General features: G+C 69.5%; 57 protein-coding genes, 1 tRNA gene and 2 pseudogenes (1 of these 60 only partly in view). 33 read left to right on the top strand and 27 right to left on the bottom strand.

From position 1 onward, the window contains the following. Positions 1-133: 133 nt before the first annotated feature. Entirely contained in the window at positions 134-412 is a 279-nt protein-coding gene (locus AX721_RS15450; RefSeq protein ID WP_068876899.1) for a hypothetical protein, read from the bottom strand. 126 nt (positions 413-538) lie between these two features. On the opposite strand from AX721_RS15450, the gene leuC reads away from it, so the two are divergent. Genes leuC through leuB form a run of 6 tightly spaced genes read left to right on the top strand, consistent with a single transcriptional unit; the run spans position 539 to position 5,699 of the window. After that, positions 539-1,948 (top strand): 3-isopropylmalate dehydratase large subunit, encoded by a 1,410-nt coding sequence (leuC, locus tag AX721_RS15455; RefSeq protein ID WP_068876900.1) that lies wholly within the window; start codon positions 539-541, stop codon positions 1,946-1,948. A 10-nt stretch (positions 1,949-1,958) separates the two neighbouring features. After that, positions 1,959-2,804 carry a VOC family protein gene (locus tag AX721_RS15460; RefSeq protein WP_068876901.1) on the top strand — a complete coding sequence of 282 codons (846 nt, stop codon included), beginning with the start codon at positions 1,959-1,961 and terminating at the stop codon, positions 2,802-2,804. Continuing rightward, positions 2,801-3,721: a hypothetical protein gene (locus tag AX721_RS15465; RefSeq protein ID WP_068876902.1), complete on the top strand. Its 921-nt coding sequence runs from the start codon at positions 2,801-2,803 to the stop codon at positions 3,719-3,721. Before AX721_RS15460 ends, AX721_RS15465 begins: the two co-directional genes overlap by 4 nt. Then, on the top strand, positions 3,721-4,332 hold the full coding sequence (gene leuD, locus AX721_RS15470) for a 3-isopropylmalate dehydratase small subunit (protein WP_068876903.1): 612 nt from the start codon (positions 3,721-3,723) through the stop codon (positions 4,330-4,332). Before AX721_RS15465 ends, leuD begins: the two co-directional genes overlap by 1 nt. Beyond that, positions 4,329-4,631 carry a putative quinol monooxygenase gene (locus AX721_RS15475; protein ID WP_197422603.1) on the top strand — a complete coding sequence of 101 codons (303 nt, stop codon included), beginning with the start codon at positions 4,329-4,331 and terminating at the stop codon, positions 4,629-4,631. The genes leuD and AX721_RS15475 overlap by 4 nt, the downstream gene beginning before the upstream one ends. Positions 4,632-4,646: 15 nt before the next feature. After that, on the top strand, positions 4,647-5,699 hold the full coding sequence (gene leuB, locus AX721_RS15480) for a 3-isopropylmalate dehydrogenase (protein ID WP_068876904.1): 1,053 nt from the start codon (positions 4,647-4,649) through the stop codon (positions 5,697-5,699). A 95-nt stretch (positions 5,700-5,794) separates the two neighbouring features. On the opposite strand, the gene AX721_RS15485 is transcribed toward leuB, so the two are convergent. After that, positions 5,795-6,712, bottom strand: a complete 918-nt coding sequence (locus AX721_RS15485; protein ID WP_068876905.1) for a bifunctional helix-turn-helix transcriptional regulator/GNAT family N-acetyltransferase — start codon at positions 6,710-6,712, stop codon at positions 5,795-5,797. Between the two features lie 116 nt (positions 6,713-6,828). Here AX721_RS15485 and AX721_RS15490 point away from each other — a divergent pair, with 116 nt between their 5' ends. Next, positions 6,829-7,239: an EVE domain-containing protein gene (locus AX721_RS15490; protein WP_068876906.1), complete on the top strand. Its 411-nt coding sequence runs from the start codon at positions 6,829-6,831 to the stop codon at positions 7,237-7,239. Further along, complete coding sequence (locus AX721_RS15495) at positions 7,239-8,003, top strand: DUF1080 domain-containing protein (RefSeq protein WP_156467190.1); 765 nt, start codon at positions 7,239-7,241, stop codon at positions 8,001-8,003. The genes AX721_RS15490 and AX721_RS15495 overlap by 1 nt, the downstream gene beginning before the upstream one ends. Before the next feature lie 5 nt (positions 8,004-8,008). On the opposite strand, the gene AX721_RS15500 is transcribed toward AX721_RS15495, so the two are convergent. Beyond that, positions 8,009-8,392, bottom strand: a complete 384-nt coding sequence (locus tag AX721_RS15500) for a PaaI family thioesterase (RefSeq protein WP_082765372.1) — start codon at positions 8,390-8,392, stop codon at positions 8,009-8,011. A gap of 197 nt (positions 8,393-8,589) precedes the next feature. Between AX721_RS15500 and AX721_RS15505 the strand changes: the two genes are divergently transcribed. Both AX721_RS15505 and rarD read left to right on the top strand, forming a co-directional pair. Further along, positions 8,590-9,621, top strand: a complete 1,032-nt coding sequence (locus AX721_RS15505; RefSeq protein WP_068876907.1) for an aspartate-semialdehyde dehydrogenase — start codon at positions 8,590-8,592, stop codon at positions 9,619-9,621. 1 nt (position 9,622) lies between these two features. Next, complete coding sequence (rarD, locus tag AX721_RS15510) at positions 9,623-10,561, top strand: EamA family transporter RarD (protein ID WP_068876908.1); 939 nt, start codon at positions 9,623-9,625, stop codon at positions 10,559-10,561. On the opposite strand, the gene AX721_RS15515 is transcribed toward rarD, so the two are convergent. The 3 genes from AX721_RS15515 to ahcY form a co-directional block, all read right to left on the bottom strand. After that, on the bottom strand, positions 10,562-11,689 hold the full coding sequence (locus AX721_RS15515) for a serine hydrolase domain-containing protein (protein WP_068876909.1): 1,128 nt from the start codon (positions 11,687-11,689) through the stop codon (positions 10,562-10,564). After that, complete coding sequence (locus tag AX721_RS15520; protein ID WP_156467191.1) at positions 11,686-12,531, bottom strand: PfkB family carbohydrate kinase; 846 nt, start codon at positions 12,529-12,531, stop codon at positions 11,686-11,688. The genes AX721_RS15515 and AX721_RS15520 overlap by 4 nt, the downstream gene beginning before the upstream one ends. 74 nt (positions 12,532-12,605) lie before the next feature. Further along, on the bottom strand, positions 12,606-13,997 hold the full coding sequence (gene ahcY, locus AX721_RS15525; protein WP_068876911.1) for an adenosylhomocysteinase: 1,392 nt from the start codon (positions 13,995-13,997) through the stop codon (positions 12,606-12,608). 157 nt (positions 13,998-14,154) lie between these two features. Here ahcY and bioB point away from each other — a divergent pair, with 157 nt between their 5' ends. The 4 genes from bioB (at position 14,155) to AX721_RS26930 (ending at position 17,592) form a co-directional block, all read left to right on the top strand. Next, positions 14,155-15,141 carry a biotin synthase BioB gene (gene bioB, locus AX721_RS15530; protein WP_068876912.1) on the top strand — a complete coding sequence of 329 codons (987 nt, stop codon included), beginning with the start codon at positions 14,155-14,157 and terminating at the stop codon, positions 15,139-15,141. A 220-nt stretch (positions 15,142-15,361) separates the two neighbouring features. After that, positions 15,362-16,288: an ABC transporter ATP-binding protein gene (locus AX721_RS15535; RefSeq protein WP_068876913.1), complete on the top strand. Its 927-nt coding sequence runs from the start codon at positions 15,362-15,364 to the stop codon at positions 16,286-16,288. Further along, complete coding sequence (locus AX721_RS15540; RefSeq protein ID WP_068876914.1) at positions 16,285-17,046, top strand: ABC transporter permease; 762 nt, start codon at positions 16,285-16,287, stop codon at positions 17,044-17,046. Before AX721_RS15535 ends, AX721_RS15540 begins: the two co-directional genes overlap by 4 nt. Before the next feature lie 126 nt (positions 17,047-17,172). Then, positions 17,173-17,592: an endonuclease domain-containing protein gene (locus AX721_RS26930; protein ID WP_082765374.1), complete on the top strand. Its 420-nt coding sequence runs from the start codon at positions 17,173-17,175 to the stop codon at positions 17,590-17,592. Positions 17,593-17,603: 11 nt separating this feature from the next. On the opposite strand, the gene AX721_RS15545 is transcribed toward AX721_RS26930, so the two are convergent. From AX721_RS15545 to AX721_RS15565, 5 genes and pseudogenes are all read right to left on the bottom strand, one after another. Further along, complete coding sequence (locus tag AX721_RS15545) at positions 17,604-17,879, bottom strand: HPr family phosphocarrier protein (protein ID WP_068876915.1); 276 nt, start codon at positions 17,877-17,879, stop codon at positions 17,604-17,606. Continuing rightward, complete coding sequence (locus AX721_RS15550) at positions 17,880-18,284, bottom strand: PTS sugar transporter subunit IIA (protein WP_068876916.1); 405 nt, start codon at positions 18,282-18,284, stop codon at positions 17,880-17,882. 60 nt (positions 18,285-18,344) lie between these two features. Further along, on the bottom strand, positions 18,345-18,779 hold the full coding sequence (locus AX721_RS15555; RefSeq protein WP_068876917.1) for an HPr kinase/phosphorylase: 435 nt from the start codon (positions 18,777-18,779) through the stop codon (positions 18,345-18,347). After that, a complete protein-coding gene (locus AX721_RS15560) occupies positions 18,776-20,407 on the bottom strand; it encodes a stimulus-sensing domain-containing protein (RefSeq protein ID WP_068876918.1) in 1,632 nt (543 codons plus the stop codon). The genes AX721_RS15555 and AX721_RS15560 overlap by 4 nt, the downstream gene beginning before the upstream one ends. Continuing rightward, positions 20,376-20,672: pseudogene (locus AX721_RS15565) on the bottom strand (winged helix-turn-helix domain-containing protein); the annotation flags it as partial. The pseudogene AX721_RS15565 and the gene AX721_RS15560, both read right to left, overlap by 32 nt. A 34-nt stretch (positions 20,673-20,706) precedes the next feature. On the opposite strand from AX721_RS15565, the pseudogene AX721_RS28810 reads away from it, so the two are divergent. From AX721_RS28810 to AX721_RS15580, 5 genes and pseudogenes are all read left to right on the top strand, one after another. Next, positions 20,707-20,796 (top strand): annotated as a pseudogene (locus AX721_RS28810) (hypothetical protein); the annotation flags it as partial. Between the two features lie 178 nt (positions 20,797-20,974). Next, positions 20,975-21,064 carry a cell division inhibitor SidA gene (sidA, locus tag AX721_RS28815; RefSeq protein ID WP_068878982.1) on the top strand — a complete coding sequence of 30 codons (90 nt, stop codon included), beginning with the start codon at positions 20,975-20,977 and terminating at the stop codon, positions 21,062-21,064. Positions 21,065-21,084: 20 nt separating this feature from the next. Continuing rightward, on the top strand, positions 21,085-24,534 hold the full coding sequence (gene dnaE / locus AX721_RS15570) for a DNA polymerase III subunit alpha (protein ID WP_068876919.1): 3,450 nt from the start codon (positions 21,085-21,087) through the stop codon (positions 24,532-24,534). After that, on the top strand, positions 24,531-25,013 hold the full coding sequence (locus AX721_RS15575) for a surface-adhesin E family protein (protein WP_068876920.1): 483 nt from the start codon (positions 24,531-24,533) through the stop codon (positions 25,011-25,013). Before dnaE ends, AX721_RS15575 begins: the two co-directional genes overlap by 4 nt. Positions 25,014-25,070: 57 nt before the next feature. Then, on the top strand, positions 25,071-25,373 hold the full coding sequence (locus AX721_RS15580) for a hypothetical protein (RefSeq protein WP_068876921.1): 303 nt from the start codon (positions 25,071-25,073) through the stop codon (positions 25,371-25,373). Positions 25,374-25,393: 20 nt separating this feature from the next. Here AX721_RS15580 and AX721_RS15585 read toward each other — a convergent pair whose 3' ends face one another. Next, on the bottom strand, positions 25,394-25,888 hold the full coding sequence (locus AX721_RS15585) for an outer membrane protein assembly factor BamE (protein WP_068876922.1): 495 nt from the start codon (positions 25,886-25,888) through the stop codon (positions 25,394-25,396). Between the two features lie 111 nt (positions 25,889-25,999). Between AX721_RS15585 and AX721_RS15590 the strand changes: the two genes are divergently transcribed. The 6 genes from AX721_RS15590 to AX721_RS15615 all read left to right on the top strand — a co-directional run bounded on the left by AX721_RS15590 (position 26,000) and on the right by AX721_RS15615 (position 30,077). Then, positions 26,000-26,527, top strand: coding sequence for a ubiquinol-cytochrome C chaperone family protein (locus AX721_RS15590; protein ID WP_068876923.1), 528 nt, complete (start codon positions 26,000-26,002; stop codon positions 26,525-26,527). Then, positions 26,524-27,039 carry a DUF177 domain-containing protein gene (locus AX721_RS15595; RefSeq protein WP_156467192.1) on the top strand — a complete coding sequence of 172 codons (516 nt, stop codon included), beginning with the start codon at positions 26,524-26,526 and terminating at the stop codon, positions 27,037-27,039. The genes AX721_RS15590 and AX721_RS15595 overlap by 4 nt, the downstream gene beginning before the upstream one ends. 153 nt (positions 27,040-27,192) lie before the next feature. Further along, positions 27,193-28,248 carry a phosphate acyltransferase PlsX gene (gene plsX, locus AX721_RS15600; RefSeq protein ID WP_082765232.1) on the top strand — a complete coding sequence of 352 codons (1,056 nt, stop codon included), beginning with the start codon at positions 27,193-27,195 and terminating at the stop codon, positions 28,246-28,248. Position 28,249: 1 nt separating this feature from the next. After that, on the top strand, positions 28,250-29,230 hold the full coding sequence (locus AX721_RS15605) for a beta-ketoacyl-ACP synthase III (protein ID WP_068876925.1): 981 nt from the start codon (positions 28,250-28,252) through the stop codon (positions 29,228-29,230). Positions 29,231-29,330: 100 nt separating this feature from the next. Further along, a complete protein-coding gene (locus tag AX721_RS15610; protein ID WP_068876961.1) occupies positions 29,331-29,633 on the top strand; it encodes an integration host factor subunit alpha in 303 nt (100 codons plus the stop codon). Positions 29,634-29,648: 15 nt separating this feature from the next. After that, entirely contained in the window at positions 29,649-30,077 is a 429-nt protein-coding gene (locus tag AX721_RS15615) for a MerR family transcriptional regulator (RefSeq protein WP_068876926.1), read from the top strand. A gap of 23 nt (positions 30,078-30,100) precedes the next feature. Here AX721_RS15615 and AX721_RS15620 read toward each other — a convergent pair. Beyond that, positions 30,101-30,177 (bottom strand) — tRNA-Pro (locus AX721_RS15620). A gap of 60 nt (positions 30,178-30,237) precedes the next feature. After that, complete coding sequence (locus AX721_RS15625; protein WP_068876927.1) at positions 30,238-30,447, bottom strand: DUF2842 domain-containing protein; 210 nt, start codon at positions 30,445-30,447, stop codon at positions 30,238-30,240. Between the two features lie 88 nt (positions 30,448-30,535). Between AX721_RS15625 and AX721_RS15630 the strand changes: the two genes are divergently transcribed. The 3 genes from AX721_RS15630 to rpsI all read left to right on the top strand — a co-directional run bounded on the left by AX721_RS15630 (position 30,536) and on the right by rpsI (position 32,708). Beyond that, entirely contained in the window at positions 30,536-31,567 is a 1,032-nt protein-coding gene (locus AX721_RS15630; protein WP_068876928.1) for a COX15/CtaA family protein, read from the top strand. Positions 31,568-31,746: 179 nt separating this feature from the next. Then, complete coding sequence (rplM, locus tag AX721_RS15635) at positions 31,747-32,220, top strand: 50S ribosomal protein L13 (RefSeq protein ID WP_082765233.1); 474 nt, start codon at positions 31,747-31,749, stop codon at positions 32,218-32,220. Continuing rightward, positions 32,220-32,708 (top strand): 30S ribosomal protein S9, encoded by a 489-nt coding sequence (gene rpsI, locus AX721_RS15640; protein WP_068876930.1) that lies wholly within the window; start codon positions 32,220-32,222, stop codon positions 32,706-32,708. Before rplM ends, rpsI begins: the two co-directional genes overlap by 1 nt. 87 nt (positions 32,709-32,795) lie before the next feature. Here rpsI and AX721_RS15645 read toward each other — a convergent pair whose 3' ends face one another. After that, positions 32,796-34,724, bottom strand: a complete 1,929-nt coding sequence (locus AX721_RS15645; RefSeq protein WP_068876931.1) for a BCCT family transporter — start codon at positions 34,722-34,724, stop codon at positions 32,796-32,798. A 171-nt stretch (positions 34,725-34,895) separates the two neighbouring features. On the opposite strand from AX721_RS15645, the gene AX721_RS15650 reads away from it, so the two are divergent. Next, positions 34,896-35,480: a DUF305 domain-containing protein gene (locus tag AX721_RS15650; RefSeq protein ID WP_068876932.1), complete on the top strand. Its 585-nt coding sequence runs from the start codon at positions 34,896-34,898 to the stop codon at positions 35,478-35,480. A 26-nt stretch (positions 35,481-35,506) separates the two neighbouring features. On the opposite strand, the gene AX721_RS15655 is transcribed toward AX721_RS15650, so the two are convergent. Next, positions 35,507-36,166 (bottom strand): TIGR02281 family clan AA aspartic protease, encoded by a 660-nt coding sequence (locus AX721_RS15655; RefSeq protein WP_068876933.1) that lies wholly within the window; start codon positions 36,164-36,166, stop codon positions 35,507-35,509. 126 nt (positions 36,167-36,292) lie between these two features. Here AX721_RS15655 and AX721_RS15660 point away from each other — a divergent pair, with 126 nt between their 5' ends. Then, positions 36,293-36,499 carry a hypothetical protein gene (locus tag AX721_RS15660; protein WP_068876934.1) on the top strand — a complete coding sequence of 69 codons (207 nt, stop codon included), beginning with the start codon at positions 36,293-36,295 and terminating at the stop codon, positions 36,497-36,499. A 62-nt stretch (positions 36,500-36,561) separates the two neighbouring features. On the opposite strand, the gene AX721_RS15665 is transcribed toward AX721_RS15660, so the two are convergent. The 4 genes from AX721_RS15665 to AX721_RS15680 all read right to left on the bottom strand — a co-directional run bounded on the left by AX721_RS15665 (position 36,562) and on the right by AX721_RS15680 (position 44,664). Next, complete coding sequence (locus AX721_RS15665) at positions 36,562-40,791, bottom strand: translocation/assembly module TamB domain-containing protein (protein WP_068876935.1); 4,230 nt, start codon at positions 40,789-40,791, stop codon at positions 36,562-36,564. Beyond that, positions 40,791-42,608, bottom strand: coding sequence for an autotransporter assembly complex family protein (locus AX721_RS15670; protein WP_197422604.1), 1,818 nt, complete (start codon positions 42,606-42,608; stop codon positions 40,791-40,793). Before AX721_RS15670 ends, AX721_RS15665 begins: the two co-directional genes overlap by 1 nt. 245 nt (positions 42,609-42,853) lie before the next feature. Continuing rightward, positions 42,854-44,107 (bottom strand): DUF2254 domain-containing protein, encoded by a 1,254-nt coding sequence (locus AX721_RS15675; protein WP_068876937.1) that lies wholly within the window; start codon positions 44,105-44,107, stop codon positions 42,854-42,856. A gap of 35 nt (positions 44,108-44,142) precedes the next feature. Beyond that, on the bottom strand, positions 44,143-44,664 hold the full coding sequence (locus tag AX721_RS15680; protein ID WP_156467193.1) for a hypothetical protein: 522 nt from the start codon (positions 44,662-44,664) through the stop codon (positions 44,143-44,145). Between the two features lie 411 nt (positions 44,665-45,075). Here AX721_RS15680 and AX721_RS15685 point away from each other — a divergent pair, with 411 nt between their 5' ends. Together AX721_RS15685 and AX721_RS15690 are read left to right on the top strand one after the other, a co-directional pair. Further along, entirely contained in the window at positions 45,076-47,493 is a 2,418-nt protein-coding gene (locus AX721_RS15685) for a membrane-bound PQQ-dependent dehydrogenase, glucose/quinate/shikimate family (protein ID WP_068876939.1), read from the top strand. A 7-nt stretch (positions 47,494-47,500) separates the two neighbouring features. Then, positions 47,501-47,926 carry a DUF1622 domain-containing protein gene (locus AX721_RS15690; RefSeq protein WP_082765769.1) on the top strand — a complete coding sequence of 142 codons (426 nt, stop codon included), beginning with the start codon at positions 47,501-47,503 and terminating at the stop codon, positions 47,924-47,926. Here AX721_RS15690 and AX721_RS15695 read toward each other — a convergent pair. The 5 genes from AX721_RS15695 to AX721_RS15715 form a co-directional block, all read right to left on the bottom strand. Beyond that, positions 47,857-48,987, bottom strand: a complete 1,131-nt coding sequence (locus AX721_RS15695) for an AI-2E family transporter (RefSeq protein WP_068876940.1) — start codon at positions 48,985-48,987, stop codon at positions 47,857-47,859. The genes AX721_RS15690 and AX721_RS15695 overlap by 70 nt on opposite strands. 88 nt (positions 48,988-49,075) lie before the next feature. Beyond that, entirely contained in the window at positions 49,076-49,384 is a 309-nt protein-coding gene (locus AX721_RS15700; RefSeq protein WP_068876941.1) for a hypothetical protein, read from the bottom strand. 1 nt (position 49,385) lies between these two features. Further along, a complete protein-coding gene (locus AX721_RS15705) occupies positions 49,386-51,923 on the bottom strand; it encodes a cbb3-type cytochrome c oxidase subunit I (protein WP_068876942.1) in 2,538 nt (845 codons plus the stop codon). Beyond that, the gene (gene coxB / locus AX721_RS15710; protein WP_068876943.1) at positions 51,920-52,900 is read right to left on the bottom strand and encodes a cytochrome c oxidase subunit II; all 981 of its coding nucleotides are present in this window, start codon (positions 52,898-52,900) and stop codon (positions 51,920-51,922) included. Before coxB ends, AX721_RS15705 begins: the two co-directional genes overlap by 4 nt. After that, complete coding sequence (locus tag AX721_RS15715; protein WP_231733439.1) at positions 52,863-53,177, bottom strand: cytochrome c family protein; 315 nt, start codon at positions 53,175-53,177, stop codon at positions 52,863-52,865. Before AX721_RS15715 ends, coxB begins: the two co-directional genes overlap by 38 nt. A gap of 273 nt (positions 53,178-53,450) precedes the next feature. Here AX721_RS15715 and AX721_RS28820 point away from each other — a divergent pair, with 273 nt between their 5' ends. Continuing rightward, the gene (locus tag AX721_RS28820; RefSeq protein ID WP_369796680.1) at positions 53,451-54,035 is read left to right on the top strand and encodes a cytochrome c; all 585 of its coding nucleotides are present in this window, start codon (positions 53,451-53,453) and stop codon (positions 54,033-54,035) included. Here the strand turns inward: AX721_RS28820 and AX721_RS15720 are convergent. Further along, on the bottom strand, positions 53,929-54,606 hold the full coding sequence (locus AX721_RS15720; protein ID WP_068876945.1) for a cytochrome b: 678 nt from the start codon (positions 54,604-54,606) through the stop codon (positions 53,929-53,931). The two genes, AX721_RS28820 and AX721_RS15720, sit on opposite strands and share 107 nt — an antisense overlap. Beyond that, positions 54,603-54,969: the 3' portion of a cytochrome c oxidase assembly protein gene (locus AX721_RS15725; RefSeq protein WP_068876946.1), read on the bottom strand. 395 nt of this gene lie beyond the right edge of the window; only the last 367 of its 762 coding nucleotides appear in the window; the start codon falls outside the window, past its right edge — the gene reads right to left on this strand; it ends in the stop codon at positions 54,603-54,605. The genes AX721_RS15720 and AX721_RS15725 overlap by 4 nt, the downstream gene beginning before the upstream one ends.

Genomic DNA, 54,969 nt, shown 5'->3' on the forward strand with positions numbered 1-54,969 from the left:
GCCTACACGCGGTGCTGGAGGCCGCCGAGAAGCTGCCGGCCTCCAGCACCGCGTGTAGGCTCTGCATCAGGTCCCAGTCGGGCGTATTCGGCATACCCGTATGCATACCGGTTTCCGACGCCCGCGGCAAAAATCAGGGCTCCTCGTAGACGATCAGCCAGCTGCCGTAGCGCCGGGCATTGGCCAGGGCCTCGCGGAAGTCCTCCGGCATGGCGGCGGCGTCGATCACCTCGGCGGTGCGCAGGGCGCGGACCTGGGCGAAGCCATCGCGTTCCGCCTCCCGCACGGCGACCATCTCGGCCGCGGCCGCATCATACACAGCGACGAAGGCCAGTATGGTCAGGGGCGGCGGGGCGCCGTTCTCCACCCCCTCCAGCGTGACCACGAACACCCCGGCCGGCGTCTCATCCATGGGGCTGTATCCCGTGATCCGGCGTCCAGCCAAAGCCCCCATCGCCGCCAGTTTACTTAGTGATCTAATGAAATGCGGCGTTGCAGCACTAGACGACCCGGCCCCGCCGGACCTACATGCACGGCCATGGCCGGCAAGACCCTCTACGACAAGATCTGGGACGCGCACGTCGTCGACACGCAGGACGGCGAAGCGATCCTCTACATCGATCTGCACCTCATCCACGAGGTGACCACGCCCCAGGCCTTCGCGGGCCTTCGCGCCAACCGCCGCGCGGTGCGCCGGCCGGACCGGACGCTGGCGGTCGCCGACCATAACGTGCCGACCGAGGGCCAGGCCCTGGGCGTCGACGCCGTGGCCGACGAGGAGGCGCGGCTGCAGCTCCAGACCCTGGGCAGGAACGTGGAGGAGTACGGGATCGAGTACTTCCCGATGGGCGACATCCGCAACGGGATCGTCCACGTGGTCGGGCCTGAGCAGGGCCGCACCCAGCCGGGCATGACCATCGTCTGCGGCGACAGCCACACGTCCACTCACGGCGCGTTCGGCGCCCTGGCCCACGGCATCGGCACGTCCGAGGTCGAGCACGTCCTGGCCACCCAGACCCTTCGCCAGAAGAAGGCCAAGAACTTCCGCGTCCGCATCGAGGGCGAGCCCGCCCCCGGCGTCGGCGCCAAGGACTACGCCCTGGCCGTCATCGGCGAGATCGGCACGGCCGGCGGCACCGGCTATGTGATCGAATACGCCGGATCGGCCGTGCGGGCCCTGTCGATGGAGGGCCGCATGACCCTCTGCAACCTCACCATCGAGGGCGGCGCGCGCGCCGGCCTGGTCGCCCCCGACGAGACCACCTTCGCCTATCTGAAGGGCCGCCCGTCGACGCCGAAGGGCGGGGCCTGGGAGATGGCGCTGTCCTACTGGAAGACGTTCTTCAGCGACGAGGACGCCGTCTTCGACCGCGAGATCGTCCTGGACGCGGCCAAGATCGCGCCCACCGTCACCTGGGGCACCAGCCCCGAGGACGTGATCCCGGTCACCGGGACCGTGCCGTCGCCCGACAGCTTCGACACCCCCGACAAGCGGGCCTCGGCCGAACGGGCGCTGGAATACATGGGCCTTGCCGCCGGCCAGCCGATCACCGAGGCCAAGGTCGACGTGGTGTTCATCGGCTCCTGCACCAACAGCCGGATCGAGGACCTGCGCAGCGCCGCGAAGATCGCGCAGGGCCGCAAGGTCGCGCCGGGCGTGCGCGCCATGATCGTCCCGGGGTCGGGCCTCGTCAGCGCCCAGGCCGAGGAAGAGGGCCTGGACGAGATCTTCAAGGCCGCCGGCTTCGAATGGCGCGAGCCCGGCTGCTCCATGTGCCTGGGCATGAACCCCGACCGCCTGACTAGTGGCCAGCGCTGCGCCTCCACCTCGAACCGCAACTTCGAGGGCCGCCAGGGCCGCGGCGGCCGCACCCATCTGATGAGCCCCGCCATGGCCGCCGCCGCCGCCATCGCCGGCCACATCGCCGACGTGCGCGACTTCCTGTGAGGATTTTCCCGTGATTAGCGGCCTCGACCACGTCGCCCTCGCGGTCCGCGACCTGGACGCGGCGGTCGACGGCTATGCGCGCCTGTTCGGCGTCACGCCCGAGTGGATGGGCCGCGGCGGCGGCGTGCGCCAAGCCTGGTTCCAGTTCCCGAACATGGCGCTGGACCTGATCGCGCCGGAGGGTGAGGGCCCGTTCGCGGACGGGATCCGGGCGCACCTGGACGCCTCCGGCGAGGGCGTGTGGGCCCTGGCCTTCGCCAGCGACGATCTGGCCGGCGACGTGAAGCTGCTGAACCGGCGGGGGATCCCGGCGAGCGAACCGGCGCCCGTGAGCACGACCGCCGATGACGGCCGCACCCGTGAATGGCTCGGATCGCGCCTCGACGCGGGCGCCACGGGCGGTATGCGCCTCCTGCTGATGGCGGAGCCCGCCCAGCCTTGGCCTCTGGCGCCGCCCGCGACCGAGGCGCCGGTCACCGAGCTGGACCACGTCGTGGTGATGACGCCGAACGTCGACCGGGCCCTGGCCGTCTATGGCGCCAAGCTGGGCCTCGACCTGCGGCTGGACCGCGAGAACCCCAAGTGGAACGCGCGCCAGCTATTCTTCAAGGTCGGCCGGACCGTCATCGAGATGGGCGCCAAGATCGGCGCGCCGCCGACCGACGCCCCGGACCGCTCCGGCGGCCTCGCCTGGCGGGTCGCCGACCCGCACGCGGCCCAGGCGCGGATCGCCGCCGCCGGCTTCGACGTCTCCGAGGTCCGGACGGGACGCAAGCCCGGCACCCACGTCTTCACCGTCCGCAACGCCCCCGCGGGCGTCCCGACGATCCTGCTCAGCGCCGAGCCTGCCGCATGAAGCGCCTGATGCTCGCCTTCGCAGCGGTCGCCCTGGCGCCGGCCGCCGCCAATGCCGTCGACCTGCCGGTCAGGCTGCGCGACGGCGCGACCTGGACGCAGACGAGCGTGCATTCGCGCACCGACGTCCGCAACGGCGCGACCCGCGCCTCTAAAACCACCGGCGTGACCAAGGCGACCTATCGCAAGGACGGCGCCGCGGGCTCGCTGCGGCTGGACTTCGTCTCGTTCGATGTGGAAGGCGCGGATGCGGCGACGCGGGAGGGGCTCGCGGCGAAGGCCAGGCTCGTCTATCCCGCCGTGCTGGAGGTGGACGAAACGCTCGTGCCGACGCGAGTGCGCGATTGGCCGCGGATGCGCGAGACGATTTTCGATGCACTGGCGGGCACGCTGCCCGAACCCCGCGCGCTGGAGGCAGCCAAGGCGAGCTTCGCGTCCATGGACGACGCCCAGGCCGCCACCCTGTTCAAGGAACAGGGTCTGGTCGCCCTCGGACAAGGCACGGGCCTGGAGCCCGGCGAAGTCCGCGCCTACGACAGCGAAGTTCCGAATATTCTCGGCGGACCGCCCATCCTCGCGTCCGGCTCGTTCCGTCTGGAGTCGGTCGACAAGGCCAAGGGCCGGGCCGTGGTGACGTGGAACCAGACGCCGGATCCGGCGTCCATGACGGCAAGCCTCAAGGCGTCGCTGGACGCCATGATCGCCCGCGTCGCGCCGGAGAAGCAGGCCGAGGCCAAGGCTCAATTCGCCGATCTGATCCTGGAGCGGCAGGAAAGCTGCCGCTACGAGATCGATATCCCGACGGGCCTGGCCACCACCACCGACTGCACTGTGGAAATCCGAAGCGGCCTGAAGACTCAAGCCGCCCAGCGCACCGAGCGCTGGGTGATCACCCAATCCCTCCCGGAAGCCCGCTGATGGAAGCCTTCACCCGCCTCGACGCCAAGGCCGCGCCCCTGCCGCTGGCCAACATCGACACCGACCAGATCATCCCCAAGCAGTTCCTGAAGACAGTGGAGCGCAAGGGCCTGGCGAAGGGCCTGTTCTACGAATACCGCTTCGACGAGCAGGGGAAGGAGAACCCCGACTTCGTCCTGAACCAGCCGGCCTATAAGGGCGCGGGCGTCCTGGTCGCCGGCGACAACTTCGGCTGCGGCAGCTCGCGCGAGCATGCCCCCTGGGCGCTGATGGACTTCGGGATCAAGTGCGTGATCTCCACCAGCTTCGCGGACATCTTCTACAACAACTGCTTCCAGAACGGCCTGCTGCCCGTGGTGCTCAAGGCCCACGAGGTGCAGCAGCTGATGGACGAGGCCCGCGGCGGCAATCACGTCACCAGCATCGACCTGGAGGCCCAGACGGTGACCTCCCCGTCGGGCGCGGTCTTCACCTTCGAGATCGACGCCCAGCGCAAGGCCAAGATGCTGCAGGGCCTGGACGCCATCGGCGAGACGCTGCAGGCGGCGCCCGCGATCGACCTCTATGAGCAGAAGCGCGCCCTGGACCGGCCCTGGCTGGAGCGCGCGTGAGCATCCTGATCGCCGGCACGGTGCGTGTGCCGCGGGAGAACCTGGAGGCCTTCCGCCCGCACATGGAGGCCATGCTAGCCGCCAGCCGCGCGGAGGACGGGTGCCTCACCTATTCCTACGCGGTCGATGTCGAGGACCCGGGCCTGATCCGGGTGTTCGAGGCCTGGCGGGACGAGGCGGCGCTGCAGGCGCACTTTCAGACGGCCCATATGGCCGCCTGGCGCGCGGCCTGGCCGCAGTTCGGGGTTTCCGATCGCCGCCTCTCGCTCTACGAGGTCGCCGCGGAACGCGCGCTCTAGCTTTCGGGGATACCCATGACCGACCTGCTGCTCCTGCCCGGCGACGGGATCGGGCCCGAGGTGACGGCGCAGGTGCGCCGCGTGGCGGAGACGCTCACGCCCGACCTCGCCATCGGGGAGCGGCTGTTCGGGGGCTGCAGCTACGACGCCCATGGCACACCGCTGACCGACGAGACCCTCGCCGCCGCCAAGGCCGCCAAGGCCGTGCTGATGGGCGCCGTCGGCGGGCCGAAGTGGGTGGATGCGCCCCGGGACAAGCGCCCCGAGGCGGGCCTTCTGAACCTGCGCGCCGGCATGAACGTCTTCGCCAACCTGCGCCCGGCGCTCTGCTTCCAGCCGCTGGCCGACGCCTCCAGCCTGAAGCGCGAACTGGTTGAAGGCCTGGACTTCATGATCGTCCGCGAGCTGACCGGCGGCATCTATTTCGGCGAGCCCCGCTTCATCGAGGACCTGCCCGGCGGCGGCCAGCGGGCCGTGGACACCCAGGTCTACACCACCGCCGAGATCGAACGGGTGGCCCGGGTGGCTTTCGAACTCGCCCGCGGCCGGCGCAACAAGGTCCATAGCGCCGAGAAGTCCAACGTGATGGACTCCGGCCTACTGTGGCGGCGGGTGGTCACCGACCTGCACAAACGCGAATACGCCGATGTCGAGCTGGAGCACATCCTGGCCGACAACGCGGCCATGCAGATCGTCAAGAACCCCAAGCAGTTCGACGTCATGGTCACCGACAACCTGTTCGGCGACATCCTGTCGGACGCGGCGGCCCAGCTGACGGGCTCGCTGGGCATGCTGCCCTCGGCGGCCCTGGGCGTGGCCGGAACACCGGGCCTCTATGAGCCGATCCACGGCTCGGCGCCGGACATCGCGGGTAAGGGCGTGGCCAATCCGCTGGCGGCGATCCTGTCGTTCGAGATGGCGCTGCGCTGGTCGCTGGACCGCGCCGCCGAGGCCGACCGCCTGTTCGCCGCGGTCGAAAAGGCCCTGGAGACCGGCGCCCGCACCCGCGACCTGGGAGGCACGCTTTCCACCGCCCAGATGGGCGATGCGGTGCTGGCGGCGCTTTAGGCCAGCGCCCCTCCGTCAGCTTCGCTGCCCCCTCCCCCGCTGCACGGGGGAGGGGGACCACGAAGTGGTGGAGGGGGCGTTCGGCCGGCTCAATCCTACAGCACCAGCTTCCACGTCTCCGACACCTCGGGCTTGCCGAAGTCGTCGTGGACGTAGCTGTCGACGAGCTTGAAGCCCGCGGCGGCGTAGATCGCCCGGGCGGCGGTCAGCACCTCGTGGGTCCAGAGGACGATCTCGCGGTAGCCCTTCTCGCGGGCGAAGGCGATGCACTCGTCCACCAGCCGCCTGCCCAGGCCCTCGCCCCGCGCCGCCGGCTCCAGGAGCAGCAGGCGCAGGCGCGCCACGCCCTCCCCCTCGCGGACCATGAACACCGAGCCCACGCGCTCGCCGCCACGCTCGGCGATCCAGCAGCGCTCCCAGTCGGGATCGAAGTTGTCCAGGAAGTCGGCGCAGATGCGGGCGGTCACGGCCTCGATCTTCGGCGCCCAGCCATAGGCCTGGCCGTAGAAGACGCCGTGGCGCTCGGTCACCCAACCCATGTCGCCGACGGCGTGGGGGCGCAGCACGATGGGCGGCTTGGCGGCCTGGGGCGCCAGCAACGCCTGGGCGGTGTCCAAAGCGCCGGCCAGCTCCGCCTTCTGCGGCGAGGACAAGCCGCCGATCATGGCCTCGACCCGCTCGACCGTCCGCGCGTTCAGGCTGGCGAAGAAGGCCGCGCCCTGGGGCGTGAGGCTCAGGGTCACGCTGCGGCCGTCGCTGGGGGAGCGGGCGCGCGCCACCAGCCCGTCGCGCTCCAGCCGCCCCAGCATGCGGCTGAGATACCCCGCGTCCAGGTCCAGGGCCTGGGCGATCGCGCTGGGCGTGACGCCGGCGCCGTGGGCGATCTCATACAGCACCCGGTTCTCGGCCAGGGTGTAGGGGCCGCCCATGTAGCTGCGTTCCAGGACGCCGATGGCGCGGGTGTAGAAGCGGTTGAAGCGGCGGACCGCCGCCACGGTGTCGATCTGGGCCATGACGCATTGGGGCCGCAGTTGCTTGACTTAGTCAAGTATCCTTGGGTCCCTTTCGGCCCTAGTCGCCATCACATCGGCCATGCCATGGTCCCGTCCCGGAAGCAGCGAGGGACGCCATGGGAGCCTATTGGCTGGTGAAGTCGGAGCCCGCGAAATACGCCTATGCCGACCTGGTGCGCGACGGGAAGACGGTCTGGGACGGCGTGCGCAACAACGCCGCCGCCCTGCACCTGAAGGCCATGAAGGTCGGCGACGAGGTGCTCTACTACCACTCGCAGGAGGGGCTGGCGGTGGTGGGCGTCGCCAAGGTGGTGCGCGAGGCCTTTCCCGACGAGACCGATCCCGCCGGCCGTTTCGTGGCCGTCGAGCTGGCGCCGGTTCGCGAGCTGAAGCGGCCGGTCACGCTGCAGGAGATGAAGGCCAACCCCGCCCTCTCCGCCCTGGAGATGATCCGCCAGGGACGCTTGTCGGTTTCGCCCGTGCGCCCTAACGAGTGGGCGGCGATCCAGAAGATGGCGGAAAGCTGATGGCCGGCTGGATGCGCCTGGCGGCCGTCGCCGCGGCGGTTGGGCTGGCGGGCCCCGCCTGCGCCCAGAAGCCGGAGGACACCGAGATGCACAGCCCCGCGCCGCCCGTGGTCACGCCTGGCGCCCAGCCCGGCGCGCCGCCCTCTGACGCCGTGGTGCTGTTCGACGGCCGGGACCTCCGCGAATGGGTGGCGGTCAAGGATAAGGGCCCGGCCGGCTGGGCCGTCGAGGACGGCGCCATGGTGGTGAAGCTGGCCGCCGGCAACATCGAGACCAAGCGGACCTTCGGCAGCTACCAGCTGCACATCGAATGGCGCGTCCCGGCGGGGGTTGCTGGGTCGGGCCAGCTGCGCGGCAACAGCGGGGTCTTCCTGGCCTCCACCGGGCCGGGTGATGCGGGCTATGAGCTGCAGATCCTCGATTCCTACCGCAACGAGACCTACGTGAACGGCCAGGCGGCCAGCCTCTACAAGCAGGCCCCGCCGCTCGCGAACGCCATGCGGCCGCCCGGCGAGTGGCAGGTCTACGACGTGGTCTGGACCGCGCCCACCTTCGCGCCTGACGGACAGGTGAAGACGCCCGCCAGGGTCACCGCCTTCCACAACGGCGTGCTGGTGCAGAACAACGTCGCCCTGGCCGGGCCCACCCGCTTTATCGGCAAGCCGGCGTATGCGCCGCACGGCCGCGCCCCCATCAAGCTGCAGGCCCACGCCGGAGGCGGGCCGGTCAGCTTCCGCAACATCTGGGTGCGGCCGCTGGACTGAGGGGCTCAGGCCTGAATGGTCATCTGGGTCTGGATGACGAGGGCCAGCAGCTTGCCCTCGGCGCTGGTGATGCGGGTCTGCCAGACCGACGAGCGCCGGCCCACGTGCAACGGCGTCGCCTCGCCTTCCACGGTGGAGCCCACCGGCGCGCCGCCGAGAAAGTTGGTCTTGCTCTCCAGCGTGGTGGTCCGTGCGCCCTCCGGCAGGTTCAGCACGCCGCCGATGGCGCCCAGGGCGTCGGCGAAGGCCATGAAGGCGCCCCCGTGCAGGATGCCGCCGGCGGTGCAGAGGTCCTCGCGCACGACCAGCCGGCCGCGCACCCGGTCCTTCGTCCGCTCCACGATCTCGACGCCCATGAGGTTGGCGAAAGGCATGCCGGTGTCGGCCAAGGTCGTCTCCTCCACGATCTGACGCCGGCTTAGCCGCCGGCCCTGCACAAGACCATGACCTCGCAGGTCATGACGGGCAGGCATCTTCCATCCGACGCGCGTGAGCCTATCTGAATGACGCGTCAGGTTCGCTTGGTTGCCTTGAGGGGCGGCAAGGCGTAACGGGACGCTCCCTCAAGTTCATAAGGAAGACGCCAATGGGTTACCGGGTCGCCGTCGTCGGCGCCACGGGCAACGTGGGTCGCGAGATGCTGAACATCCTTGAGGAAGTGAAATTCCCCGTGGAGAAGATTCACGCGATCGCCTCGCGCAAATCCATCGGCGTGGAAGTCTCGTTCGGCGAGAAGATCGTCAAGTGCGAGGACGTGGAGCAGTTCGACTTCTCCACTGTCGACCTCGTGCTGATGAGCGTGTCCGGCAGCTTCTCCAAGGAATGGTCGCCGAAGATCGGCGCCGCCGGCCCCATCGTCATCGACAATTCGTCCGCGTTCCGCATGGACCCGGACGTGCCCCTCGTGGTGCCCGAGGTGAACCCCGACGACGTGGAGTGGGCGAACCGCAAGAACATCATCGCCAATCCGAACTGCTCGACCGCCCAGCTGGTCGTGGCGCTGAAGCCGCTGCACGAGCGGGCGAAGATCAAGCGGGTGGTGGTCTCGACGTACCAGTCGGTCTCCGGCGCCGGCAAGGAAGGCATGGACGAGCTCTTCGACCAGACGAAGAACGTCTATGTCCTGGGCGCCACCCCGCCCAAGAAGTTCCCCAAGCAGATCGCGTTCAACGTCATCCCCTTCATCGGCGCCTTCCAGGACGACGGCTACACCGACGAAGAAGCCAAGATGTGGAACGAGACCCACAAGATGATCGATCCGGCCATCAAGCTGACGGTCACCTGCGTGCGCGTGCCGGTGATGGTCGGCCACTCCGAGTCCGTCAACATCGAGTTCCACGAGCCGCTGGACGAGGACGAGGCCCGCGACCTGCTGCGCGAGAGCCCCGGCCTGATCGTGATCGATAAGCGGGATTCCACCGGCTACATCACGCCCAAGGAAGCCCAGGGCGAATTCCCGGTCTTCGTCAGCCGGATCCGCAACGACCCCACGGTCGAGAACGGCCTCAACATGTGGGTCGTGGCCGACAACCTGCGGAAGGGTGCGGCGCTCAACGCCGTGCAGATCGCCGAACTGCTCCATGAGCGCGGCCTGATCCGCACCAAGGCCCTGGCCTAGGATGAAGAGCCCGTCGGCGCCCGGCGGAGATTCCCGCCTGGCGTTGTCGGCGGGGATCCTCTGCTATTTCATCTGGGGTTTCGTGCCCCTGGCGTTCCAGGCCATCGGCAAGCTGGGGGTCGGCCCCTGGGAGACCCTGGCCCAGCGGATCGTCTGGAGCGTGCCCGCTGCGGCCGTCTTCGTGCTGCTGGCCGGACAGGCCCGGCAGGTGGCGGCGGTGCTGCGCCAGCCGCGGGTGCTGGCCTGGCTGGGCCTCTCCTCGGTCCTGATCGCCATCAACTGGGTGGTGTTCATCGGCGCGGTGACCAGCGGCCGGCTGCTGGAGACCAGCCTGGGCTACTACATCAACCCCCTGGTCAACATGGCCGCGGGCGCGCTGATCTTCCGCGAACGCATCGACCGGATCGGGTTCGTGGCCATCGGCCTAGCCCTGGTGGGCGTGGTGTTCCAGGCCGTGGCCCTGGGTCACCTTCCCTGGGTGTCGCTGATCCTGGCGTTCAGCTTCGCCGGCTATGGCGTGGTCCGCAAACAGGTGGCCGCGGACGCGCAGACGGGCCTCCTGGTCGAGTGCCTGGTGCTGGGATTGCCGAGCCTGGCCTTCATCGCCTGGCTGGAGATGCAGGGCCAGGGCCACTTCACCCAGGACGTCCCGACCGCGCTCTGGCTCATCGCCTCGGGGCCGATCACGGCGGTGCCGCTGGTCCTGTTCTCCTGGGCCGCGCGTCGCATCCCGCTGTCGGCCATGGGCTTCCTGCAGTTCCTCGCGCCGACCATCAGCTTCGTCATCGGCCTGACCCAGGGCGAGGCCTTCACGCCGGCGCGCGCGATCTCGTTCGCCTTCATCTGGTGCGGCGCGGCGGTATTCCTCTACGGCGCCTGGCGCCGGTCGCGCTCGGTGGCGCTCGCGACCCGCCAGGCAGCGGAGGCGGCCGCGGAATAGTCAGAGCGCCGCGTAGGCCGCTTCGATCAGCCGCCTCGGGCGCGCGTCGCCCATCAGGGCCACACCCTGCTTGTTCATGACGTAGGCGCCGCCCAGCTTCCGCTCGGGGTCGGCGAAGGCGCAGGATCCGCCCCAGCCGGAATGGCCGAAGGCCTCGCGTCCCGGGCCCCAGGGGAAGTTCGGCGCGTTGCGCATGAAGCCCGCGGCCCAGCTCATCACGAACGGCAGCACGAGGTCCTGGCCGCGGATCCGCTCGCGTCTGGCCTCGGCGATCAGGGCCGGCGACAGGATCTCGCCGCCGTCCAGCCAGCCGTCGTTGGCCAGGGCGCCCATCAGCTTCGCGAACGCCTCGGCGGTGGCGTAGCCGTTGGTGGAGGGCACCTCCATGCGGCGGTAGTCGGCGCCCGCCTTGCCGGCCGCGGACGACCAGGGGGCCAGGAAGGCCGCGCGCGTGGGCGCGTTGATCTCGCCGAACTCGGGAACCGCGCTGGGCCGCTGAAGCTCGGCGAGGCGGGCGTCGGCGCTCTCGGGAAGCCCGATCCACAGGTCGAGGTCGAAGGGCGCGCCGATGTCCTCGCGAAATGCGGTCCCGATGGTCCGGCCATCGACCCGGCGGAAGATCTCGCCGACCACATAGCCGACCGTCACCGGATGGTAGCCGCTGGCCGTGCCGGGCGGCCACATGGGCGCCATGGCCGCCAGCCGGGCGCAGATCGCGTCCCAGTCGGTCCAGAGCCCCGGATCCATCGGCTCGGCGAAGCCCGGCAGGCCGTCCTGGTGCGAGATCGCCTGCTCGATCGTCACCTGGCCCTTGCCGGCCTGGGCGAACTCGGGCCAGACGCTGGCGACGGTCTGGCCGTAGTCAAGCTTCCCGGCGTCCGCCAGGCGGGCGATCATCAGGGCCGCGACCGCCTTGGTGGTGGAGAACACCGGCGCCAGGGTGCGCTCGTCCCAGGCCAGCGTGCGCTTGCGGTCGGCGAAGCCGCCCCAGATGTCCAGGACCACCTCGCCCGCCTCCACCAGGGTGAAGCGCGCACCCAGCTCCTCGCCGGCGGCAAAGCTCGCGGCGAACACGTCCTTGACCCTGGAGAACCGCGCCGGCGCGAAGCCGGAAATCTCAACGCTCATAGGCGTTCAATACGCACTTCCGCGGTGGGATTCACGATCCGATCGGCCATGGCGACGATGGGGAGTTCTGGCGACTGCCACACCTCGGCCATGGCCACCACCTCGGCGGCCGCCCGGGCGGCCCGTTCGGCGGCGTCGCGGGGGTCGCGCCCCTCCACCAGCCCTGCGCCGAAGCTGGCGGTCACCAGATCGCCGGTGCCGTTGGGCGCCGTCTCCCGCTTCGGGTGGGCGAACAGCACCGCCTCTTCCTTGTCCACGTAGAGCAGGCCGATCTCGCCCGGACCGGCGGGCGCCGAGGTCACGAGGGCCGGCTTTCCCACCGCGCGAACGGCGTCGCGCGCATCGGCGGCCGTGACGATCTCACGGTCGGCGAGGAACCCCAGCTCCCAGAGATTTGGCGTGATCCAGTCCGCCTGCGGCACGAGCCGTTTCTCGACCGCCTCGGCGACCTCGTATTTCACGTAAAGGCCCCGCGGCGCGTCGCCCAGGATGGGGTCCACCAGCACAAGGGGCCGCGCGCCCCAGGCGTCGCTCCGCTCGGCGCCGCGCACCCGCTCGATCACCCCCGCGGCGATCTCCACCTGTTCCGGATCCGAGAAGTGGCCGGTGATGATCAGGTCCACGAGGCCGAACAGGGCGTCGGCCTCGATGTCCCCCAGCATGCGCCGGAACACGTCCGGCGAAGTCACCTCGCCCTGGCCGCCGCGCGCGGGCGTGCGGCCGAACATGACCGTGGGCGCCAGCACCGGGTCGATCTTGTGCGCCGCCAGCACGTACTGCTGCGCAGCGCCGCCGATGCGGGAGGCCGCCACGAAGGAGGAAAGGATAAGGGCTAGGGGCACATCGATGCCCCTAGCCCAAACAGCAAAGCTGAACCAGCCTTGTTTCCAGCCGGAAGGTGAATGTCCGCCGGAAGCTAGTAGCGGTAGTGCTCGGGCTTGAACGGCCCCTCCGGCGTGACGCCGATATAGTCAGCCTGTTCCTGGCTAAGCTTGGTGAGCTTGGCGCCCAGCTTGTCGAGATGGAGCATCGCCACCTTCTCATCCAGGTGCTTGGGCAGGGTGTAGACCTTCTTCTCGTACTTCGCGCCGTTCACCCACAGCTCGATCTGGGCCAGCGTCTGGTTGGTGAAGGAGGCGCTCATCACGAAACTGGGGTGGCCCGTGGCGTTGCCCAGGTTCACCAGGCGGCCTTCCGACAGGACGATGATCTTCTTGCCGTCCGGGAATTCCACGTGGTGGACCTGCGGCTTGATCTCGTCCCACTTGTAGTTGCGCAGGCCGGCGATCTGGATCTCGGAATCGAAGTGGCCGATGTTCGCCACGATGGCGTTGTTCTTCATCCGGCGCATGTGGTCGACGGTGAGGACGTCCTTGTTGCCGGTGGCCGTGACGAAGATGTCGCCCTTGTCGGCCGCGTCATCCATGGTGACGACCTCATAGCCTTCCATCGCCGCCTGCAGGGCGCAGATCGGGTCGACTTCGGTGACCATGACCCGGGCGCCGCCGTTGCGCAGCGAGGCCGCCGAGCCCTTGCCCACGTCGCCGTAGCCCAGGACCACCGCCACCTTGCCGGCCAGCATCACGTCGGTGCCACGGCGGATGGCGTCCACCAGGCTCTCACGGCAGCCGTAGAGGTTGTCGAACTTCGACTTGGTCACGCTGTCGTTGACGTTGATCGCGGTGAACGGCAGCTCGCCGCGCTCGTGCATCTGGTAGAGGCGGTGCACGCCCGTCGTGGTCTCTTCCGACACGCCCTTACAGGCGTCGCGGATGGCGGTGTAGAAGCCCGGCTTCTCCTTCAGGTACCGCTTCATCACGGCGAAGAGGGCTTCCTCCTCCTCGTTGGTCGGGTTGTTGAGGAGGCTGGGGTCCTTCTCGGCCTTGGGCCCCAGGACGCAGAGCAGGGTCGCATCGCCGCCGTCGTCGAGGATCAGGTTCGGATAGCCGCCGTCGTGCCACTCGAAGATCTTGTGGGCGTATTCCCAGTACTCGACCAGCGTCTCGCCCTTGATGGCGAAGACCGGCGTGCCCTTGGCCGCGATCGCCGCGGCCGCGTGGTCCTGGGTGGAGAAGATGTTGCACGAGGCCCAGCGGACCTCGGCGCCCAGGGCCTGCAGCGTCTCGATCAGAACCGCGGTCTGGATCGTCATGTGCAGCGAGCCGGCGATGCGCGCGCCCTTGAGCGGCTGCGACTTGCCGAACTCGGCGCGCGTGGCCATCAGGCCCGGCATCTCGGTTTCGGCGATTTCGATTTCCTTGCGGCCCCAGTCGGCCAGCGACAGGTCCTTCACGACATAGTCGGTCATCTTCGATCCTGATCGGAGTGATATCAGCGTTGCCGGCCCCTATAGCCGCGCGCCCGCCACGGATCAACTCGCATATAAGGAAATCTTTATACGACCATCGTTGCCCGCCGCAAGGTGACCGGTCTATCCCGGCGCGTCCTTCCGTGGAGTAAAGACCATGAACGCGCCCGTCCGCATCGCCGATCCCGCCCAGCCGCGCCACGACTGGACGCTGGAAGAGGTCGAGGCGCTGTTCGAGCTGCCGTTCACCGAGCTGGTGTTCCGCGCGGCCGAGGTCCACCGGCGCTGGTTCGACCCCACCGAACTGCAACTGTCCCAACTACTGTCGGTGAAGACCGGCGGGTGCCCCGAGAACTGCGGCTATTGCAGCCAGTCGCAGCACTTCAAGACCGCCACCAGCGCCTCGAAGCTGCTGGACGCGGACGTCGTCATCGCCGCCGCCCGCGACGCCAAGGCGGGCGGGGCCCAGCGCTTCTGCATGGGCGCGGCGTGGCGCGACGTGAAGGACCGCGACCTGCCCAGGGTGGCCGCCATGATCTCCGGCGTGAAGGCCCTCGGCCTGGAGACCTGCGCGACCCTCGGGATGCTGACGCCGGTCCAGGCGAAGGCGCTGAAGGACGCCGGCCTCGACTACTACAACCACAACCTGGACACCGGCCCGGACTATTACGACAAGGTCGTCACCACCCGGACCTACCAGGATCGCCTGGAGACCCTCGCGGCCGTGCGCGATGCGGGCCTGAGCACCTGCTGCGGCGGCATCGTGGGCATGGGCGAGACGCGCCGCGACCGCGCCGGTCTGCTGCACCAACTCGCCACGCTGCCCAGCCATCCGGAAAGCCTGCCGATCAACGACCTGATGCCCATCCCCGGCACCCCGCTTGGCGAATCCCCGCCTGTCGACCCGCTGGAGTTCGTGCGGATGATCGCGGTGGCGCGGCTGGTCTGCCCCAAGGCCATGGTCCGCATCGCTGCCGGGCGCGAGCACATGTCGAAGGAGCTGCAGGCGCTCTGCTTCCTGGCCGGCGCCAATTCGATCTTTGTCGGCGCCCGTCTGCTGACGACCGACAACCCCGGCCGCGACAACGACGACGCGCTTCTGGCCGACCTGAAGATGCGGCCGATGGGTAGCGGGGTGGCTTAGAGCCCCAGCTCCGAGGCGCGGAGAGACCCTGGGCTTCAACCCCCTCCCCCTTCGGGACCTCCCCCCGTGGGGGAGGACCTGGGAATGGATGCTCCCCCACTGGGGGAGCTCGCGAAGCGAGAGGGGGTACGAGCGCGCGAGCATGCCGAACAGGAGTTGTCGGGACGACCCTAGCTCAGCCGTCCTCCGACCCCTATCTGGGTGGCTTCGAGGAGAGCGCGTGCAGCCGATCATTTCCATCCAGGGCCTGGCGAAGACCTATGCCGGCGGCTTCCAGGCCCTGAAGGGCGTCGACCTCGAGATTCGCAAGGGCGAGATCTTCGCCCTGCTGGGTCCGAACGGCGCCGGCAAGACCACCCTGATCGGCATCGTCTGCGGCCTGGTGCGGATGACCGCGGGGACCGTCGTCGCCGACGGCCACGACATCCAGAAGGACTTCCGGGCCGCGCGGATGAAGATCGGCCTTGTGCCGCAGGAGATCTCCACCGACGCCTTCGAGAAGGTGTGGGACACGGTGAAGTTCAGCCGCGGGCTGTTCGGCCGGCCGCCGAACGACGCCTATCTGGAGAAGGTCCTGAAGGACCTCAGCCTGTGGGACAAGAAGGACACCAAGATCATGGCGCTCTCGGGCGGCATGAAGCGGCGGGTGATGATCGCCAAGGCGCTCAGCCATGAACCCTCGATCCTGTTCCTGGACGAACCCACCGCCGGCGTGGACGTGGAGCTGCGCCGCGACATGTGGGAGATGGTCCGGGGCCTGCGCGAGCAGGGCGTCACCATCATCCTGACCACCCACTACATCGAGGAAGCCGAGGAGATGGCCGACCGGATCGGGGTCATTTCGCGCGGCGAGCTGATCCTGGTGGAGGACAAGGACGTCCTCATGCGCAAGCTGGGCAAGAAACAGCTGACCCTGCATCTGCAGGAGCCGCTGCAGGCCTTGCCGGCCGGGCTGGAGGCCTATGCCCTGGAGCTGGCCGCGGAGGGCTCCGAACTGGTCTACACCTTCGACGCCCAGGCCGAGACCACCGGCATCGCCGACCTGATGAAGCGGCTCGCCGAACGCGGCGTCGACTTCAAGGACCTCCGGACCCAGGAGAGTTCGCTCGAGGACATTTTCGTCAGCCTCGTGAGGGCCCGCGCATGAACCCCCACGCCGTCCGCGCCATCTATCTGTTCGAAATGCACCGGTGGGTCCGGACCATCGTCCAGAGCGTCGCCGCTCCGGTGATCACGACCTCGCTCTATTTCATCGTCTTCGGCGCCGCCATCGGCAGCCGCATGCCGTCGATCGACGGGGTCAGCTACGGCGCCTTCATCGTGCCCGGCCTGCTGATGCTGTCGATCCTGACCGAGAGCATCTCCAACGGCTCGTTCGGCATCTACATGCCGAAGTTCGCCGGCACGATCTACGAGGTGCTGTCGGCGCCGATTTCCGCCGTGGAGGTGGTGCTGGGCTACGTGGGCGCGGCGGCGACGAAATCCGTCGTGCTGGGCCTGGTGATCCTGGCCACCGCGCGGATCTTCGTGCCCTACGAGATCAACCATCCGCTGCTCATGCTGGCCTTCCTGGTGCTGACGTCGGTGACCTTCAGCCTGTTCGGGTTCCTCACCGGCATCTGGGCCGACGGCTGGGAGAAGCTGTCGATCATCCCGATGCTGGTGATCACGCCGCTGACCTTCCTGGGCGGCAGCTTCTATTCCATCGACATGCTGCCGGGCGCCTGGAAGACGATCGCCCTCTTCAACCCGGTGGTCTACCTGGTCAGCGGCTTCCGCTGGAGCTTCTACGGCGTCTCGGACGTGGGCGTGGGCGTCAGCCTGGCCGCCACGCTCGGCTTCCTGGCGCTGTGCCTGGCGGCCGTGACCTGGATCTTCCGCACCGGCTGGCGGCTGAAGACCTGAGGCTAGGTCCTACAATTGCTCCCCGTCGGGGGAGCTGTCAGCGAAGCTGACTGAGGGGGCTTCCACTCAAACGGTTGCGAGCACGCACAGCTTGGAGAACAATTGAAGAACATATAGCGTCGCGGGATGCAGGCGCGACACGACACCCGCGACTTTGCCCGGACGCTACGCAGGCAGTTGAGCCTCCCTGAGGGCCTACTTTGGCGCGCGATCAAGGGCAGGAAGGCGGGTGGATTGCACTTCCGCAAGCAACATCCGCTCGGGCCTTATGTGCTCGACTTCTACTGCCACCAAGCCCGGCTTTGCGTAGAGGTCGATGGCGCGTCACACGGAATGGGCCAGCAGGCTTCGAAGGACGAGCGCCGTGACGGATGGGTTGCGGAAAAGGGGATCCGCATCCTGCGCATATCGGCATCGTGCATTCTCGATGACGTCGATGACGCTGTGCGGATGATTGTATCCGCCGCTGAGGGCGATGATCTGGGTTCTGAGTGGAAGCCCCCTCCGTCGCCTTCGGCGACACCTCCCCCGCCGGGGAGGAATTGAGTGAGAATCTCCTACTCGTCCTCGTCGAACCGGGCGGCGACCAGATCGGCCAGGGCCTTCACGGCCTCGTCCGCCTGGTCGCCCTCGGCTGCGATGTCGATGCAGCAGCCGGGGGCGGCGGCCAGCATCATCAGGCCCATGATGGAGCGGGCGTCGACCGTCTGGCCGTCCTTGGAAACCTTGACCTCGGCGTCGAACGCCGCGGCCAGCTTCACGAATTTCGCCGAGGCGCGGGCGTGCAGCCCCCGCTTGTTGACGATCTCGACGGTGCGGCCCGCTTCGCTCAGCTACTTCTCTCCGGCCAGGACGTAGGACGCCACGGAGATGTACTTTCGCCCGGCTTCCTGCGCCGCGGCAACAGCATCTTCGAGGCTGACCCGGTTCCGGAGGCTGGCGAGCTTGATCAGCATGGGAAGATTGAGGCCGGCGATGACCTCGGCCTTGGTCTGTTCCATCACCGAGATGGCCAGGTTCGACGGCGTGCCGCCGAACATGTCAGTGAGCAGGATCACGCCCGCGCCGGACTCCACGCGCCCGCAGGCGGCCAGGATGTCCTGCCGGCGACGCTCCATATCGTCCTCGGGACCGATGCAGATGGCTTCCACGGCGGCCTGCGGGCCGACCACGTGCTCCATGGCGTAGACGAACTCTTGCGCCAGCCGGCCGTGAGTGACGATCACGAGGCCGATCATGCCCGACAATCCAAGGGTATCCCCACCCGTGACGGCGCCCGAGGAGAGGCGCGAGCCGAGCTAGATACGCCTCTTGTGCGCCGCGTCAAAGGCCTGCATCGCGCGGCTTAGTTTCGCAGGAGCCGAGGTTTCGAACGGGGCAACCGCCAGAAGTGGAATTGGAATTCCAAGGATCGTCTCGGTTGCAGGATCGGGGATCCGCTCCGGGGCTTCCAGGCGGACGAGCCCCACGATCTCGCAGAACGCCAGGGGTTCGACCGTGATCACGTCGACGCCCCGGACCTCGATCAGTCCGAGCAACCCATCCGGCGCCCGCCCCCAGAGCCGTCCGCCCGAGGCCCACGTCAGCACCCGGTCGTCGGCCACGAGGCGGAACCCATGGTCCAGGGCCCGCAGCGCCAGGTCGCTCTTGCCGGATCCCGACGGCCCTTCGATCAGGACGCCACGCCACAGCCCGCCGACCCGATGCGCCACCAGGCCCGCATGCCGGATCAAGGCGCGGCCTCGGGCAGGGTCAGCACGAACATGGCGCCCAGGACGCGGCCCTCGGCGCCCGTCCGGTTCTCGGCGCGCAGCGTGCCGCCGTGGGCCGTGGCGATCTGCCGGGCGATGGAGAGGCCGAGGCCGGAGTTCCCGCCGAACGCCGCGCCCTTGGGGCGAGAGGTGTAGAAGCGCTCGAAGACCGTCTCGAGGTTCTCCGGGGGGATGCCCGGCCCGTTGTCCGAGACGGTGACGATCGCCTCGCCCTTGACCCGCACCATGCCGACGTTCACCGCATCGCCGGGCGGGCTGAACGAGCGGGCGTTGTCGATCAGGTTGCGCACGATCTGACCCAGCGGGCCCTCGCGGCCCATGACGGTCACGGCCTCCATGCCCTGGTGCGGGGTGAAGCGGACCTGCACGTCGCCGGGCTTCGCCGTCGCCTGGTACAGCGCCACGATGTCGCCGATGAGCCGGCCCAGGTCGATGATCCGCGGCTGGTCGCGCGAGAGCTCGGCGTCCAGCCGCGAGGCGTTCGAGATGTCCGTCACCAGCCGGTCCAGCCGCTGGACGTCGTTCTTCAGCACGTTCAGCAGCCGTTCGCGCGCAGCCGGGTCGCTGACCAGGTCCAGGGTCTCCACCGCCGAGCGGAGCGAGGTGAGCGGATTGCGGATTTCGTGCGCCACGTCGGCGGCGAAGCTTTCGATGGCGTCCATGCGCTCGCTGAGGGCGTGGGTCATGGCCTCCAGGCTGCGGGTCAGGTCGCCGACCTCGTCGTCGCGCCTGGCCAGGTCGGGCAGGGAGATCGCCCGCGCCCGGGCCTGACGCACCCGGTCGGCGGCGCGCGCCATCCGCAGCACCGGCTGGGCCACCAGGCTGTTCAACAGCAGCGACGAGGCGACGGTCACGGAGATCGCGATCAGGATGAAGGGGATCAGCGCCCGGCGCTCCTGGGCGATGATGGCGTCGACGTCGCTGGCCTCCAGCGTCACCACGCCCAGCACGGCCCGGACGTGCTGGATCGGGATCGAGACCGAGACCACTCTTCGGCCGGTGTCGCTCTGGCGCATGCCGGCCCAGCGCCGGCCCTGCAGCGCCACGCCCACCTCGCGCGCCAAGGTCGCCTCGACCTGGCTGCTGGTCGGGCGCGCCGGCCGGGGCATCAGGCTGAAGCCCCGCTCCTCGTTCTCGCTGCCGCGCGCCGGGGGCAGTTCGCGCCGCTCGACGGCGTCGGCCATCCAGTCGCTGTCGGCGACCAGCCGCCCCTGGCTGTCGAACAGCCGGGCACGCTGGGCCCGGGGGTTGGACAGGGTCTGCAGCAGCTCGGTGGCGAGGGCGGCGTCCATGGCCGGCTCGGGCTCGCCCACCGTGGCGGCCTGGTTGAGGATGCTGGCGATCAGCTCGCCCTGCGTGGACAGGCTGTCGATGCGCGCGTTCACCAGCCCCTGGCGAAGCTCGTTCAGCACCAGCGCCCCGACGATCAGCACCGCCAGGCCCAGCAGGTTGAGCGCCAGGATCAGCCGGCCGAGGCGCGACCCCGGCAGGCCGCGGAACCGCGCGCGGCGGACCGGCGGCGCGCTGGCGCCGGCCGCCGCCTCGCCCGCCGTCGGCTCAGGACTCCCGGTAGCGGTAGCCGACGCCATAGAGGGTTTCGATCGCGTCGAACTCAGGATCCACCTCGCGGAACTTCTTCCGCATGCGCTTGATGTGGCTGTCGATGGTGCGGTCATCGACATAGACCTGATCGTCGTAGGCCGCGTCCATCAGGTTGTCGCGGCTCTTCACGAAGCCGGGCCGCTGGGCCAGCGACTGGAGCAGCAGGAACTCGGTGACCGTCAGCTTCACCGGCTTGCCGTCCCACAGGCTCTCGTGGCGGGCCGGGTCCAGCGTCAGCTTGCCGCGCTTCAGCGCCCGGGCCGCCACCTCGGCGGCGGAGGCCGAGGCGGGCCCCGCCGTGAACCCGATGATCAAGATCACCAACATCGTGGCGCTGCTGCTGCTGGCGATCCTGGCCCACGGCGTGGTCGGCTAACCTCCGACACCCAGACTGGACGGAAGGCCCCGGAGAGCGATCTCCGGGGCCTTTGCATTTTGGGCTTGGGGGCAGGGGGCGCATGACCGCTTGACGATGAGAACAAAAGAGGAATAAGAACGAATACGGAACGCGCCAACAGGTTCTCCACAGGCGCTCAACAAGAGGATTGGCGAAGATGGTTCGTCTGGCCCGGGAATCGCTGGCGTTTGCGTCGGTGGCGAGCTTTGTCTGGATGGTCTGTTCGGTGGCCGGTCTGATGGGCTGACCGCCATGCGAATGGGGGAGATGGCGCAGGTGCAGGGCGGTAGTGAAGGCTTCGTCCACCTGAGGGTCCGCTCCGCCTATTCGCTTCTGGAGGGCGCCATCAAGGCCGACAAGATCGGCGCCCTGGCCAAGGCCGATCACATGCCCGCGGTCGCCATCGCCGACCGGGCCAATCTGTTCGGCGCCCTCGAGTTTTCCGTGGCCACCAAGGGCGAGGGCGTCCAGCCGATCATTGGTTGCGCCCTGCCGGTGAGCGGGATCGGCGAGGCCCTGCCTGAACGCTGGGCCAAGACGCCTACCGTCATGCTGCTGGCCCAGAGCGAGCAGGGCTACCTCAACCTCTGCGACCTCTCCTCGTTCGCTTACCTGGACATCGAGCCCAGCGACGAGCCGCACGTGCCGTGGGAGAAGGTCTGCCAGTTCTCGGACGGGCTGATCCTGCTCTCCGGCGGGCCGGACGGGCCGGTTGACCACCTTTTCGCGGCCGGCAAGGTCAAGGAGGGCCGCGCGGCCCTCGCCGAGATGAACCGGGTTTTCGGCGACCGCTTCTATGTAGAGCTGCAGCGGCACGGCGCCGCCGCCGAGGCCGCCGCCGAGGGCGAGCTGGTGGCCTTCGCCTATGACGAGGACGTGCCGCTCGTCGCCACCAACGACGTCTATTTCAAGAACGCCAAGGCCTATGCCGCGCACGACGTGCTGCTGTGCATCGCCGACGGCAGCTTCGTGGGCCAGGACGAGCGGCGGCGGGTGACGCCCGAGCACGGGTTCAAGTCCGCCGCCGAGATGCGGGCGCTGTTCGCCGACCTGCCGGAGGCCTGCGACAACACCCTCGATATCGCCCGGCGCTGCGCCTTCATGGTCAGCAAGCGCGATCCCTTGCTGCCGCGGTTCACCGAGGGTGAACGCTCCGAGGCTGACGAACTGGCGCAGCAGGCGCGCGAGGGATTGAAGGCGCGGATGGCCAAGGGGCAGGCCAATGTCTTCCCCGTCGAGGACTACGAGGCGCGCCTGGAGCGTGAGATCCAGGTGATCACCCAGATGGGGTTCCCCGGCTACTTCCTGATCGTGTCGGACTTCATCAAATGGGCCAAGGCGCGGGGCATCCCGGTGGGCCCGGGGCGTGGCTCGGGCGCCGGCTCGCTGGTGGCCTATTCGCTGACCATCACCGACCTCGATCCCCTGCGCTACGGCCTGCTGTTCGAGCGCTTCCTGAACCCCGAACGCGTGTCGATGCCCGACTTCGACATCGACTTCTGCCAGGAGCGGCGGGAGGAGGTGATCGCCTATGTCCAGCAGCGCTACGGCCGGGACAAGGTCGCCCAGATCATCACCTTCGGCACCCTGCAGGCGCGCGCCGTGCTGCGGGACGTCGGCCGGGTGTTGCAGCTCCCGCTGGGGCACGTGGACCGGCTGGCCAAGATGGTGCCGGCCAATCCTGCCAATCCCGTGACCCTGGCCCAGGCCATCGAGATGGAGCCGCGGCTGCAGGAGGAGCGCCGGCGCGACGAGGCGGTGGCGCGGCTGCTGGACATCGCGCTGGAGCTGGAGGGGCTCTACCGGAACGCTTCCACTCACGCCGCCGGCGTGGTGATCGGTGACCGACCCCTGACCCGGCTTACGCCGCTCTACCGCGATCCGCGTTCCGAACTGCCGGCCACCCAGTTCAACATGAAGTGGGTCGAGAGCGCCGGGCTGGTGAAGTTCGACTTCCTGGGCTTGAAGACGCTCACCGTGATCGACCGGGCGGTGAAACACCTCGAGAAGCGCGGGGCCGCGGTCGACATGGCCGCCCTGCCGCTGGATGACGAGAAGACCTACGAGCTGATGAGCAACGCGCTCACCATCGGGGTCTTCCAGCTCGAAGGGCAGGGGATGCGCGACACCCTGCGCCAGCTTCGCCCCGGCTCGATCGAGGACGTCACGGCCGTGGGCGCGCTGTACCGCCCCGGCCCGATGGACAACATCCCGGCGTTCATCGACTGCAAGTTCGGCCGCAAGCCGATCGACTTCCTACACCCGACGCTGGAGGGCGTGCTCCGGGAGACCTACGGCATCATCGTCTACCAGGAGCAGGTGATGCAGATCGCCCAGATCCTGGCGGGCTACAGCCTGGGCGAAGCCGACCTGCTGCGCCGCGCCATGGGCAAGAAGAAGAAGGAGGAGATGGACCTCCAGCGCGCGCGGTTCATCTCCGGGGCGGAGGCCAAAGGCGTGCCGCCGGCCCAGTCGGGGGCGATCTTCGACCTCGTCGACAAGTTCGCAGGCTACGGCTTCAACAAGAGCCACGCCGCCGCCTATGCCGTGGTGAGCTACCAGACCGCCTGGCTGAAGGCGAACGCGCCGGTCGAGTTCTTCGCCGCATCCATGAGCCTGGATATCGCCAACACCGACAAGCTGTCGGTGTTCTACCAGGACGCCAAGCGGTTCGGCGTGAAGATCCGCCCGCCGTGCGTGAACCGCTCGTCGGCGGATTTCGAGGTCGAGGACGGCGAGGTGCTCTATGCGCTGGGCGCGATCCGCAACGTCGGCATGCAGGCCATGGAGCACGTGGTGCAGGTGCGGCGCGAGGGCGGGCCGTTCACCGACATCTTCGACTTCGTCGAGCGGGTCGACCCGCGTCAGGTCAACAAGCGTACGTTCGAGACCCTGGCCCGGGCCGGCGCCTTCGACGCGATCCACGAGAACCGGGCGCAGCTGGTCGAGGCGGCCGACCACCTGATCGCCCACGGACAAGGCGTGAACGCGCGGGAGACGTCGGAGCAGGCGGACTTCTTCGCCTCCGACAAGACCGACGCGCGCCATGCGGTCGAGCGCAAGATGCCCCGGCGCGATCCGTGGACACCGACGGAGCGCCTCGACGAGGAGCTGTCTGCGGTCGGCTTCTATCTTTCGGGCCATCCGCTGGACGACCTCGTGGAGGCGCTGCGGCGCAAGCGCACCGACCTCCTGACCGACGCCATCGCCAAGGCCGTGGCCGGCGCCGAGGCGCTGCGGATGGCGGGCGTGATCCGCCGCAAGCAGGAGCGGCCGTCGCGGTCAGGCGAGAAGTTCGCCTTCGTCACCTTCTCCGACCCGACGGGTGAGTACGAAGTGCTGTTCCCGCCCGAGTCGCTGAAGAAGTGCCGCGACCAGTTGGAACCCGGCAAGGCGGTCTCGATCCGCGTTCGCTGCAAGGCTAGCGAGGGCGAGGTGCGGTTCTTCGGCGAGAGCGTGGAGCCGGTGGAAAAAGCGGTCGAGAATGTGGTGGCGGGACTGCGCGTGCACCTGGCCCCCCGCAGCGCCGAGATCGAGGCGCTCAAGCGGCGGCTCGAGACCGTGACCAACGCGCGTGGGGGCGAGATCGTGCTGGTGGCCGGGCTGGACGGCGGTCGCGAGGTGGAACTGAAGCTTCCGGGTCGCTTCACCCTGGATGGGGCCGTGCGCGGCGCCATCAAGACAGCGCCCGGCGTGGTCTTCGTCGAGGACCTGTGAGGGCGGCGTCGCTCGGGCTGGTGCTGGCCGCAGCTTGCGCCCAGGGCGCGCAGGCGGCCCGGCCCTCAACCGTGCCCGAGCTGGTGGCGTGGGCCCAGGCGCATCTCACGGGCGTCGAGGACTGGCCCCTGCTGGGGTTCGACGCGAGCGGCATGATCCTCGCCAGTCCGGAAGGCGCTGCGTTGCGGTCCGACGGCGTGGTCGAGGGCGATCTGCGACAGGAGTTCTTCGAACCCATCGAATTGGACGGGCGAGTGATGCGTTCGGCGGCGGCGCGATGGGCGGTCGACTGTTCGGGCCAGCGATACGCGATCCTGTCCATGACCCTCTACGCCCGCAACAACCTGACCGACCAGATCGGCGAACGCACGGCCGACAAGCCGGACTGGCGCCCCCGCGACGCCATGTCGGGCGCTGCGATCGACGCCATGTGCGAGGCGGTGCGAAGCGGCGTGCGCCTGGATGCGCCACAGCCTTAGCGTGAATTCTTAAGGTCTGCGCGACGAAAGATCGCGCTTTGAACACAAGAGGTGGCCATGAACTTCGGGATCGCAGTGTTCGCAGCCGTGGCGCTGGCGGCAGGACCCGCCGCGGCCGAGTTCGGATCCGCCCAGCCGAAGAAGCCCTGGGGCGAACGTGGACCTACCGTGACGTCCAAACCGCGGCCATCACAGGCCTACGGCGTCCCCGCAGCGCCCGCAGCCCCCGCCTACACGGGGCCGACCACGGCCAAGACCTATGGCCCGCCGGCGACGCCAAAGGCCGAGCCCTTCAAGCCCTACCAACCCTACAAGCCCAACAGCGTGTTCGGTCCCGACGGGAAGAAGAGGCGCGACTAGGCCGTCAGGCGCGGACTGACCTAGCGACGGTCGCCCGGACGGTTGCCGGGGACGCCCTCGTCGTCTTGCGGGAGCATGCTGCCGCGGCCGACGCTGCCGAGCAGCTGTTCGAGCACGGTCATCTCGCGGCCGCGCGTCGGGGTCTCGCGGTTGTTGTACGCGATAACCTTGCCGTCCTTGAGGGTGTAGACGTTGACCGTCTCCACCATCTCGCTGTCCTTGTTGAACTGGATGGCCGTGACGTTGCGGGCGGTGACCCGCGGCTTGCGGAAGGCCACGCGTTCCTTGACCTGGTTCACGTAGAACCAGACGTTCGGGTCGAAGGTGGACTGCACGGAAGGCGAGCCCAGCTTGGCGCGGACGGTGGACTTGGTGTCCGTGCCGACCTTCACGTCCTTGGGATCGCTGTCGATGGCCTGGAAGCCCGAGTAGCTGGTGATCGGCGAGCAGGCCGAAAGCCCGGCGCCGGCCAGGGTGGCGATGGCGAGAGCGGCGAGGGCGGCTTTGCGGGACATCAGGACTCGTTTCTGGGCGCCAATCGGGCGAGAGCCTTTGACCTATCGCCGGCCGCCCCTTAGTTCAATGCCGCCTTTAGCCACGCCTTCGGGCGAAATCGAGGCCATTCCATGCTGAAGCGCCTGTTCAAGCCGAGGCCGACACAAGTCGCGGGGCAGGAGCTGTACGCGCGCGTCGTGGCCCAGTCGCGGACCCCGGCCCTCTACGCCGATCTGGGCGCCCCGGACACGCCCGAAGGCCGGTTCGAGGTCTACAGCCTGCATACCTACCTGTTGCTCGAGCGGCTGAAGGGGCAGGGCGCCCAGGCGGCGGACACGGCGCAGGTGCTGTTCGACACCTACCTCAGCGGCCTGGACCATGGGCTGCGGGAGCTCGGGGTCGGAGATCTTTCGGTGGGCAAGCGGATGCGCAAGCTGGGGGAGGCCTTCTACGGCCGGGTTCATTCCTTCGAGGCGGCGCTGGCGGCGCTGCCGGACCGGGCGGCGCTGGAGGACGTGCTGGCGCGCACGGTCTACGCCAAGGCCGACGCCGCGAACGCTCCGCGCCTGGCGGACTATGTGATCGCCCAGCGCGAGGCCCTGGCGCACCAGGACCTGGACCGGCTGAACGCCGGCGAGGTGACGTGGAGGCCGCTGTGAGCTGGGCCAAGCCGGTGAAGCTGCACGAGCTCGGCCGCGGGCCGGTGCGCCTGACCCTGGAGCCGGATGCGGCTGACCGGGCCGCGGTGGCCAAGCAACTGGGCCTCAGGAGCTTGCCGTCGCTCTCCGCCCGGGTGACCGTGAAGCCCTGGCTGGACGGGGCGGAGATCACCGGCCGGTTCGAGGCCGTGGTGGAACAGGTATGCGGCGTGACCCTGGACCCGTTCGAGCAGGCCCTGGAGGGTGAGATCGACGTGCGCGTCGTGCCGGCGGGCAGCCCCCACGCGGCGTCCCCGGATGGCGGCGAGCTGGAGCTTGACCCCGACGCGCCAGACGCGCCCGACGTGCTGGAAACGGACGCCGTGGACGTGGCGGGCTATGTGGTCGAGCATCTGGCGCTGGAGCTGGACCCGTTCCCGCGCAAGCCGGGCGCCACGTTCGACTATCAGCCGCCGGAGGAGGAGACTTCGCCCTTCGCCGCGCTGAAGAAGCTCACCGATCCAAAGCCCTAGTTTCCAGTCGGCAATTCGCAGGAGTAAGGTCGCGCGCCGAATCCCGTTCGCGCCCGGCGTCGGCCGGAGTAAGGAACGGTTCGGCGTGAGAACGGGATACTCTGCATCACCGCGATCGGCATTCCCGGTCGCCAGGGGACGAAAGCACTCAATTTGACCCAATCCCTGGTGATTTCCGTCGACGCCATGGGCGGCGACAACGGGCCGACCGTGGTCGTTCCGGCCTGCGCCGTCGCCCTGCAGGAGCTGCCCGCGCATGCGCGCCTGCTGATCCACGGTGACGAGGCGGCGATCCGGGGTGAGTTGGACCGCTGCAGGGTGCCAGAGGGACGCGTCGAGGTGCGGCACGCCGAACGGGTCATCGCCATGGACGAGAAGCCGGCTCAGGCCCTGCGCCGCGGTAAAGGCACCTCGATGTGGGCGGCCGTCGAGGCGATCCGCGAGGGGCAGGCGGCGGTGGCGGTCTCGGCCGGCAACACCGGCGCCCTGATGGCGATATCCAAGCTCATCCTGCGGATGAGCGCCGACCTGGACCGTCCGGCGCTCACCGCCAGCATCCCGCATGCCCGGGGCGTGACGACCTTCCTCGACGTGGGCGCCAATGTGGATTGCGACGCCGAGCGGCTGGTGGAGTTCGCGATCATGGGCGAGGCCTATCACCGGGCCGCCCATGGCGTGGCGCGGCCGACGGTGGGGCTGCTCAACGTGGGCTCCGAGGAGATGAAGGGCCACGAGGAGGTCCGCGAGGCCAACCGGATCCTGCGCGAGGGCAAGATCGACCTGGACTACCGCGGCTTCGTGGAGGGCGACGACATCACCCACGGGGCGGTGGACGTGGTGGTGACGGACGGCTTCACCGGGAACGTCGCCCTGAAGGCGATGGAGGGCGCGGCGCGGTTCATGTACAGCGAGCTGCGCGCCGCCCTGACCTCGGGTCCGATGACCAACCTCGGCGCCCTCCTGGCGCGGCCCTCGCTGCGCCGCTTCCGCGACAAGATGAGCCCGCCGCCGGCCGCGCCGCTGCTGGGCCTGAACGGCTTGGTCCTCAAATGCCATGGGGGCGCCGACGCCCGCGATTTCGCGAAGGCGATCCGGGCGGCGGCCGACGTGGCGCAAAGCGGGTTTGCGTCCGAGATCGAACGGAATATGAGGCGGCTTCCCGCCGCCCTCGCGCCGGCGAACCCCGCATCCGCGGACGGAGCCGCCTGAATTGTCAAAAGTCCTGCGTTCCGTGGTCACCGGCGTCGGCGGCTATCTCCCCGACCGGATCGTCACCAACGACGAGCTCGCCAAGATCGTCGACACTTCCGACGAATGGATCCGCGAGCGGACCGGCATCCGCCAGCGCCACCAGGCGGCCGACGACCAGCCCGTGTCGGACCTGGCCGTGGCCGCGGCGCGACGAGCGCTGGAGGCCGCGGGCCGCACGCCGGACGACGTGGACCTGATCATCGTCGCCACCACCACGCCGGATCTTACCTTTCCCGCCGTGGCCACTATCGTGCAGCGCAAGCTGGGCTGTCCGGTCGGCATCGCCTTCGACGTGCAGGCCGTGTGCTCCGGCTTCGTCTACGCCCTGTCGACAGCCGACGGCTTCGTGGCCCGCAACCGGTCGAAATGCGCCCTGGTGATCGGCGCCGAGGCCATGACGCGGCTTATGGACTGGACCGACCGCGGCACCTGCGTGCTGTTCGGCGACGGGGCCGGAGCGGTCGTGCTGGAGCCGGGCGAGGGCGAGGGGACCACCGCCGACCGGGGGCTGCTGGGCTTCGCCCTGCGGGCCGACGGGACCAAGCAGGAGCTGCTCTACGTGGACGGTGGCGTCTCCACCAACCGCCAGACCGGCTATCTGCGCATGCAGGGCAACCAGGTGTTCCGCCACGCCGTCGTGAACATCTCCGAGGCGGTGCGGGCGGCGGCGGAGGACGCCGGGATCGAGGTGTCCGCCGCCGACTGGTTCATCCCCCACCAGGCCAACCAGCGCATCCTCGAAGGCGTCGCCAAGCGGCTGGGTATCGACGAGAGCAAGGTGATCTCGACGGTGGCCGAACACGCGAACACATCGGCGGCTTCGATTCCCCTTGCGCTCGACCAGGGCGTGAAGGACGGTCGCATCAAGCCCGGCCAACTGCTGCTGCTGGAGGCCATGGGCGGCGGATTGACCTGGGGCGCCTGCGTGCTGCGCCTTTGACGGGCGGTTAGGCTTAAGCTGTAAAGCGTGACTTGAAGTCTTTGTGGCAATGGGACAATCAAGACGCATGAACGACATGTCGGTGGGGACCAGGGCCATCATGAAGGGCGCGACGGTGACGCGGGCCGACCTGTGCGAGTCGGTGCACGAACAGGTGGGCCTCACCCGTCAGGATTGCTCCGAGCTGGTCGAGCGGGTCCTCGAGCTGATGTGCCAGGCGCTGGAGCGCGGGGAGCAGGTGAAGCTTTCCGGGTTCGGCGTGTTCCAGGTCCGGGCCAAGCGCGCCCGGATGGGCCGCAACCCCAAGACCGGGGAACCGGCCGCGATCGACCCGCGCCGGGTCATCGGCTTCCGCGCGTCGCAGGTGATGAAGGCGCGCGTCGACCGAGCCCTCTCGCGGTGACGGCCGCGTAGGCCCATGGCCAAGGGGCCCGAAGCGTTCCGCACCATCTCCGAAGCGGCGGACGAGCTTCACGTGCCCCAGCACGTCCTGCGGTTCTGGGAAACCAAGTTCACCTTCATCAAGCCCATGAAGCGGGCCGGCGGGCGCAGGTTCTACCGCCCCGCCGATATCGCGGTGCTGCACGGCGTCCGCAGCCTGCTGCATGACCAGGGCTACACCATCAAGGGCGTTCAGAAGCTCCACCGCGAGCACGGGCTCAAGCACCTCGTGGCGGCCGGGGAGGGCGTTGCGCCGCCCGCAGCGCCTGCGGAAAAGGCTGCGGCGGCGGCGCCGAAGGCCGCGGCCACGTCGGCAAAGCCCGTCGGCGACACCTCGGCCCTGCTGGCCGCGCTCCGCGACCTCGAAGCCGCAAAAACGCGGCTGGACGGGCTGCTGAAGGAGTAGGGGGAAATCTCGCCGCCGGCCGCTGGTCGGAGCGACAGGATTTGAACCTGCGACCCCTTGACCCCCAGTCAAGTGCGCTACCAAGCTGCGCCACGCTCCGAAGGGCCAGGCGGCGAGGCGCGTCTTCTAGCGGATAGATGGATCAGGGCAAGGCCGAAGTTCAGGCCCGGGGCCCGGGCTCGCGGTTCATCCACCGGATCAGCGGGAAGAGGGGCACGCCCCAGGCCGTGCCGGCGACGCCGTAGTAAAGCAGCTGGACCGCCCAGTGGCCGGGGACGTAGTCGCCGAGGGTGGCGACCACGGCCACGTAGAGGCCGCAGAACGCCAGGATGCCGATGAGGCCAATGAACTTGCGCAGGCGCGGGGACATGCCGCCTCATAGAGCGCTGGAGGCCTGGGCGGAAGCCGGCTAGAGAGCGCGCCTAAGTTCGGCCCATAAAGTGCGCCACCGCCCGTCGATGACTTCGTTCCTGCGTTCCGACCGTTCGAGACCCGTGGCCATCTGGCTGCTGGTGGTGGCCGCGTTCGTGCTGGGCATGGTGATCGTGGGCGGCGCCACCCGGCTCACCGACTCGGGCCTGTCGATCACCCAGTGGAAGCCGGTGACCGGCGCCATTCCGCCACTGAGCGACGCCGACTGGCAGCGCGAGTTCGGCCTGTACAAGCAGATCCCGCAGTACAGCCAGCTGAACGCCGGGATGAGCCTGTCCGACTTCAAGACCATCTATTGGTGGGAGTGGTCGCACCGGCTGCTGGGCCGCGTGCTGGGGCTGGTCTTCTTCGTGCCGTTCGTCTGGTTCGCGATCCGGCGCGAGTTGCCGCGGCGGCTGTTCCTGCGGCTGGCGGGGATCTTCGTCCTGGGCGGGCTGCAGGGCGCGGTGGGGTGGTGGATGGTGTCCAGCGGCCTGGCCGAGCGGGTCTCGGTGGCGCCCGAGCGGCTGATGGTCCACCTCGGGCTGGCGTTCGCGCTGCTGGGCCTTCTCCTGTGGACGGCGCTGGACGCCTGGGCCGGCGCGGCGCGCCAGACCCTGCCCAGCCCCTGGGGGCGTCGGGCCGCATGGCTGATCGGCCTGATCTATCTGCAGATCCTGCTCGGGGCGCTGGTCGCAGGTAACGATGCGGGGCTGGTCTACAACGACTGGCCGCTGATGAACGGAGCGCTGGTTCCGGACGACTATGTGGGCGAGGGGCTCTGGGCCACCCTGGCGCACAGTCAGGGCGCGGTGCAGCTGCATCACCGGCTGGTCGGCTATCTGTTGACCGCGGTGGCGGTGGCGATCGGGCTGGCGGCGTGGCGGTCGAACTATCTGGTGCGCGAGGCCAAGCTGCTGGCCGTGGCGACGGCGGCCGCGGTGGTGGTCCAGGCGCTCCTGGGGATCGCCACGCTGATGATGCGCGCGCCCGTCGGGATGAGCATCGTCCACCAGCTGGCCGCGGCCGTGGTGTTGAGCCTCGCGGTGGCGTTCGGATGGCGCGTGCGACGGGTCTGATACGCAAAAAGTCGCGGTATCATTTTACCGCATATTCTATCCTGTTGTAGTTATTGCGTTTTCCGATGGTTTCGCGAGACGCGCGCTGTTGACTTCCGGCGTCCATCCCGGCATATGCCGCGCCTCACGTCGGGGACGCCTCCAGCGCACCCGCTAAGTCTATTGGATCGTCCCTCATGCTGAAGAGCACCACGGCTTCGCTGAAGCCCGCCGAGGTCGAGAAGAAGTGGATCGTGATCGACGCCCAGGACGCCGTGGTCGGCCGCCTGGCTTCGTTCATCGCCATGCGTCTTCGCGGCAAGCATCGCGCTGATTACACCCCGCACGTCGACTGCGGCGACTTCGTCGTCGTCGTGAACGCCCACAAGGTGAAGTTCACGGGCAAGAAGGCCACCGACGAGGTCTACTACTGGCACACCGGCCATCCGGGCGGTGTGAAGCAGCGCACCCCGGCCCAGATCCTCGCGGGCAAGTACCCCGAGCGCGTCCTGGAAAAGGCCGTCGAGCGCATGCTGCCGAAGGAAAGCCCGCTGGCCCGCAAGCAGATGACGCACCTGCGGATCTACAACAGCGCCGAGCACCCGCACGCCGCTCAGAACCCCGAGACCATCGCGTTCGCCGACCTGAACGCCAAGAACGTGCGGAGCGCGTAATGAGCGAAGCCACCACGCAGGAAGCCACCGGCTTCGACGCCCTGAAGGGCATGGGCACCCAGGCGGAAGAGACCATCGTCCGCGAGCCCAAGATCGACGCCCAAGGCCGCGCCTACGCCACCGGCAAGCGCAAGAACGCCGTGGCCCGCGTCTGGATCAAGCCGGGCAGCGGCAAGATCACCATCAACGGCCGCGACCAGGAGATCTACTTCGCCCGTCCCGTGCTGCGGATGATGATCGCCCAGCCCATGCAGCTGACCGATCGCGCCGGCCAGTTCGACGTCGTCTGCACCGTGGAAGGCTCGGGCCTTTCGGGTCAGGCCGGCGCCGTTCGCCACGCCATCTCCAAGGCCCTGACCTACTACGAGCCCGGCCTGCGCGCCGTGCTGAAGCCGCACGGCCTGCTGACCCGCGACCCCCGCGTCGTGGAGCGGAAGAAGTACGGCAAGGCCAAGGCCCGACGCAGCTTCCAGTTCTCGAAGCGCTAACTCTTACGCTTCAATTTGTTTAATAAAACAGGCACATGGCGCGAGCCGTGTGCCTGTTTCGCTATTCGCGGATGACTCCCGCACCCGTCAGGCTCGGCCTGTGCTGGCGCTTCGCCAGGCCTGCAGCTGCTCCACGACGTCGGCGACGATCTGGGCCTGCGAGAGTCCTGTGAGATCGCGCCGGGCGCCTTGGGGGCCGACGCGGGCCGTAAGGCGCCATTCGCGACTGCGCCGGCCCTCCGACGCCTCCAGCGGCGTGTAGGCCGGCAAGGGACGCCCCTCCGCCGACAACCGATAGAGGAAGGGATGTCCCTGTTGCGGATCGATGATCAGCCGCGCCTCACCGGGCTCCTCGACCAATTGCGGCGAGAACAACCCCTCGCTGGCCAGCGCATCGCAGACCGAGCGGAGCGCGGGCAGGCCGGCCTGCGCGAGTTGGCGATCGATCTCGGCGCGACGAGGCGGCTGGAAAATCTGCTTGAGGCGGTCGCCGAGGGGCGGTGTCGGGGGCGCAGCCGCGACGCCGGCGAGATCGGCGTTCATCTGGCGGATGAGGCCGATGGTCAGCAGGATCATGATCAGGGCGAAGGGTAGCGCCGCGACGAGCGTCGCAGCCTGCAGGGCGCCCAGGCCGCCCGCCAGAAGCAGCAGGGCGGCCGCCGCGCCCTCGAGTGCGCACCAGTAGACCCGCTGCCACCTGGGCGTCTCGTCAGCGCCGCCGGACGCGATGGTGTCGATCACCAGTGATCCGGAATCCGCAGAGGTGACGAAGAACACGGCCACCAGCAGCACGGCCAGAGCCGAGGTGATCGCGGTTCCCGGCAGGTGTTCGAAGAAGCGGAAGATGGCGGTCGAGAGGTCGCTGGTCACCGCCTGGGCGATGCCGCCCGCGGCCGTCCCCATGTCGAGCGCAATGGCCGTGTTCCCGAAGACGGTCATCCAGAGGAAGGTGAAACCGGTGGGGACGAGCAGCACGCCAATGACGAACTCGCGCACGGTGCGCCCCCGCGAGATCCGCGCGATGAACATGCCGACAAAGGGCGACCAAGCGATCCACCAGGCCCAGTAGAAGAGGGTCCAGTCCGCCATCCAGCCCCGGGGTTCATAGGCGTAGAGGTTGAAGGTGCGGACGAAGAAGTGGTCGAGGTAGAGGCCGAAGTTCTGAACCAGCGCCTTCAGCAGGAAGCCGGTGGGGCCGGCGATCAGGACGAAGACCATCAGGGCGACCGCAATGGCCAGGTTGAGCTCGGACAACCGGCGCACGCCCCGGTCCAGTCCGGTGAGTACGGATAGGGTCGCCGCGCCCATGACGACCACGATCAGGCCGACCTGCACGACCGGGCCCGACGGCAGGCCGGTGAGGTAGGCCAGTCCGCTGTTGATCTGCGCCACGCCCAGCCCGAGGGAGGTGGCGATGCCGAAGAGGGTTCCCCAGATGGCGAAGATGTCCACCGCATCGCCGGCCGGGCCATGGATGCGCCGTCCGAGCAGCGGGTAGAGCCCCGAGCGGAGGGTGAGGGGCAGACCCTTGCGGTGCGCGAAGTAGGCCAGGGTCAGGCCGACGATGGCGTAGATCGCCCAGGCGTGGACACCCCAGTGCACGAAGGTGATGACCATCGCCTCGCGCGCCGCGGCGAAGGTGCGGGGCGGCGCTTCCGGCGGCGCCGCGTAGTGCTGCACAGGCTCGGCCACGGCGAAGTACATCAGGCCGATGCCCATCCCGGCCGCGAACAACATGGCCAGCCAAGACGTATACGGGAAATCCGGTTCGGACCCGTCGGGGCCGAGCTTCAGCTTGCCGGTGGGGCCGAGGGCCAGAGCGAGGACGACGAACAGGAAGCCGGCCACCACGGCGACGTAGAACCAGCCGAAGGCGCCGATGACCCAGGACTGCGCCGCCTTGAACGCCAGGTCCGAGGAGGCGGGGGCGACGACCGCGACACCCAGCAGGAGCGCCACGATGGCGCTGGCGCCCCAGAACACCCGAGGATTCATGTTGGTGGCGAACCGTCGCATACGAAACCTCACGGCGCGTTCGCGCCTGCTGGGGCCGAGGTCTCCCATCGCCCCGTTCTCGAGCGTCACGGACAACCGGCGAGTCGCCGAGTGGTTGCCTCATCGCGGGCCGCCGGACGTGAACGCAACCTTCGCCCAGCGGTTTACGGATCCGTTGAGGGAGTCCGCATCATGGACGATCAGAAGACTGCCATGGCCATGGGTTGGGGTCGGTTCGGCGCCATGATCGTGGTCTCGACGACCACAATGTTCTTCCTGATGTACCAGTTGATCTACAGCATCGAGCACGCGCTCTTCAGCCTGACGCGCCTGGTCTCATCGCTGGTGATGGGTTGCGTCATGACCGCGGTGATGTTGGCGTTCATGTGGAAGATGTACCGTCCCGACGCGGCGAAGGTCGCCGTGCTCGCCGGGGCGGTGGTCGGCGGGGTCGTCCTGCTCGGCGTCAATCGAAGCCAGGCCCTGGTGGGCGATGTCAGCTTCATGCGGGCGATGATCCCGCATCATTCGATCGCCATAAACAATGCGCGGCGGGCCGACATCCGCGATCCCCGTGTGCGCTATCTCGCAGACCGGATCACGCGCGATCAGGTCAAGGAGATCGCGGAAATGAAGCTCCTTATCGACGATATCGAACGGCGCGGGCGGCGCGCCGCGGCTCCACGCCCCGCGGGCCCGGCGACGCTCGACGCGCGGGGCGCACAGGAGGCGAGGGAGCTTCTCAGTGGCGAGCTGCTGAGCAAGGCGCCGCTCTGAGCAGCGCCCCTCTGCGGGAGATGACGTCAACCACCGGGCGCGGCCATTGCCGGCCGCGTCTCCGGTGCGCCGCCGCCCTCCTCAGGCTTGGGGACGAGGATGAGCGTGCGGTCCTCGACGCGCCAGCTCGCCAGCTGCGAGAGGAAGTTCATGCCGAGGACGTCTACGGGACCGAGCGCCGGCGAGATGACGACCCTGAGGTTTCGGGCCTCGACGCCACCGAGCTCCAGGCGATCGATCACGCCGGTGTCCGCTCTCACGACACCATTGGCGGTGCGCATCATGACCGGGATCACGCTGTCGTCCCGATCAACGCCGGCCCGGGCGGCCGTCTGGGAGGACAGGGCCGTGATCGTCGCGCCGCTGTCGATGAGCATGCGCTGCGAAGCGCCATTGAGCTTGACCTGCGCCCAGAAGTGCCCGTCCCGGGACATGCGGATCCGCACCTCGTCGCCGGACACCTGTTGGTCATGCAGGCCCAGTTTTGCCGCGAGCCGCGAGAGATTGGGATCGTACGGCGCTTGCTGCAGCAGCACGAAGAACCCGAAGGCCAGGATGGATAGCGAGAAGGCGGCGCGAAAGAACGGTCCGACACGCGGGAGATTGAACAACAGCACCAGAAGCACGGCCGCGCCCGCGGCGTAGAGCGCGATCTGGAGCCATTCCGGGTGGGTGGTGATCGGCATGGCAGGATAACCGCGCCTCGGCGCTTTCGATCCGGCCAAGACCTCTCGGTGGGCGGCTCGGACTTCAAAGGCTGGAACCATCGGGATGGCGATCCGCTAGCCCGCTAGGGCAAAAAGGAGGTCGTCATGGTCGCAAGACAGGTCAAGCCGCTGAACGAAGGGGCCGCGCGTCCTCAGAAGGGCCGGATGACGTGGGCGGCCCTGGCCGCCATCGTGCTCTTCGTCCTTGCTCTCGCCTTCGTGATCCTGCGTCCGATCGTGGACCGTCGAGACGGGCCGGAGCGCGAGCCGCCGCAGGTCAACGCGCCCAGGGCTCCCGCCTCGCCCTCGTGACGCGCCGTCGTCCTGGCGAACCGCCGACAACGAGGCCCAGGGGCCCTGCGCGGCCGAACCGGCTAGTACTCCCTCGAGTACTCGACCTGGACGCTCGATCCGCCGAGGGTGGCCGTTTGCAGGAGGAGGCTGAGGGTCCTCGACAGAGCGAGTTCGAGTTGGGTCGCCGTGAAGCCGCGGGCATCGGTGATCACCTCCAGGTACACGTTCCGACCGATGTAGGTTCCCGCAGCCAGGGCCGTGCCCCGGCCGGTGGCCTCGTCACCGCCGAGGATTCGTAGCCGGTCCACGCCGGCGACGGAGCGGAGCCGCCCCAGCGGGTTCGCGCCGCCTCCGCCGTTGCGCAGCGAATTCAAAGCGGCGGCGATCTGGACGGCCTGGGTCGGCGAAATCTGGTCGATGCCGGCGCCGAACAACAGGCGCGAGAGCACCTCGTCCTGGGGCAGGGCTGGGATCGACGTGAAGGCGATACGCGGATCCTGAGCTCGGCCCGACACCGTGACGGTCGCGGTGACCCCTTCGACGGTCGTGGATGCGGCGATGTCGATTCGCGGATTGGTGGCCTCGCGGCCGTCGAAGCGAACCTCCGCCCGGGTGACCTCGAGCCTGCGACCGGCGAAGGCGTAGTCGCCACGGACAAGGTCGAGATCGCCGGTGACGATCGGATTGTCGGCGGGCCCGCGCACGCGCAGATCCGCGCCCCATTCCGATTCGAGGCCCATGCCGGTGACGAAGATCCGGTTGTCGGCGCGAACGCGAAGATCGAGCGTCCAGGTCCCCGGCAAGCCGCCCGACGGCGCGTCCCGCGCCGTCGCCCGCGACGCGGGGTCGCTGGATGTTCGACGCCGTACGCCTTCCAGTACGGGAACGTCGGCCGAGCCCTGCCTGACGATCCGGTATCGCGCCTCGGGGATCCGGAGTTCCCCGGTGATGCGGGCGCGGCGCTCGCGGCCGTTGGACACCGCGACAGCCCCGGTGACGCTCGCCCCGATCGCGTCGCTGCTCGCGAGCTGGGCCCGGTCGAACGTCGCCCGGATGTCCATCGGGAAGCCGGCGGCGGCGTCGAGGCCCACCCAGCCGCGGGCGGCGACCGACCCGGAGCCGGCTCGGCCCGTCAGGCTGGTGATCTCGAGGCGCGACTGGGTGAAACGCCCGCGTACGGCGATGCCTGACACCACGGTCGCATAGGTGGGGTTCTCATACCGCAAGGTCTCGCCGCGGATGACGCCGCTCAGCGTGGGCCGGCGCAACTGCCCGCCGAAGTCGGCCGCGACGATGATCGGGCCGCTGACGTCGTGGCCAGCGATCCCGGTCATGGCCCACAGGACGCCCGCCGGTCCATCGTAGCGGACACCGCCGGAGAGCGGCGAGCCGACGAGGCGCACGCGCCAGTCGCCGCCCGGCGCGATCGGCGCGATGCGCGCCTGGATCCGCCCGATGGCGGCCTGGCCCCGGCGGACCACCCCGTCCAGGCTTCCGCCCGAGGGCGACAGGGCGCCACGCACCGCGATATCGACCGGCGGCGACTCCGTGCCCAGGGCGACCCGGGAGAACCCCTCGACGTTCAGGCGGATCGACGCGGTCGGCATCGCGCCGCCGCCCGGCGCCCGCACGTCGATCACGCCCGTGGCGGAGCCTTCAAGGGCAAGGTTCGGCAGAAGATTGCGTGCGAGGCTTAGGTCGACCTCGTTCAGGCGCGCTTCGAGACGGGTCGGCTGGCCCGTCTCCCCGGCCAGGACCACCCCGCCCCGGGGCAGCACCACCCGGACGGGCGCGAGCCGCCATCCGTCGTCCACCTTGCGGATGTCGGCGGGGGCCGCCAGCCGCAGCGCCACGCCATTCACCGTGCTCCGAAGGTTCGCGCGGATCGCCCTCGGCGCCAGGCTCGCCTGCCCGGCGAGATCGAACGGCGTGACGCTCTCGCCGCGCATGACGAATCCGACGTCCCCACGACCGTCACTATAGCGGCCACGTACCCGCGCTGCGCTCAGCGATAACCCCTCACGGGTGAGGTCGGCCACCCAGAGGTCGCCGCTCACCTGCGGTCCTCCCTCGGGCAGCAGGACCGTCGCGGTCAGGCGGCCGCGGCCGATGGCGACCACGGGGGCGAGCCTCAGCGTCGCCGCGCGCGCGGATACGTCGATGTCGGTCCGTTGGACGGCTCCCGCCGCGCCCAGGCGGACCACGCCGCCGAGGCCCGAGCCGCTCAGCTGCAAGGTTCCCACGAACGGCCCCGACGGCGCCTGGGAGAGGCGGCCGGCGAGGGTCACGCCGGCGGCGTTCAGGGCCGAGATGTCGATCGCCAGGGGGCGTCCCGGCCGAAGGGTCGCCTGGCCGGTGAGGGGGCCGTAGTCGGATTGCGCCGTGAAGCTCGTCCGGTAGCCTTGCCCGGTTCCCAGCATCTCCAGCACCACGTCGCGCAGGCCCCCGCCCACGTCCGGGCGAGGGGCGGTCAAGCGCACGATCGGGCGCTGCGCGGTTCCGTCCGCGGTCAGGACGAGCGGCCCGTACCGCGCGGATCGCGCGGCGGCCCGGAACGACAGCTGTCCGTCAGGGCGATAGCTGCCGGAGCCGCTAACGATGCGGAAGTCCGGCGCCTGCAGCCTCAGGTTCGCGACGGTGATCTGGCCGCCGGGCAGCAGCGCGACGTCCGCCGTGAGGAGCCCCTGGCCGCCCAGCAGATCGCGAAGCGCGCCGTTGTCGAGGCGTCGGCTGTTCACCCGGACCGACCCGCGCAACCCGATGCCGCCCTCCCGCCCGGCGGTGAGCTCGGCGTCGGTGACGAGGTTGAAGCGGCCGACCCCCTCAACGGCGTAGTCGTTGACGCGGCCCTTCAGCGCCCCGTCGTACCGTCCGGATCTGAGGTCCGCCACGATCACGGCTGTCGCGTCCAGCCGTTCGGAACGGAGCCGCAGGTTGTCGGTCAGCAGACGTCCGTCGGAATAGGCGACGTCGCCGGTGAGCGACAGGTTCGAGAGCAGTCCCCCGGCTGACGCATTTGACCCCGTGACCCGCGCCGCCCGGGCGCTGATCGGGACCTGGATGCGGTTCGGCGAGATGCGGGCGCGTCCGTCCGCGCGCAGGCCCTCGATGCGGGTCACGCCGGCGCCGATCATGGCCGCGGACAGCCTGTAGTCGACCAGAAGCCTGGCCAGCCGGCCATCAAGCTTGAGCGCGAGGACAACGTCGCGTCCGGTCAGGTTCGGCGCCACGGCGCCGGCCTCCAGCAGGCGCGCCGTCACCTGCACGTCGTCGAAGCGGTTGGTTTCGAGGTCGACGGCGCCGGCCGCGGCAAGGGTCAGGGCGTCGGATGACAGGGTCAGCCGTCCGTTCAGTCGCCGCTGTTTCAGCGTTCCGTCGGCCTCGATCGCCACGGCCGGCGCCAACAGCCGGGACGCCGGTCCCTGGACGAATGCGCCGGCGCGGACCTCGCCTTCGGCCCGGAACCGCGCATCGTCGGCCCGCAATCGCACATCCAGGAGGGCTTGAGGACCCAACCGGGCCACAGCGCGCCCGCGCCAGGCCTTCCAGTCGCCGCGGCCGTCGATGGTGGCGATGAGCGGCTTGCCCAGGCCAAGGTAGCTGTCCGCCAGCCCGCCGATCGGCGCACTGAGGCCGATATCCATCTGCAACCGGTTCGCGGCCGGGACCACGTCCACCTTGACGTCCAGCCGGTCGCCGCCAGCGAGGCCCCGTCCTTCGAGCGCGCGGGCCATCAGGTCGAGTTTTGCGCGCCCGTCCGCCAGATCGGCGGAGCCGCGAAGGGTCGCGACATGTCGCCGTCCCGTCACCGGCGATTCGAGGATGATGCGTCCGAGGCTGACGTCGGGCGCGGCGATGTCGATGTCGGGCAGCAGCGGCTTGTTCGGATCGCGCGGTGTTGGCTTCAACGCCGGCCGACGTAGGACGCGAACCTCGGGCGCGGCGAATTCTCGCAGGTCCAGCTTCCTGCGCAGCACCGCAGCGGGGCGCCAGTCGACGGTCGCCTCCGGGATCCGCGCGAAGACGCCGCGCGTGTCGCGCAGCGACACCTCATGGAGCGTCATCCGGCCGAACAGCGATCCTTCGATGCGGCCGATGCGGACGTTCAGGCCGGACTCGGTGCGATAGCCGGCGATGCGCTCGACCAGAAATGCGCGGCCGGGGCCCGTGTTGAGAGCCGCCAAGCCGAGGCCGGCCAGGAGCAACAGGAGGGCTATGACGGCGCCGCCGATCAGGGCCCAGCGTTGGGCGCGGGGGCGCCCCGGCCGTGGCGCGCGGGTGGGAGGCGGACCCTGGCCTTCCGCCGACATCAGAAGGCCTGACCCAGCGATATGTAGACGGCGACGCGGGGGTCTCCCTTCCGTCGGTCGAGCGGCGTCGCCACGTCGACCCGAAGCGGGCCGAACGGCGTGTAGTACCGGCCGCCCAGTCCCACGCCCACGCGCAGGTCGTCGAACCTGGGCGAGGAGGCGCTGTAGACCTGTCCCGCATCGACGAACGGCACGATACCCAGGTTCCCGCGCCGGAAACGGGCCTCGACTGAAAATTCCACCAGGGAGCGGCCGCCCCGCGGGTCTCCGTTGACGTCCCGGGGGCCGAGATCCTGATAGCCGAAGCCCCGGACCGAACCGCCGCCACCGGCGTAGAAGCGACGCGAGGGCGCCACTTCGTCGCGTGAGATGCCGGCGATTGTCCCCAGGCGAGCGCGGCCCGCCAGCACCAACCGCGAGCCCGCCGGAACGTACGCCGACGTATCGATCAGGCTTCGTCCGTACGGTGAGGCTCTGTCGCGGTAGGACACCTCCGGGCTGAGCCGGCCGGTCAGGCGGAAGCCCCGCGTGGGATCGAGCAGATCGTCGGACGTGTCGTAGCCGAGCTGAAGCGGCAGGGCGGCGATGACGAAGGTCTCCCGCGGTCGGGCGCCCGACGCGTCGTCGAAGCGGGTCTCGTTGGTCGCGATCAGTTCCGCGCCATAGGCGTAGGTCCATCGCTTCTGCCACAGCGGCGTGCTGGCTCTCGACACGCCGGCCGACAGCGCGACGGATCGCGCGTCATAGGCTTCCCGCGTCTCCCTCGACGCCTCGGCCGTCGCGAGCAGCGTACGGTCCCGCTTGCCGGCGTTGGAGCGGCGGAAGCTGATCCCCGCCCGCTGTTCCTGCGTACCGGCCACGCCGCGGACAGACAGGGCGCCCTCGGGTGGAAAGAGATTGCGGTGGGTCCAGGCGCCGGTGACCTTGAACCCTTCGCCGGTCCCATACCCCGCCGTCGCGGAGACGCTGCGAGGCGGCGCCGGGGTTTGCCGCACGCGCAGGTCCACGATCTCCGCGCCCCCGGAGGCCGGGCGAGCGGTGCGCACCGGCTCGAGCGCCACCACCGACAGCAGACCGGTGGACACCAGGGCCTGCCGGAGATCCTCGACCCGGCGGCTGTCGTAGAGTTCCCCCGGCTTGAACCGCGCAAGCACCGACACGTGCTCCGCGTCGAACACGGGCTCTCCGGCGGGCCGGAATCCGCCGAACACGGAAAGCGGACCCGCCGAGAGCGGCAAGGTGTAGTCGGCGCGCAGGGTCGCGCCATCCAGCGCGACGTCCCGCCGTCCGATCTCGGCGAAGGGATAGCCTTCCTGGGGGAGGCGCAGGGCGACGTTCGCCTCCGCCAGTTCGACGGCCGTGGCGACGAGTGGATCGCCGGTGTTCACCGTCAGGGCCTCGCGGGCGATCTGCGTGGGGGCGGGCGGCGAGCCGGTGATGCGGATGTCGCCGAGGGCATAGCGCTGGCCCGCCGCCGCGGTCAGTTGGACGTCCAGCGCGTCCGTGCGTCCCGTGGGGGGATCGAAGGCGACGGTCACCGCGGCGTCGTAGTAGCCTTGGGCCCGAAGGATGCGCTCCAGCAGATCGATGTCCGCCTCGGCGCGAAGGCGCACCTGGGCGGCCGCAGCCCTCCGATCCCGATCGGCGTAAAGTGCGGACAGCTCGCGGAACTCTCGTTCGAGCCCGCGGTCGGAAAGGCCTGCGAGCGCGACCGTGTAGGGCACTTCGGCCGCGCCCGTGCCGGGTTCGGCCGGGCCGAGCTCGGCCGGTGTCGCCGTTTCCAGCGTCTCGAGCGATCTCAGCGGCGCGTCGAACAAGGCGTCAGGCGATGGCGCTTGCGGTAGCGGATGAGTCGTCTCGGGTGGTTCATCGATGGGAGGAAGCGCGGCGTCGAAGGCTGCGTCCGGAATGGGCTCTGCAGCGGGGGGCTGGGCCCCCGCGCGCGCGCCCCAAATGGCCGCGGAGATGGCCAGGCTGACGGCCGCCCTTCGTCTGCGCACGCCCCGCCGGCTCCTTTTTCGCCTCGCGCCGGGATGACTGAACCCCGCGAAGTACGGTTCGTTCATTCCCACAGGCGGCTCCGGGACAGCCGTCCGGCGCGCCGGACGCGCTCTCGATCCTCCTTCAGCGGCAGGGCCGCCAAGGCGCGCTTCCTGGCCAGACGCGAATGCAGGTGCGCCGCCGTAGCCATTTCGGGGTCTCCCAGAGCGGCCAAGGCGCCAAGCGCTTCCTGCAGGCGCATGGCGACGCGCGGGCTGCCGGCGCCGTACTGGGCGATGGGTCCAAAGACGTCCTCCAGCACCTCTTGCGCCGAGAGCGGGGGCAGCCGCAGACGGGACCCTTCCGCCGGTTCGACTGGCGATTCCGTTCCCACCCATTTCGTGAGAAGGCCGACCGCGGTCGCGATCACGTCCAGTGCGGAGCCCGGATCGTTGATGGCCGGAGAGAGCGCGCGGGCGGCGATCTCTCCGAGCACGGTCATCCCGAACCGGGGATCCTGCTCGAAGGTTCGCCGCGCCCCGATCACCCAACACGATCGCAGCCGCCCGCCCGCCTCGGTGTCCAGGCCCGGTCGGCCGGCGAACCGCAGCAGCGGCCGCGCCTCGTGGATGAAGTCGCCGGGCAAGGCCTCCACATCGACCACGACGCCAAGCTCGTCTGCGAGCGATTCCAGCCGCTCCAGGTCGATGTTCCGGACATAGCCCACAACGCCTGCTGACAACGGCAGGGCAGGACCGTTCTCCGGCCGCGGCGTCGCGGAACGTCGGGCGGCGAGGGGGCTGTCGAAGGCGGCGCGCGTCGCCTCGGCGACACGGTCGATGGCCTCGTCGAGCCGTCCCAGCCTGGAAAGCTGATCGATCCAATGCAGCAGGGCGATGAGGACCGCGGCCAGGACGCCGACCGTGAAGACGAAGACGATGACGCGCCCCTGTTCGCCGTAGTAGCCGGTCTGGAGCGCGAACAGGCCCACGATGGCGAAGATGAACGCGCCGACGAACGTCGCCAGCGCACCGTGTCCACGGCCGTCGGAGACGAGCAACGCCGCCGCGCGAGGACTGGCTGCGCCGGAAATCGACGTATAGGCGGTCACGAAGACCGCCAGCGAGAACGTCGCGACGGTCAGCATGCTGCTGGCGAGGATCGTCAGGACGTCGTCCACGGCCCGCGTACCCACGCTCAAGGCGAAGTCCTCCGGCACCCAGGGGGCAAGGAGCACCGCCAGCAGGGCGGTCAGGACGCCCAGCGCGCTGTAGATGGCCACGCGCAGCCATAGCTGGCGGCTGATCTGGCCCAGCAGGAAGAGCCACTTGGGCATCAGGTCTCCGAGCCTCTGACCATCACGGCGCCCGGCTAGTCCGAGATTGCGCCCGGTGGGACGAAAGGCGGGCATTCGCGGGCTCGAAGCCAGCCCCGCAGGAACCCCCGCCGGCCGACGGCGGCCAGGACGGCCTGGCGGGCCTCGCGGTCCGCTTTCTCCGCGCCGGTGATGCGACGCACCAGTCCGCGGAACGGGATGGAGGCGACGCCGCGCACAAGGCCTGCGGCAAGGCCCTCGGCCGAGCCGGCGTCGTCGGGCGACGCGGCCGTGTCGTCGCCCAGCGCACGGTTCAGGCGCACGAGCTCTGCGCGCGCCGCCGTGCAGTCCAGGGGCGGCGCATAGGGAGCGGCGGCCGCGCGCCGGACCACCGCCACGGGCTCTTCCTGCACGACGTTGAGGTCACGGAATGGCTGCTGCAGCGCCGCTTCCATCTCGCCGCCCGATGCGCCGGATCGACTGGCGCACCCCGCGAGACACAGGATGGCCGCCAGCGAGGTCAGTGCCCGGGCCGCCGACGTGGCGCGCCGGGGATCGCGAGTTCGGATGGGATGCATGTTCGTCGGCCCTCTAACTCACAGTCCGCGACGCCTGTGGAAGTTGCCTGCTTGCCGGACACGAAGCCGCGAGCCGCGAGATGGGACGCCAGGGAAATCCAGAGCGCGGGCGGCGTGTTCGCGCGTCGTTGCATCGGCCGGCAAGCGTCGATGCGGTCGACTCTAGAGGAAGAGATGTCGGCCGCCGTTTGCATCCCAGGAAGGGCCAGAAACCCCGCCGCAGGGACTGGAGCGACCGCCTTCGCATCGAGGGAGCCGCCTGACGCTCAGGGCCGCGGCTTCGCAAAGCTACGCGACGTCGGCGCCCGGCGACGCGACGTGGCCGAGGCGTCTAACGAAAACTTGCGCGGAACGGAATCGAGGGCGTCCGGTTAAAAATTCGAGCCTGAAAATCCGGAAAGGGGACCCGCCATGTCGAACCACGACGAGCGTGTGGCGCATCGCGCCGGCCAGATCGCCGCGAAGAGTCTGGGTGTCTTGCTGGGCGTCATCGGCATCGTCCTCGTCGTCGGCGGCGCCTGGCTGGCCTTCATCGGCGGCTCTCCATACTACCTGCTGGCCGGACTGGGACTCTGCGCTGCGGGATGGTTCTTGTTCCGGGAGAACCTGCTGGGTGTGCTCATCTACGCCGGCGTGTTCGTCGCCACGCTTTTCTGGGCGGTCTGGGAAGTCGGCCTGCAAGGCTGGCCGCTGCTTCCGCGGGTGCTCGGACCGGCGATCCTCTTCCTCCTGGTCCTCGCCGCTGTTCCCGCGTTGACGGCGTCCCGCAGGGCCAGGGGCCTGTCGCTGGCGGGGCTTGTCGGGACCGTGGCGCTGTTCATCGCCGGTGGGATCGCCATCGCCGCCTCGGCCCGAGGTCCGGCGCCGCCGGCGCTCCCGCCTGCCGCGCTCGTTATGGGCGATCCTTCGCCGGCCCACGCTGGGGCCGACTGGCCAGCCTACGGCGGCGCCTACAGCGCGCGGCGGTATTCGCCGCTGGTCCAGATAACTCCCGAGAACGTCGAGAACCTCGAGCGCGTCTGGGTCGCCCACACCCGCGATCTGCCGAGCGAGCGGGCGAAGAAGAAGTACGGCGCGGAAACCACACCACTGAAAGTCGGAGACTCCCTCTACCTCTGCTCGGCGAAGAATATCCTGATCGCCCTGGACGCGGCGACGGGGCGAGAGCGCTGGCGGTTCGATCCCAAGGTCTCCGACGATTGGATTCCCTACACGGCGGCCTGTCGCGGCGTGGCCTACTACGCGGCGCCGGGCGGCGACCTGAGCCAGGCCTGCGCGACCCGGATCATCGAGGGGACGCTCGATGGACGCCTCATCGCCGTGGACGCCCGGACCGGACGCCCCTGTCAGGAATTCGGTCGTGGCGGTCAGGTGGACATCAAGGTGGGCATGGGCCCGGTCGAACCGGGCATGGTCTCCATCACTTCGCCCCCGGTGATCGTCCGCGGCGTGATCGTCACGGGCCACCAGGTCCTCGACGGCCAGAAGAACGATGCGCCCTCAGGTGTCGTCCAGGGCTTCGACGCGGTGAGCGGCGAGCAGCGATGGGCGTGGGATCTCGGCCAGCCCGGACGCACGGCGCCGGCCACGCCCGGCGAGGCCTACACCCGCGGCACGCCCAACATGTGGACGACGGCGTCCGCCGACGAAGCCCTGGGCCTCGTCTACCTCCCGATGGGGAATTCGGCCGTCGACTACTGGAGCAGCGACCGCTCGCCACAGGAGAACTTCTTCGCGACCGCCCTGGTCGCGCTGGACGTCTCGACCGGGCGGCCGGCGTGGCGGTTCCAGACCGTGTTCAAGGACGTCTGGGACTACGACCTCGGGGCCCAGGCGACCCTCGTCGATTTCCCGACGGACGGCGGGATGGTCCCGGCCTTGGTGCTGCCGAGCAAGCAGGGCGACATTTACGTGCTCGATCGCAGAACCGGGCGGCCACTGACCGAGGTTCAGATGCGTCCCGTCCCACAGGGTGGCGTCGAGCCGGCCCAAAGGACCCGGACCCAACCCTTCTCCGGCTATCACACGCTGGCGAAGCCGCCGCTCACGGAACGCGACATGTGGGGCATGTCGCCCATCGACCAGATGGCCTGCCGCATCCAGTTCCGCCTTGCGGCCTATCGGGGCGCCTATACGCCGCCGGAAACGGAGCGGCGGTGGATCCAGTACCCCGGCTACAACGGCGGCACCGACTGGGGCGGTATCGCGATCGACCCCCGGCGCGGCGTCATCGTCGCCAACTACAACGACATGCCAAACTACAATCGCCTGGTGCCGCGCGAGGAGGCGGACCGGAAGGGCTGGGCGCCGCGAGGCTCGGCGCGTGGCGGGAACCTCGGCGGCGGCCCGGAAGGCGCCGGCGACCCGCAGGCGGGAACGCCCTACGCGATCCACGTCAACGCCGGCTGGCGAATGCCGATCACCGACCTCTTGTGCAAGCAGCCGCCCTACGGGGGGATCCGCGCCATCGACCTGCGCACGGGCCGGACGCTCTGGGATCGTCCGCTGGGGCAGGCCCGGCGCAACGGACCGTTCGGGATCCCGTCGATGCTCCCGATCACCATCGGCACGCCCAATAACGGCGGCGCCGTCGTCACCGCCAGCGGTCTCATCTTCATCGCCGCGACGACGGACAACCTGATCCGGGCGATCGACTTGCGCACGGGGAAGACCCTGTGGACGGACGTGCTTCCCGCCGGAGGGCAGGCGACGCCGATGACCTACGAGGCGGGCGGGCGGCAATACGTCGTCGTCATGGCGGGCGGGCATCACTTCATGGAGACGCCCGTGGGCGACGAAGTGATCGCCTACGCCCTGCCGGCCTCGTGAGCCGCCCTTGGACGGCCTGTCCGGACCGCTGATCACCCTTGCCGAGGGGGTCGCGCGCGGCCTCGAGATCGCCGGCGTCTGCGTGATCCTGCTGGGCGTTCTGGGGGCCACCGCGGTCTGGGCGTGGTCGGCGGCGCGCACCCGCGACTACCGCGGGGCGTACGAGCGCTATCGCGCCAACCTGGGACGCGGCATCCTGCTGGGCCTGGAGTTCCTCGTCGGGGCCGACATCATCGCCACCGTTACGGCTCCGCTGACCTTCGAGAGCGTCGGCATCCTGGCGGCGGTGGTGGCCATCAGGACGTTCCTGAGCTTCTCCCTGGAGACAGAGATCGCCGGCTGCTGGCCATGGGACAGAGCCCGTCAGCGCGAGGGCTCGGAGGCCGCGGCGTCACCGGGCAGTCGCGCCGACTCGCCCAGCACCCGCCGCTGATACAGCAGCTTGGTGAAGACCACGATCACGACCAGGAGCGGCGTCGCCAGTACAATGCCGAGGCCTCCGAACAGGAGCCCGAAGATGACCACGCCGAACAGGGTGAGGTAGGGCGGCAGATCGACGGCCCGGCGCTGGATGAACGGGTAGATGATGCTGCCCTCCACCTGCTGCACCACGACGTACATCAGAAGCGTCCAGGCTACGGTCTCCCAGCCGAACTGAACCGCCAGCAGCAGACCCGGGATGGCGGCGGCGATCGTGCCGACGATGGGGACGAACGTCGCCAGCCCCGCGAGCAGGCCGAGCGCAGCCGGCGACGGCAAACCGACCAGCAGCGCGCCGATGGTGGTGAGCACGCCGACCACGGCCATGTCGGCGAGAGTTCCCACCAGCCAGCGCTGCAGGGCCCGACCGCTCGCCATCAACGCCTCGTGCAAAGGCGTCCGGACTCGCGAGGGCATGAGGCCCAGGAGCCCGTTCACCGCCTGGACCGGCTTCGCCGCCAGGAAGACGCCGGCGATCAGGACGAGGACAAAATTGGTGAGCGCGCCGACCGCGGTGAGCGCATAGTCGCCGAGCCGCCCCGCGACCCCGTCGAGGTTGGAGGCCAGCGAGGCGGGGGAGGACAGTTCCCCGAGGATCTGGCCGGCCAAGGGCACGCCCTGCACCTGGGCCCGCAGGTCGCCGGCGGACATGGGGATCTGGACGGCGAGATTCGCCAGCTGGTCCGCCACCAGATGTCCGGCGAGCCAGCCGGCCAGGCCGGCCGCTGCGAGAATCAACAGCCCGGCGCAGAGCAGCGAAAGCCCGTCGCCCAAGCGCGTTCGCGCCTGGATGGGCGTCGCCAGGCTGCGCAGGAGAATCGCCACGATGACGGCTCCGAAGGCGAGCAGGGCGACGCTGGCCAGCTGCCACGCCAGAAAGACGCCGCCGGCCAGGGCGAGCGCGACCAGCACACGGACGGCGAAGGCGCCGAGCGGGAGATGGGGCGCTGCCGTGTGCGGCTCGCCCGCGTGTGGCGTCGTGCGGGTTTCCGAGGCTGCTTGGCGATCCTTCATGAGCATCAAACGCAAGTCGGGACGTGGCGTTACATGGCGGTCGCGAGGGCTGGCCGGCGTGGGGCAGGCCTCGCGCCTGCCCCAGCCCTCAACTCGTGAAGAGGATCGGCAGACCCTGCCACAGCACGGCGACCAGCGAGAGCGCGGCGCCGCCCGCCCCACCGCGATGGATGAGCCGGTCCAGCCCGTCGACCGATCCCCGATCGCCGCGAAGGGCGAGGACTCCGATGGCGAGATCCGCGCCGGCGCAGAGGAGCGTGAAGGCCGCGACGCTCCAGAGCGCCGCCGGTGCGTCGGCCCGTGTCAGCACATCGGCCACGCTGGCGATGCCGTACACGCCGAGAAAGTGTGCGGCCCAGACGATGAGGCCGCCGAGGAGCAGGAGCCATCGGCGCATCTCAGCCGCCTCCCGGGAAAAGCCGCACGAGAGCAGCGCCTGCGGCGCCCTGGGCCGCCACATAGCCCAGGAAGAGCGCGCAGACGTCGACCGTCGAGGTGCGGCTGCTGTCGGCGAGCCCCGCGATGGCGCGGGCGGCCACGTATCCGGCCATCAGGACGGCGACCGACAGCAGGACGCCCTGCCAGCTGAGCAGCGCGAAGACGGTCGCGCCCTGACCGCTGGCGTCGGGTCGCAGGCCCGTTGACCACCAGCTCGTCAGGTCCGCACCGAAGGCGGCGCCCGCAAGGAGCGCGCCCACGCCGACGGAAAGAGGCGCCCAGAAGCGGCCCGTCCGCGGCGCGCGGGCGGCGAGCGCGCCGCATCTGGCCAAGCCCGCGGCAAGACCGTAGGCGACGACGATGCCGACGAGCCAGACGGTGTCCGGCGGCGCGATCCAGAGGTCCGGCCGCCGGCTCCAGAGGAAGACGTAGCTGAAGCACGCCATGATGAAGATCATGGCCGCTACGATCAGCAGCACGACCATCGCCCACCATCCGTGGCTCATGGGGCCGGTCACGTAGGTGGGAACGCGGATTCCGGCGCCGATGTCGATCGTCTCGACCGGCATCGGCCGGTCGGTTTCCCAGACCCAGCGCAGGACGCATGCGACGGCCAGGACGCCGCTCACGACGCCCACCGTATAGGCCTGCACCGTCAGCAGGAGGAAGAATCCCGCGGTGAAGACGGCAGCCAACACGTGCCAGGCTGAGGGGCCTGGCATGCGCTGGACATACTGCGGTTCCGCGCGGAGCGGGCTGGTGATGATGGTCTCCCGCAGGCCGGTCGCGGAGCGCGGCAGGAAGTAGCGGCCCGCTTCGACGTCGTCGGAGAAGTTCGGGTCGTCCCAGAGCGGATAGCGGCTGCGCACCACCGGGATGGACCGCGTCGAGTAGAGGCCGGTCGGCAGCCATTCCAGCGTCCCGCCGCCGTAGATGTTGCCGGCGTCCTCCGCTGCGGTGAACCGGAAGTTGCGGATCAGGTCGAGGACGAAGAGCGCGACCCCCGCGCCGATCATGAAGGCCCCCGCCGTCGAGAGCAGGTTGGTGGCCTCCCAATCGCGGCCCGGCAGGTAGGTGTAGACACGCCGCGGCATGCCCATGAGGCCGGTCAGGTGCATAGGCAGGAAGGTGACGTGAACGCCCGTGAAGATCAGGCCGAAGACCCACTTGCCCAGGCGCTCCGACAGCGGCCGGCGGCTCATCATTGGGGTCCAGTAGTAGAAGGCCGCGAAGAGGGGGAAGACCATCCCGCCGATCAGCACGTAGTGCAGGTGGGCGACGATGAAGTAGGTGTCGTGCGCCTGCCAGTCGAAGGGCACGAGGGCGACCATCACGCCCGTGAGACCGCCCATGGTGAAGGTGATGATCGAGCCGACGGCGAACAGCGCCGGCGTGTTCCAGGTCACGCGGCCCGCCGCGAGCGTGGCGATCCAGGAGAAGACCTGGACGCCGGCCGGCACGCTGACGGCCATGCTCGCCGCGGAGAAGAAGCTGACGGACAGCGGGGGCATGCCGGTCGCGAACATGTGGTGGGACCAGACGCCGAAGCTGATGAAGCCGGTGGCGAGCAGCGCCAGGACGACCAGCCGGTAGCCGACGATCTCCGTCCTCGCGACCGTGGGCACGATCATCGACATCAGCCCGGCCGCGGGCAGGAAGATGATGTAGACCTCGGGGTGGCCGAAGAACCAGAACAGGTGCTGCCACAGCAACGGGTCGCCGCCACGCGTGGGATCGAAGAAGGGCCAGTTCAACGCCCGTTCCAGCTCCAGTAGGAGAGTCCCGAGGATCACGGCCGGGAAGCCGATGATGATCATCACGGCGAAGACCAGCATCGCCCAGGCGAAGATCGGGAGCTTGTCGAGGGTCATGCCCGGCGCCCGGGTCTTCAGGACGCCGACGACGATCTCCACGGCGCCGGCGATCGCGCTGATCTCGATAAAGCCGATGCCCAGCAGCCAGAAGTCGGCGTTGATCCCCGGGGAATAGATCTTGCTGGTGAGTGGCGGATACATGAACCAGCCGCCGTCCGGCGCGAGGCCGAAGAAAATCGAGGCGAAGAAGCACAGACCGCCGATGAGGTAAGCCCAGAACGCGTAGGCCGAGAGCCGCGGGAAGGGCAGGTCGCGGGCCGCCAGCATCTGCGGCAGCAGCAGGACGCCCAGGGCCTCCACGGCCGGTACGGCGAACAGGAACATCATCACCGTGCCGTGCATGGTGAAGACCTGGTTGTAGGTCTCCTGGGGCAGGAAGCCGTTCAGCGGCAGGGCCAGTTGGGCGCGGATCAGCAGCGCCAGGACGCCCGCCAGGCAGAAGAACAGGAAGGCGGCGCCGACGTAGTAGACGCCCACATAGTTGTTGTTGACGACGGTAAGCAGGCCCCAGCCCCGTGGCGCGCGCCAGGCGCGCTCCAGGTCGGCCAGTTCGCCTTCGGGACGTGGCTCTTGCGTCGGGAAACGGTCGAGCAGCTTGGGGTCGAAGCCGGTCTCGGAGCTCATCGGCGGCTCGCGAGGTAGGCGGCGAGCGCACGAAGATCCGGTCCCGACAGCATCTTGAAGGGCGGCATCCGATTGCCGGGCTTGATGGCCTGACTGTCGGCGATCCAACCGGCCAGCGTGCCGTGGTTGTTGGGCAGGATGCCGGCGCCCACGGATCGGCGGACCCCGACGTAGGAGAGATCGGGCCCGGCCAGGCCGTTGGCCTCGGCGCCGCGGATGCGGTGACAGGCGCCGCACCCGCTTTGCTCGAACACGGTCGCGCCGCGGGCGGCGAGGGCGTCGGGCGGAGGCGGCGGCGGAGCAAGGCGGGCGGAGCGCCAGCGCTCGAACGCTTCAGGGGCGTGCGCGACGACGACGAACCCCATCAGGGCATGGGGACCACCGCAGTACTCGGCGCATTGGCCCGCGTACACGCCCGGTGCGTCGGCCTGCACGCGCAGGATGTTGCGTCGTCCCGGGATCATGTCGAGCTTGCCGGCCAGCCGCGGAACCCAGAAGCTGTGGATCACGTCGGAGGCTTCGAGCTCGAGGGTGACCGGTCGTCCGGCCGGTATGTGAACCTCATTGGCGTCGTGGATGGCCTCTCGACCTTGCCCGTCCAGGTAGGCCACGCGCCACCACCACATCTCGCCCGTGACCCGGATGCGCATCTCGCCGGGCGGGGGCGGCGCCGTCAGTCCGGCCGTGACGGTCAGCCCATAGACAAGCAGGCCCGAGAGCACGACGATCGGCAATGCGAGACCACCGGCCCATATGAGCCAGGGCCGGCCGAGGCGTGCGCGCCACGCCGGCGGGCCGAACAGGCCGACGATGGCCGCCGCGATCACCAACAGGAGGACGACCGCCGCCACGGCGAACAGCACCCAGCTGAGCGTCGCCACCAGCCCCGCGTGGGGTCCCGCCGGGTCGAGGGGCGGCGGCGGCCAGCCTCGCAGCGCCTCAGCGAGCGTCGAGCGTGTAGAGGTAGGCGGCGACATCGCGGGCCTCCGGCTCGGTGAGGGGCATGGCGGGCATGCCGGTCTGGGCGATGAGGCTTGGGGCGTCCCGCACCCAGGTCGCCAGCGCCTCCGGCTCGTTCGGAAACTGGCCCGCGATCAGCGCCTGGCGGGCGAACCCCGCGAGCGCGGGTCCGACGCGGCCTTGCGGCCCGGGTACGCCCGGGATCACGTGGCAGGCGCCGCAGCCGACGCGCTCGATGACGCCGCGGCCCCGGCCCGCGTCGGCGCCGGCGATCGCGACGGGTCGTACGTCCACCTCCTGGCATCCGCAGATGACTACGCAGACCAGGCTCGCGACGGTCGCGCGCCGGAAAGACATCCCACGTCCTCTGTGAAGCTTCCTTCCGCAACCCATCGGGGCCCGCGCGGTTCCCACACTATGGCCGGCGAGACGTGGACAAGATGGCGATCGCGCTTGAGGTTGCGCCGTGGGCGATCGGCGGGTGCGCCCGTCCTCTGCGCGCTTCTGGCGGCCTGCGCGGCGCCGCCCTCCCGCGACGCGTTCACGGCAACGGGCGAGATCATCGCCATGGGCGGCGGCGGCGCCGGCGCGGCGGGGGCCTGCTTCACCTGTCACGGTCTTGGTGGCGAGGGCGACGGGCAGACGGCGCCACGCCTGGCGGGCCTCCCGGCGGGGTATCTGCAGAAGCAGCTGGAGGACTATGCCGCGGGGCTGCGGCCGGACCCGGCGATGCGGTCGATCGCCGGCGCGCTGGACGCCGATGATCGCGCGCGGGTCGCGGCCTACTATGCCAACCTCACGCCTGTGGGCGCGCGGAACGGCGCGGCGGGATCTCGCCCGACGACGGTCGCGCGAGTGCTGTATCACCGCGGGGACGTCGCTAGAGGCCTGCCGGCCTGCGCAGGCTGTCACGGCGCGATCGGGGAGGGGCTGGGAGCCGGCGTACCGCCCCTGGCTGACCAGCCTGCGCCATACCTGCGGGAGCAGCTGTCGCAGTGGCGGCGAGGCCAACGCCGCAATGATCCGCGTGGCGTGATGGCGGCCATCAGCGGCCGTCTGACGACGCTGGAGGCCGAAGCCCTCGCGCGATACGCCGCAGAGCTCGGGCCAGGAACCGTTCGAGATGCCGCAGTCCCGGGAGCATCCCCCTGAGGACGTCGTCGCGATCCACGAACTCATGCTTGAGCGTCGCACCGACGTGCAGCGGAATGAGCACCAGGATCAGAAGGATGAAGCCGAAATGGATCTGTTCCGCCCAGGCTTCGATCGCCCAGCGCTGCGCCATGGGCAGTTCGGCGAAGGGGAGACGGGGCCAGGGCGCAATCCCGGCGACGGCAAGGCCCTGCTCCGGGGCGGTCGCCGACATCATCGCCCAGCCGCTGAGCGGCAGGCCGGTCAGCGCGGCGTAGAAGAGGTAGTGGGTGAGGTGCGCAGCCTTTGACTGCCAGCCCGGCTTGTCGGCGTCGTTGACGGGGCCCGGGATCATCAGGCGCCAGGCCATCCGCAAGGCGGTCAGCACCAGGATGAGCAGACCTACGGAACTGTGTGTCTGGTAGGCCGCCAGCTTCTCGTAGCCCGCCGGCAGATGGGCGATCCGCCAGCCCCATGCCAGCTGGAAGAGGATCAGCGCAGCCATCGTCCAGTGGAAGGTGACCCCGACCGGGGAGTACCGCCTGCGATGGGTATGTCCGCGGGCCCAGGCGCGGAGCCGCGCGACGATCATACGGCGGGTTCCGGCGCGGTCGCCGGCTCCAGCACCCGCCCGACGAGGCCCAGCGCGACGAGCAGGTAGATCGCGCCCATCGGAGCCCACATGATGAGCCCGGCCAGTTGCTGGTCCGCCAGTGGCGTGAGGCCGAAGGCGAGGGTGGTGTCGAAGTGCGGTGCGTAGAGCGGCCGCTCGGCGAAGGTGATCAGCGCGCCGAGCAGGCCGGTCTGGACGAAGGTGAACAGCAGGGCGCCCGCGGCCGGGAGGCCTGCGACTTGGCGCACACGCAGCCAGACGACGAGCGCCGAGCCGAAGAGCGTCGCCTGCATCGTCCAGTACGCGACGTCGGTCGACAACGCCCAGGCGTAAGGGGCCGGC

Source organism: Phenylobacterium sp. CCH9-H3 (genome assembly GCF_001557235.1).
In the GTDB taxonomy this organism is placed as follows: domain Bacteria; phylum Pseudomonadota; class Alphaproteobacteria; order Caulobacterales; family Caulobacteraceae; genus Phenylobacterium.

Coding starts and splice junctions, on each gene's coding strand:
- AX721_RS26930 (WP_082765374.1), top strand. CDS start 17,173: ATGCAGGCGCGACACGACACCCGCGACTTTGCCCGGACGCTACGCAGG.
- AX721_RS15685 (WP_068876939.1), top strand. CDS start 45,076: ATGTCGAACCACGACGAGCGTGTGGCGCATCGCGCCGGCCAGATCGCC.
- AX721_RS15700 (WP_068876941.1), bottom strand. CDS start 49,384: ATGCGCCGATGGCTCCTGCTCCTCGGCGGCCTCATCGTCTGGGCCGCA.
- dnaE (WP_068876919.1), top strand. CDS start 21,085: ATGGCGCAGGTGCAGGGCGGTAGTGAAGGCTTCGTCCACCTGAGGGTC.
- rpsI (WP_068876930.1), top strand. CDS start 32,220: ATGAGCGAAGCCACCACGCAGGAAGCCACCGGCTTCGACGCCCTGAAG.
- AX721_RS15560 (WP_068876918.1), bottom strand. CDS start 20,407: ATGGCGTCGGCTACCGCTACCGGGAGTCCTGAGCCGACGGCGGGCGAG.
- AX721_RS15540 (WP_068876914.1), top strand. CDS start 16,285: ATGAACCCCCACGCCGTCCGCGCCATCTATCTGTTCGAAATGCACCGG.
- rarD (WP_068876908.1), top strand. CDS start 9,623: ATGAAGAGCCCGTCGGCGCCCGGCGGAGATTCCCGCCTGGCGTTGTCG.
- AX721_RS15650 (WP_068876932.1), top strand. CDS start 34,896: ATGGACGATCAGAAGACTGCCATGGCCATGGGTTGGGGTCGGTTCGGC.
- AX721_RS15485 (WP_068876905.1), bottom strand. CDS start 6,712: ATGGCCCAGATCGACACCGTGGCGGCGGTCCGCCGCTTCAACCGCTTC.
- AX721_RS15615 (WP_068876926.1), top strand. CDS start 29,649: ATGGCCAAGGGGCCCGAAGCGTTCCGCACCATCTCCGAAGCGGCGGAC.
- AX721_RS15450 (WP_068876899.1), bottom strand. CDS start 412: ATGGATGAGACGCCGGCCGGGGTGTTCGTGGTCACGCTGGAGGGGGTG.
- AX721_RS15490 (WP_068876906.1), top strand. CDS start 6,829: ATGGGAGCCTATTGGCTGGTGAAGTCGGAGCCCGCGAAATACGCCTAT.
- leuC (WP_068876900.1), top strand. CDS start 539: ATGGCCGGCAAGACCCTCTACGACAAGATCTGGGACGCGCACGTCGTC.
- AX721_RS15630 (WP_068876928.1), top strand. CDS start 30,536: ATGACTTCGTTCCTGCGTTCCGACCGTTCGAGACCCGTGGCCATCTGG.
- coxB (WP_068876943.1), bottom strand. CDS start 52,900: ATGTCGCCGCCTACCTCTACACGCTCGACGCTCGCTGAGGCGCTGCGA.
- AX721_RS15550 (WP_068876916.1), bottom strand. CDS start 18,284: ATGATCGGCCTCGTGATCGTCACTCACGGCCGGCTGGCGCAAGAGTTC.
- AX721_RS15645 (WP_068876931.1), bottom strand. CDS start 34,724: ATGCGACGGTTCGCCACCAACATGAATCCTCGGGTGTTCTGGGGCGCC.
- AX721_RS15705 (WP_068876942.1), bottom strand. CDS start 51,923: ATGAGCTCCGAGACCGGCTTCGACCCCAAGCTGCTCGACCGTTTCCCG.
- sidA (WP_068878982.1), top strand. CDS start 20,975: ATGGTTCGTCTGGCCCGGGAATCGCTGGCGTTTGCGTCGGTGGCGAGC.
- leuB (WP_068876904.1), top strand. CDS start 4,647: ATGACCGACCTGCTGCTCCTGCCCGGCGACGGGATCGGGCCCGAGGTG.
- AX721_RS15465 (WP_068876902.1), top strand. CDS start 2,801: ATGAAGCGCCTGATGCTCGCCTTCGCAGCGGTCGCCCTGGCGCCGGCC.
- AX721_RS15515 (WP_068876909.1), bottom strand. CDS start 11,689: ATGAGCGTTGAGATTTCCGGCTTCGCGCCGGCGCGGTTCTCCAGGGTC.
- AX721_RS15720 (WP_068876945.1), bottom strand. CDS start 54,606: ATGATCGTCGCGCGGCTCCGCGCCTGGGCCCGCGGACATACCCATCGC.
- AX721_RS28820 (WP_369796680.1), top strand. CDS start 53,451: ATGGGCGGCGGCGGCGCCGGCGCGGCGGGGGCCTGCTTCACCTGTCAC.
- AX721_RS15495 (WP_156467190.1), top strand. CDS start 7,239: ATGGCCGGCTGGATGCGCCTGGCGGCCGTCGCCGCGGCGGTTGGGCTG.
- AX721_RS15610 (WP_068876961.1), top strand. CDS start 29,331: ATGAAGGGCGCGACGGTGACGCGGGCCGACCTGTGCGAGTCGGTGCAC.
- AX721_RS15580 (WP_068876921.1), top strand. CDS start 25,071: ATGAACTTCGGGATCGCAGTGTTCGCAGCCGTGGCGCTGGCGGCAGGA.
- AX721_RS15695 (WP_068876940.1), bottom strand. CDS start 48,987: ATGAAGGATCGCCAAGCAGCCTCGGAAACCCGCACGACGCCACACGCG.
- AX721_RS15505 (WP_068876907.1), top strand. CDS start 8,590: ATGGGTTACCGGGTCGCCGTCGTCGGCGCCACGGGCAACGTGGGTCGC.
- AX721_RS15590 (WP_068876923.1), top strand. CDS start 26,000: ATGCTGAAGCGCCTGTTCAAGCCGAGGCCGACACAAGTCGCGGGGCAG.
- leuD (WP_068876903.1), top strand. CDS start 3,721: ATGGAAGCCTTCACCCGCCTCGACGCCAAGGCCGCGCCCCTGCCGCTG.
- AX721_RS15680 (WP_156467193.1), bottom strand. CDS start 44,664: ATGCATCCCATCCGAACTCGCGATCCCCGGCGCGCCACGTCGGCGGCC.
- AX721_RS15655 (WP_068876933.1), bottom strand. CDS start 36,166: ATGCCGATCACCACCCACCCGGAATGGCTCCAGATCGCGCTCTACGCC.
- ahcY (WP_068876911.1), bottom strand. CDS start 13,997: ATGACCGACTATGTCGTGAAGGACCTGTCGCTGGCCGACTGGGGCCGC.
- bioB (WP_068876912.1), top strand. CDS start 14,155: ATGAACGCGCCCGTCCGCATCGCCGATCCCGCCCAGCCGCGCCACGAC.
- AX721_RS15675 (WP_068876937.1), bottom strand. CDS start 44,107: ATGCCCAAGTGGCTCTTCCTGCTGGGCCAGATCAGCCGCCAGCTATGG.
- AX721_RS15585 (WP_068876922.1), bottom strand. CDS start 25,888: ATGTCCCGCAAAGCCGCCCTCGCCGCTCTCGCCATCGCCACCCTGGCC.
- AX721_RS15625 (WP_068876927.1), bottom strand. CDS start 30,447: ATGTCCCCGCGCCTGCGCAAGTTCATTGGCCTCATCGGCATCCTGGCG.
- AX721_RS15665 (WP_068876935.1), bottom strand. CDS start 40,791: ATGTCGGCGGAAGGCCAGGGTCCGCCTCCCACCCGCGCGCCACGGCCG.
- AX721_RS15660 (WP_068876934.1), top strand. CDS start 36,293: ATGGTCGCAAGACAGGTCAAGCCGCTGAACGAAGGGGCCGCGCGTCCT.